We start from the raw sequence: 57,671 nt of genomic DNA, 5'->3' as shown, positions 1-57,671 counted from the left end.
ATCGCCTCAGGTGATGATTACACGGCGCAACCGGCGGGCTGCAGACCGCTACCGCGCCTCCGGTCGACATCCCTTGCTGGGCCGGAGAGTTGGTCCCACATCGCATCAGTTGCTCAAGGAGAGACAGCAAGATGGACATCCTCACCAACATCCTCGCCGGCGTCTTCCACTTCCTGGGTTGGCTCGTCTGACGGATTTCGCAGCACTTGGCGCCGCTCCTCCCTGTCCCTGGAGGAGCGGCGCCTTCCCGGTCTTGGGTCTCCGGTGGTAGCGGCCCGGCGGGTTACTTCTCCAGCTTCTGCCGGGAGGTCTCCGGAAGCGTCAGATAGACGACGAACGAGACGAGGCACAGCGCGGCCACGTACCAGGGGAAGAGGTCGGCATGGCCGGCCTCTTTGAACCAGGTGCCGACGTAGGGGGCGGTGCCGCCGAAGAGGGCGACGGTGAGGGAGTACGGGAAGCCGATGCCGGAGGCGCGGACCCGCGCGGGGAACACCTCGGCGTTCACGGCCGCGGCGATCGCGGTGTATCCGGTCAGCAGCACCATGCCCGCGCACTGCACCAGCAGCAGCGAGAAGAACGCATCGGTGACCAGGTGCAGCAGTGGCACCGCCAGGACGGCGAAGCCCAGCGAGAAGCCGAGCAGCAGCGGTTTGCGGCCGATGCGGTCCGAGAGCATTCCGCCGAGCGGCTGGAGCAGGGCGAAGAAGATGAGCGAGAGGGTGCCGACGGTCAGCGCTTCGCCCTTGTCGAAGCCCGCGTTGACCTGGGCGTAGGTGGGCAGGTAGGTCGTCCAGGTGTAGTACGCGATGGTGCCGCCCACGGTGATACCGCAGATCAGCAGGGACTGACGGGGGTGGCGGCGCAGCGCCTCGAAGAGACCGGGGCGCTCGGCCGCCCGCTGCTCGATGGGGGTCTCCCCTGCTCGAACGGGGTTGAGAGCTTGGGGAAGGGTCTCCTGTGCACCGCGCCGGATCCACAGTCCCAGCAGGCTCAGCAGGGCACCGATGAGGAACGCCACCCGCCAGCCCCACTGCCCCATCTGCCGCTCGGTGAGCAGCGTGGCGAGCAGCGCCGCGGTCCCGGATGCCAGCAGCTGGCCGATGCTCGTGGACACGTACTGGAAGCTGGAGAACAGTCCACGCCTGCCGGGTCCCGCCGATTCGACGAGGAAGGTCGTGGACGCGGCGAACTCGCCGCCCACCGACAGGCCCTGCACGAGGCGGGCGACGACCAGGACGACGGGGGCCAGTACTCCGGTGGTCGCGTAGGTGGGGGTGAGCGCGACCAGCAGACTGCCGCCGCCCATCAGCAAGATGGTGAGGGTCAGTGCGGTGCGCCGGCCGCGCCGGTCGGCGACCGCGCCCATCAGCAGTCCGCCGACCGGCCGCATGAAGAAGCCGACCGCGAAGACGGCGAAGGAGGAGAGCAACGGCACCAGGGAGTTGCCGGCGCTCTTGGGGAAGACCTGCTCGGCGAAGTAGACCGCGAGGAAGGAGTACGCGTACCAGTCGTACCACTCGACGGCGTTGCCGACGGAGGCGGCGGCCAGCTGCCGCAGCCGCGACGGCCGGACGGCGCCCCCGGGCGCCCGGTCCTCGACTATGCGTTCGGCACTCGACATGGTCCTCCGCTCCGGGTTCTTCTCCTGGGCCTGCTGCTGGGGCAGGATGAGCCGACAGGTGATCATGTACCGCTGAAGCGGGTGGCCGCTAGGGCCTGTCCGGCGGATCAGGGTCGGACAGGCCGCGGCGGCCGGTGCGGTGCATCGCAAGGCGCCGGAGCGCCCTCACAGCGGAGCTATGAGGGCGCTCCGGCAACGCGGCGAGGTGCCGTGCCAGGCGTCGCGGACCCGGCCATGATCCGCCGGACAGGCCCCAGAGGCCGTGGCGGCCGAAAGGAGATGGCAACGTGCGTGTAGCACTGTTCGTCACCTGCATCAACGACCTGCTCCATCCGCGGACGGGGCAGGCGGTGGTGGAGCTGCTGGAGCGGCTGGGGGTGGAGGTCGACTTCCCCGCCGAGCAGAGCTGCTGCGGTCAGCCGCAGTTCAACACCGGTTACCGGCATGCGACCGAGCCGCTGGTGCGCCGCTTCGACCGTGCCTTCCGCGATTACGAGTACGTGGTCACTCCGTCCGGTTCCTGCGCGGCGATGGTGCGCGACAACTACCCGCGGATCGGGGCGAAGGCGGCGGCCGAGGGGCGTGGCCGGGAGCTGACCGATGCCGCGGCGAGCGCCGTGCCCAAGACCTATGAACTCACCGAATTCCTGGTCGATGTGCTGAAGGTGACCGATGTGGGCGCCTATTACCCGCATACCGTCACCTATCACCCCACCTGTCATGGACTGCGGATGCTGGGGCTGGGCGACCGCCCGCGGCGGCTCCTCGCACACGTCAAGGGACTGGAGCTGCGGGAGCTGCCGGGCGCCGAGGAGTGCTGCGGTTTCGGCGGCACCTTCGCGGTGAAGAACCCGGCGGTCTCGGCCGCGATGGGCGCCGACAAGGTCCGCAATGTGCTCGGGACCGGGGCCGAGGCGGTCTGTACCGTCGACAACTCCTGTCTGCTGCACATCGGCGGCACCCTCACCCGGCAGGGCTCGACGGTCCGCCCGGTCCATATCGCCGAGATCCTGGCCAGTACGGAAGGGAGTGTGCGGTGAGCGGCACCTATCTGGGCATGCCCGCGTTCCCCCGCGCCGCGGCCGCCTCCACCCGCGACACACAGCTGCGCGCCAACCTCACCCACGCCACCCACACCATCCGCGACAAACGGGCCAAGGCCGTCGCCGAATTGGACGACTGGGCGCAACTGCGGGCCGCGGGCGCCGCGGTGAAGGACCGTACGCTGCGCCATCTCGACCACTATCTGGAGCAGTTGGAGGCGGCGGTCACCGCCGCGGGCGGACAGGTCCACTGGGCGGCGGACGCCGACGAGGCCAACCGGATCGTCACCCGGCTGGTGCGGGAGACCGGCGAGCGCGAGGTCGTCAAGGTCAAGTCGATGGCGACGCAGGAGATCGGGCTGAACGAGGCGCTGGCCGAGGCCGGTATCCGCGCGTACGAGACGGATCTGGCCGAGCTGATCGTGCAGCTCGGCGACGATCTGCCGTCGCACATCCTGGTGCCCGCGATCCACCGCAACCGCTCCGAGATCCGCGACATCTTCCGCCGTGAGATGGCCTCCTGGGGCCGTCCGGCGCCCGCAGGGCTCTCCGACTCCCCCGCCGAGCTGGCAGAGGCGGCGCGGCTGCATCTGCGGGAGAAGTTCCTGTCCGCGAAGGTCGGGATCTCCGGTGCCAACTTCATGGTGGCCGAGTCCGGCACGCTGGTCGTGGTCGAGTCCGAGGGCAACGGCCGGATGTGTCTGACCCTGCCCGAGACGCTGATCTCCGTTGTGGGCATCGAAAAGGTGGTGCCGACCTGGCAGGATCTGGAGATCTTCCTCCAGCTGCTGCCCCGTTCGTCGACGGCCGAGCGGATGAATCCGTACACCTCCACCTGGACGGGGACGACGGACGGCGACGGGCCGCAGACCTTCCATCTCGTGCTGCTCGACAACGGGCGGACCGACACCCTGGCCGACACCGTCGGGCGGCAGGCGCTGCGCTGTATCCGCTGCTCGGCATGTCTGAACGTCTGCCCGGTGTACGAGCGGGCCGGCGGGCATGCCTACGGCTCGCCCTACCCCGGGCCGATCGGCGCCATCCTCACTCCCCAACTTCGCGGTATGGCAGGACCGTTGGAGGCTTCCCTGCCGTACGCCTCATCACTGTGCGGAGCCTGCTACGAGGTGTGCCCGGTCGCCATCGACATCCCGGAGGTGCTGGTGCATCTGCGGGAGCGGGTGGTGGAGGGCGGGCCGGTCACCCGGGGCGGGGCGCGTACGGTCCTCAAACCGGCCAAGGGGCATGCCGCGGAGCGGGCGGCGATGCGCGCGGCGGCCTGGGCGTTCGACCACCCGGGGGCGCTGCGCGGCGGTATGCGGCTGGCGGCCCGCAGCCGCCGACTGCATCCCCGGCGCCTGCCCGGGCCGGGCCGCGCCTGGTCGCAGACCCGCGATCTGCCGGCGGTGCCGGCCGAGTCCTTCCGCGACTGGTGGCAGCGCACCCGCGGTACGTCGTCCGAGCAGCGAGGAGACGTCAAGTGAGCAGCCGGGACGTGGTGTTGGCGCGGGTGCGCCGGGCGCTTACGGATGTGCCGCGGGGTGAGGGGCCGAGCGATCCGCCGGTGCCGCGCGACTACCACCGGGTGCACGGATCCCGTACGACGGCGCAGAGCGTCGATCTGCTGGCGGAGAATCTCGCGGACTACCGGGCGATCGTGCATCGCAGTGACGCCGAGGGGCTGCCGGGGCTGATCCACCGGCTGCTGGTGGAGCGCGGCGCACGGACGGTGGTGGTGCCGCCGGGGCTGGATCCGGCGTGGCTGGATCCGGCGTGGCTGGATCCGGCGTGGCGGGACCCCTCGTCGGCGGCCGGCTCCGATGTCACCCTCGTCGAGGACCATGCGTCGAGTACGCCGTATGAACTCGACGCCGTGGACAGTGTGCTGACGGGCTGTGCGGTGGCCATCGCGGAGACCGGCACCCTTGTCCTGGACGCCGGCCCCGACCAGGGCAGACGCCGGATCACGTTGGTGCCCGACCACCACATCTGTGTCGTCCGCGTCCCGGACCAGGTCGTCGGCTCGGTGCCGGAGGCGCTGCCACGGCTGGCGCCGGAGCGGCCGCTGACCTGGATCTCCGGTCCGTCCGCGACCAGCGATATCGAACTCGACCGGGTGGAGGGGGTGCACGGTCCGCGGACGCTGGAGGTGATTCTGCTCGCGGGGTCGCGGGAGGCGGGCTGACCCCGGGGGGGGCGGCCGACCGGCGGGCTCGGCCGGGCGGCCGTGGCCGGGCGAGGGCTGCAACAGGTGTGCGACCCCGTTGTCAGTGGGGATTCCTACACTGATCGGGATGGTTCTCGCACACGCGGTGCGGGGGCGCGCGCCCGGGGGGAGGGAGCAGATGATGCTGCGGCAGGACTTACCCGCGCAGCGTTCCGGCCCGGCCGGCCGCTCGTCCGCGCCGGGTCCCGGTGCGCCGTCCTCCGCTTCTTCGGCCTCCGCGCCCTCCCGGCTGCTGACCTGGCTGGGGCGGCTGGGCGCACCGGCCGCCGCGTTCGCGGTGTTCCAAACGCTGCTGGGGATCCTGCCGCAGAATCTGGCGGGCGAGGCGGCGCGTTACTGCGTGGCGGCGACGGCCGGTGCCGGGGTCGGCGCCGTGGTGTGGCTGTCGGCGGCTCTGCTGCATGCCCGCGCGGCGGCCACGGCCACGGCGCGCGTGCCGTCGTCCGGCCCCGCACCGTCGCCCGCCGGGTCGCTGCCCGAGCTGGTGGACGGCACGTACGAGGCGCTGCGACGCGGCCTCTCGGTGATCGAGATCCCCGGGCGCGGGCCGCTCACCGGCTGGCCGCACTCCCTCGCGGAGAGCGATCCGCCGGTGCATCCGACCGCGTTCGGAACGGCGTACGGGCTGCATCTTCTGCTCGACATCGCGCCGTACGACGGTCGAATACGGGCCGGCGAGGTGGCCGAGACGCTGTGGCGGCTGCGGCTTCCCGGCGGCGGATGGGCCGCCCGCTCGCAGGGCAGCGGGGCGCGCCCCGAAGTGACCGCGATCGTGCTGGGTGCGCTGGCGCGGGCGGGCGCCGACCCCCGGCTGCTGGATGCCGAAATACGCTCGTGCGAGGCGCTGTTGGACCCGGACCATGACGCACCGGGGCTGGCGAACACGTATGTGGTGACGAATGTGCTGCGCGGGATGCTGCGGGCGGCGCCCGGCTCCACGGCGCTGGGCGGGCTGCGCGAGGTGCTGGTCAACGGCGCCACGGCCGACCCGGTGCGCGGCAATCACCGCTGCTGGGGCGCTGCGCTGGCCACCGGACGGGGCAATCCGGCGCCGTCCGCGGTGCACACCGCGCGGGCTGTGGTGGCGCTGGACCGGGCCGCACAGGTCCTGGGCGAGGACGAGCGGCAGCGCGCGGTGCGCGAGGAGGGGCTGCGCTGGCTGCTGGCAAGTGCCTCGCCGCTGTCGGGCCGCGCGTCCGATCTGGACAACTGCCAGGAGGAGGTACGGCGGCCGGGCCAGGAGGACCCACTGCATCAGGAGCTGCTGTCGGTACGGCATTTCACGGCCGCGTGGGTGGCCCGGGCGCTGATGACGGACGGGGCGCGGCAGGTCGCGGCGCAAGGGGTGGGGCTGCCGGCGTGGGAGGCACAGCTGACCGCTGCCGTGGCGCGGGTGCGCGGGATGCAGCAGGCCGGGGTGTGGCGGTGGGACGACGGGCCCATGGGCCACCCGGTGTGGATGGCGTATCAGGGTCTGTCGGTGCTGCGCCGGCATGCGCTGATGGTCTACCGGCCGTGAGGCCGGCCGGATTCGGACGGTCGTGGCCCGGTGGTGGTCGGGGGCGTCGGTGAAGGGGAGGCAGACATGCAGGTCGAGGAAGCCCGTCGGCTGCTGGCCGAGCGGCTGGGCGGCGGACCGCGGCCGCCGTCGCCCGAGTCGGCGCGTGCCGTGATCGCCCACCTGGCGCACCCCGGCACCCTCGGCCCGCTCGTGCGCCGATTATCCGCCGGCGACCTGGACCTCCTGGAGTGCACCCGGCTCTCGTACCGCCATGTGCTGGGCTTCGACAAGCTGTTGCTGCTGCCCGGCGCGCCCCGGTTCATGCTGCGGGTCCATTTCTGGCACGGCGGGACCGGCGCGGCCCCCGAGGACATCCACAATCACCGGTGCGTCATCGCCTCGGCCGTGGTCCGCGGCCGCGTCCGGATGGAGTGCTACGAACCGGCCGCGGACGGGGTGCCCGCGGTCGCCTACCGGGAGACGATCGACGGCCCCGGCGGGACCTGGCGGCTGCGGCGGGTCGGGGACGCGCGGCTGCGGCTGGTGCGTACGGAGCGGTACGGGGCCGGGCGGAGCTACGGCCTGGACGCCCGTGCGCTGCACCGCGTGGTGAGTGAGGAGCCGACGGTGACGCTGTTCCTGGAGACCGCCCCGCAGCGGTCGGTGACCGATGTCTATGTCAGAAGCGGCAGCCTTGTCAGGGACAGCGGCCGTGTCAGGGACAGCGCCCCTGTCGAGAACAGCGGTCCTGCCGGGGACAACGGATACGGCGGGGACAGCGGATACGGCGGCGGTGCGGGGGCCTTCAGGAGCGGTGGCGCCGAGCGTGCGGATCCACCGCCCAAGACTCCACTGTCGCCGGCCGTCTATCTTGCCGAACTCGACGGTCTGGCAGGCTCTTTGGGCTACTGAACGGAGCCGGCGCGAAGTGTCCGTAGCGGGCCGTCATGGCGCGCAGGCCGACCGCGTCCAGCCGCCCGCCGAGCGCCTGGCGGATCACCTCCAGGTTGTAGGCATCCACGCCGGCCTCGGCCAGTTCGGCCGGCCGTGCCCAGCGGTGCGCCTGGTCCGGGCTGGGCAGCACGACATCCAGCGTCAGCGGTCTGACGATGAAGTTCTCCTGGTGGTTGTGGACGCGTCGGCCCTGATAGTCGCTCAGGAATCCGGTCGATCCGGTGTGCGCGACGATGGTGCCGAGGAGACCGGTCTCCTCCTTCAGCTCCCGCAGGACGCCGCTCTCGGCGGACTCCCCACGGTCCAGCTTTCCGCACGGCACGCCCCACGCGCCGGGCAGAAAGCGCTCGCGGTAGCTACGGCGCACGATCAGCACGCGGCCGGCGTGCACCACCACCGCCGCGGCCAGATAGGTATGGGCTGCGGGCTGATTCATCGGACATCTCGCAATCCGAAGGGACGGGCGCCAGGCCCGTGGCGGACGTCCACCGTACCGGCGAAGACTCCGCGGCGGACCGGTTGCGGTGGTGCGCGATGGGGTGAAGTGGCGTGCGGCGGGCTTGTATTGGGCGCGTGCGGTGTTCGATCCTGCTGCTTCCTGTTGCCTTACGTTCGGAGCTGTCGACCGAACGCACGCCGTGTGAGCCGCCGGGCGTTCCTCGCCACCGGCACCGCGCTCGCGGGCCGGGCGGCAACGACTCGTGGGGCGCCCCGCCGCTGGAGAAGTGTCTGCTGCATGCGAACCGGACGTACCGCTACGGCCATCGGCTGTCGGCTGTCGGCTGTCGGCTGTCGCCCGCGTAGGGGTGGCGGGCGGCGAAGGTAACCCTGGCATGGGTAGGCATCCGATGCGTACGAAGCCCAGAGGTCTGGGTAGCCCTCGCGCCCGCAAGCAGACTCTCCGCCATCAGCACCGCGCGGATGCACCACCCCGCAAATGACCGAGAGGCAGCGCCATCATGAACAGCAACTCCCTCACCTGGAACGCCGGTTGGACTGCGTCCGTGCAGCGCCCCAGCGAGGGCTTCCACAAGAACTGGGCGCTGGAAGGCTTCGAGGACCAGACCGTGCGCCAGGTCGTCAGGGTCACCGGCTCCGGCACCTCGGCCCGGATCAAGCTCTCCAACCGGTACGGGACCGCCCCGTTGGAGGTGGCGGGCGCCACCCTCGCCCGTACGGACAAGAGCGCGGCCGTGCGGGGCGGCACGGTCCGCCCGCTCACCTTCGACGGTGCCACGTCCGTCCGGATCCCGGCGGGCGGCGAGATCCACAGCGACGCCACCGAGCTGAGCGTGGCACCGTTCGACTCCCTGACGGTCTCGCTGCACTTCGCACGGCCGACCGGCCCCGCGTCCTTCCACGCCCAGGCCTACGCCACCACCTACCGCGCCGCGGGTGATCAGCTCGCGCCAGCGGACCCCGCCGTGTTCGGCGAGACGACGGTGTCCTGGTACTACCTCGCCGCCGTCGAGCTGGCGGACGGCGGCCCGGCCCGGCACGACACCGTGCTGACCTTCGGCGACTCCCTCACCGACGGATTCGCCTCGACCATCGACGGCAACCAGCGCTATCCGGACGCACTGGCCGAGCGACTGGCCGCCGAGGGCACCCCGCGCCCCGTACTCAACCAGGGCATCGGCGGAAATCTGCTGCTCAGCGACTCGGCGTGGTTCGGCGACCGGGCCGTTGACCGCTTCCGGCGCGATGTGCTCGACCAGCCGGGCGCCCGCTCCGTGGTCGTCCTGGTGGGCCTCAACGACATCGGCTTCAGCGAGATCGACCTGCCGACGTACAAGCCGAACCCGGATCGCTCCGCCGGTGAACTCATCGCCGGATACCGGCAGTTGATCGGCATGGCGCACGACGCGGGGGTACGGATCACCGGTGCGACGATCATGCCGTTCAAGGGGTCGGAGTACCACACCCCGGCCGCCGAGGCGAAGCGCCAGGAGGTGAACGCCTGGATACGGACCTCGGGCGCATTCGACGCGGTCGCCGACTTCGCCGCGGCACTGGCCGACCCGTCCGACCCGGACGCGCTCCTGCCCGCCTACGACAGCGGCGACCACAAGCACCCCACCGACGAGGGCTATCGCGCGATGGCCGCCGCCATCGACCTCACCGCGCTCTGATCACCGCGGGCCCTGGGCCTGACGCGTGGCGGCCCCCTCCTGGGAATCCGGGAGGGGGCCTTTTGCGCTCCGACGCACGTGCTCAGACGGGGAATTCGCCTGCCTGTACACCGGTGACGAACGCCGACCACGCGGCCGGCTCGAACATCAGGGCCGGCCCTTCGGGGTCCTTGCTGTCCCGAACGGGAACGGCGCCGTGGGCGCATGCATGCGCCGGGGACCACTCCAGGCAGTCGCCACCGTCTTGGCTGCTGTAGCTGGACTTGACCCAGGGATGATTAAAGGGGGTCACGATGCCTCCAAGAGCTTTCGGATCATGTGGGCGGACGCGTCACGCGAGAGGGCTGAAGCAGTGAGTACATCGTAAGACCGTGCGAGGAGACGCACCGTGGAGGGATCTTCGATGATCGTCCCTGACCTGACGCCCTCCGTATAGATCACGGGCGGCTCGTCCGCGGTAGTCAGAATCGACATTGAGCCGTCCATGAGTCCGTGAGTCTCCGCAGACAACGGCATCACCTGTAGGACGGTGGTCCGTTGAGCGCCGTGGGTGAGCAACGCCGAGAGCTGTTCCCGCATCACGTCCGGGCCTCCGACGTTCCGGCGTAGCACTGACTCACAGATGACCACGGAGAAATCTGGCGGGGAAGTGCCCTTCAGCACTTCCTGTCTCGCCATTCGTGCCCGCACCAAAGTGGCCACTTCCTCATCGCTGGCCCGGGGGTCACCCTCACGGAGCAACGCGCGTGCGTACGACACCGTTTGAAGGAGACCCGGCACCACCGTGGGCGACCATGCCGAAATGCTGATGGCGCGCGGCTCCATCTCGATCCGTCGGCGGGAGTGCACCGGGAACGATTGGGCGGTGATCTCCTCGTACAGCCGCTTGAACAGGCCGTCCGTCGAAAAGACTTCGTCCAACAAGGGCGGAAGGTCCGCAGGGATCGGCCCCGCGCACGTCTCCACACGACTGATGGCGCTCTTTGACCTGCGGGTCATCTTCGCCAGTTGGGTCTGACTCAGGGGCCCTTGCGGGTGCAGCTCCCGGCCGCTCCGGCACTCTTCCGCGAACTGCTTGCGTGGGTCGTCTGCGCCCTGTGCGCCCCCTGTTGCGCCCCCGGTAAGGTCCATAACTCCCCCTGACCATTGACCTGGTCACGTGCGGTCGCGGCGTCGTTTACGCCGGTCAACGGCATGCGTATATGCCGGACTGACCAACGCCCAGGTTGGGCGTTGAATCTCTCCTCACAGTACCGAATCCTGCCCCATTCTTGTCACCAACTAGCCACGCACGGTGAGGGGTTCGGATGACTGAGCACCGTGCTCCGGCGTCCACCGGCGACGTGGTGGAGCTGGGAGTGAGCGCGGGCCATCCGCACGGAAGGGAGTTTCAGGCATGACCACGACGGAGACGCAACCCGCGTACTTCACCTCACCCAAAGAGATCACGCTGGGGACCGTCGTCTTTGACCGGGATGCCGACATGGTGGCCGTGGTGCGAGACGTGAAGGGCCTGATGGTGGACCTGGAGCGGCCCACGGGCCTTATCTGGGGCGTGGCGTATGGGCGCCTGAGGCCCGGCACGGCACGCGAGGGACGACAGCTTCAGGCCCTGGCGAAGCTTCAGCGGGCCCGTCTCAGGGGTATGGCGTGAGCTGCACGGCGTGCGCTGAGCTGGAACGTGATCTGGAGGCGGCCGAGAGGGCCGGCGACCTGACCAAAGCGGTTGACTGCCGGGTGTTGCTCCGGCGTCACCCGCAGCATGACGGGGAGCCCGTGGCAAAGGCAGACCTGTCGGAACGGATGCGGGAGCGCATCCGCGGCAAGCCGGCGACCGGCTAGCCCCTGGATTCCGCCCCCTTGCCGGATGTCCGTTCCGGCGTCCCCCGCGTGCCGAGTGATCCCGGCAGGGGGGCGGGTAGGACCCCGGCCGGCTGTCTCACGGACAGCGGCAGCCGGCCGGGTCAACCATCAGTGAGAGCACCTGGAGGAACAGTGATCACGGTCCTTTCGAACGACGGCGGCGACAAGCTCCCGGGGGAGCCGTACCCCGGCCCACATCAGCCTCCGTCCCCTGACGGTGGCCCGGGTCGGCCGAACCCGCCCAAGGCTGCCTGACCAGTGACCACCGACGCATACAAGGAGCGCCCCGGCCTTGACGGGCCGGGGCGTGCCCTCATGGCTTCCGGGGCCCTCTCCTCCGACTGGGTCCCCTCATACGCGGCTGTTCCTCGTTCCGCCGTCCTGCCGGACCTCATGTGGCCGTTCGATATGGCGGTCGGCCGGAGCGTGGCCGTTTCCAAAGCGGACGACCCCGCCAAGTGGCACGAGTACGCGGACTCCGACGTACCGATCGTGACGCAATGGGACGACGGGAAGCACTCCGGCACCGAACCGGGTCATGTGCCGACCAGCTCCGCGTCCATGCCCTCCGTGGTGTTCCGGATGCTCCAGGACCTGGACCTCCGGCCCGGCCACAAGGCGTTGGAGATCGGCACCGCCACAACCTGGAACGCGCTGCTCATGGCCCACCGTGCGGGGCCGGGGAGCGTGACCACGATGGAGGTGGACCGGGCGGTGGCCACGGCCGCCATGGCGACGGTGGAGCGGCTGGGAATCCCCCTTCACATCGTCCACGGCGACGGGTTCCAGGGCTACCCACAAGGGGCGCCGTACGACCGGGTCATCGCTACGTGCGGCCTCCGCTCCATTCCGTTCGCGTGGGTGGAGCAGTGCCGGCCCGGCGGGGTCATCGTGGCCCCGTGGGGGACGAACTACAGCCATGCCGACGCGGTGGCCCGCCTGGTGGTGGCGCCGGACGGTGAGAGCGCGTCCGGCAGGTTCACCGGCCCCGTGGAGTTCATGAAGCTCCGGTCCCAGCGGTTTGCCCCCCGGGCTCACTCCGCGTACGTCACGGGGAGCGTGGCCGACGGCGACGAGTCGTCCACGACGATCACCGAAGCGGAGTTCGTCGGGGAGCAATTCGGCCCGGAGCGGTTCGCCATGGGCGTCCGGGTCCCCCGGTGTTCGTACGTCGTGGCGGAGAAGAGCGACGGCGCGCGGCCGGTCTGGTTCTACAGCCTGAGTGACCACTCGTGGGCGTGTGTGATGTTCCGCGACGGGAAGACGGCCCGGGTGTGGCAGGGCGGCCCCCGCCGACTCTGGGACCACGTGGAAGCTGCCTTCCGCTGGTGGGTCCACCGCGGAAAGCCGGACCAGACCCGGTTCGGTCTGACCGTGACCGCCGAGGGCGAAAGGGTGTGGCTGGACGACCCGGCTCAATCCTGGGCGCTTTGAGACCGGCCCCGTTCGTGCGTTGCCCCCGTGGCGCACGGGCGGGGCCTTTGCCGGGCCACGGCGACCGGCGGAACCGCGGACGTGGCGGCCACCAGGAATCCGGAGCCGGCGCGGCACGCCGGGCGGCCGAGGAGTGGGTGCGGCGGCCGCCCCGACCAGTGAACTGGCCGCCGCACTCTCGACCTTACCCGTGGGTCACTTACCGGGTCATCACCTGATCGTCGGCCGGGGTGAGGTGTGCGTCACGCCGCACGAGCGCCGCATAGCGTCCGTCGGCGGCGAGCAGCTCGTCATGGGTGCCGCGCTCGGCGATCCGTCCGGCATCCAGGACCACGATCTGGTCGGCGTCGCGGACCGTGGAGAGGCGGTGCGCGATGGTGAGGGTGGTGCGGCCCTCGGACAGCGCGTCGATGGCCTGCTGTACGGCGTGTTCGGTGCGGGTGTCCAGGGCGCTGGTCGCCTCGTCGAGGACGAGGACGGGCGGGTCGCGCAGGATGGTGCGGGCGATGGCGAGGCGCTGTTTCTCGCCGCCGGAGAAGCGGTAGCCGCGCTCGCCGACGAGGGTGTCGTAGCCGTCGGGCAGGGCGGCGATGTGGTCGTGGATCTGGGCGGCCTTGGCGGCGCGTTCGATCTCGTCGTCGGTGGCGTCCGGCTTGGCGAAGCGGAGGTTGTCGGCGACCGAGGCATGGAAGAGGTAGGTCTCCTGGGAGACCACGCCGACCGAGCGCGCCAGGGTGTCGAAGTCGAGGTCGCGGACGTCCGTGCCGTCGAGGGTGACCCGGCCCTCGGTCACGTCGTAGAGCCGTGGGACGAGATAGCTCAGGGTGCTCTTGCCGCTGCCGGTCGGTCCGACGACGGCGAGGCTGCCGCCGGCCGGGACGGTCAGGTCGATGCCGTCGAGGGTGGGGCGGGCCTCGGGGTCGTAGCAGAACCGGACGTTCTCGAAGCGGATCTCGCCGCGGGGGTCGGTGAGCCGCACCGGTTCGGCGGGCTCGGTGATGGCGACCGGCAGATCGAGGTACTCGAAGATGCGCTGGAAGAGCGCGAGCGAGGTCTGCATCTGTACGCCGGTGGACAGCAGCGAGACGGTGGGCCGCAGCAGGCCCTGCTGGAGCGAGACGAAGGCGACGAGGGTGCCGATGGAGAAGACCGGGCCGCCCATCTGGAGGACCAGGCCGGCCGCCCAGTAGATCAGTGCGGGCATGGCGGCCATGACGATGCCGATGGTGGCCATCCGCCAGCGGCCGGCCATGTTGGCGCGGACCTCCAGGTCGACCAGGCGCTCGGACTCGTCGGCGAAGCTCTTGGTGAGGGAGTCGGCGCGGCCCATCGTGCGGCCGAGCAGAATGCCGCTGACCGAGAGCGACTCGGTGACCATCGTGGACATCGCGGCCATCTGCTTCTGCCGCTGGGTGGTGATCTTCTTGCGTTCGTTGCCGACCCGGCGGCTGATCCAGACGAACAGCGGGAGCAGCAGCAGCGAGACGACGGTCAGCCGCCAGTCGAGCGCGAGCATGGCGCAGACGGTGGCGATGACGGAGGTCAGGTTGGAGACCAGGGAGGTGGCGGTGGAGGTGACCGTCGCCTGCATGCCGCCGATGTCGTTGGCGATCCGGGACTGGACCTCGCCGGTGCGGGTGCGGGTGAAGAAGGCCAGCGGCATCCGCTGGAGCTTGGCGTAGACGGCGGTGCGCAGATCGTGCATGACGCGCTGGCCGACGGTGGTGGACAGCAGGGTCTGGAGCACGCCGAAGACGCTGGTGGTGACGGCGGTGGCGATCATGCCGAGGGCGAGCAGGGTCAGCAGTCCGGTGCGCCGGCCGGGGATGGCGACGTCCAGGATCTCGCGGAGGAGGAACGGTGAGGCCACCGAGACCAGCGAGGAGGCGCCGACGAGCAGACCGACAAGGGCCAGCCGGGCGCGGTAGGGGCGGAAGAGGGCGAGGATCCGCCGCAGTTGGACCGGCGCTTCCGGGTCCTTGGGCGGTGGGGTCCACTGGGGTTCGTCGCTGCGCATGGGCTCCTTCGAGGGTGTGCGGACATCAGGCATGGACAGGCGGGGGCAAGCATCGTGGAGCTTAGCTCATTGTTACCTAAGCTCACAATGAACCAGGTCCTGATATCCGCTATCCTCGCGGTATGCCCTCCCCCGAGCCGACGGTCAGCACCGCCAACGTCGCCGAGCAGCTGGTACGGCTGACCCGGCGGATGCACCGCGCCCAGAAGCACCACCTGGAGCACCTGGACATCGCCTTCACCCCGGCGCAGTCCCGGCTGCTGCGGATCGTCGACCACTGTCGCGACACCCCGCCGCGGATGGCCGACCTCGCCGAGCGGCTGGAGGTCGTACCGCGGGCGGTGACCACGCTGGTGGACGCGCTGGAGGCGCATGGCGCGGTGCGCCGGGTGCCCGATCCGGCCAACCGGCGGGTGGTACGGATCGAGCTGACCGACACCGGCCGTTCCACACTCCGCGCGTTGCGCAGCGCACGGCGGGCCGCGGCAGAGGAGATCCTGGCCCCACTCACGGCCGAACAACGTGAGGTGCTCGGCGGTCTGCTGTCCACCTTGGTCGACGGGCCGGGTAAGCATCACTGAACCGATCTGACGTGGAGTCAACCGGAGGAGTGCGCCATGCCCCTGCTGGAGCCGGATCCCCAGACCCTGCGGCGCACCGCCACCGGTAACCCCGCGCACGACCGGGTGGCCGACCGGCGGGCATCGGGCACCCCCGAGCCGCTGCGCGGCGACCTCATCGCGCTGCTCGGCCCGGACAAGGTGCTGCACAAGATCTCCGACCTGGTCCGCTACGCCTCCGACGCCAGCCCGTACCGCTTCGTGCCGCAGGTCGTGGTGGTGGCCGAGGACATCGACGACATCTCCGCGGTCTTCTCCTACGCCCATGGCAAGGGCCGCAAGGTCGTCTTCCGGGCCGCCGGGACCTCCCTCAACGGCCAGGCGCAGGGCGAGGACATCCTCGTCGACGTACGCCGGCACTGGGCCGGGATCGAGGTGCTGGGCGACGGCGCCCGCGCCCGGATCCGGCCGGGCACCACCGTACTCCGCGCCAACGCCACGCTGGCCCGCCACGGCCGGCTGCTCGGGCCCGATCCGGCCAGCGCGATCGCCTGCACGCTGGGCGGTGTGGTCGCCAACAACGCCTCCGGGATGACGGCCGGCACCACCCGTAACTCCTACCGGACGCTGGCCTCGCTCACCGTCGTCCTGCCGTCCGGCACCATCGTGGACACCGCGGAGCCGGACGCCGACGAGGAGCTGGCGCGCGCAGAACCGGCACTGTGCGCGGGACTGCTCGCGCTCAAGACGGAGATCGAGGCGGATCCGGAGCTGGTGGCCAGGATCCGCGCCAAGTACGAGATCAAGAACACCAACGGCTACCGCCTGGACGCCTTCCTCGACGGCGCGACACCGGTGCAGATCCTGCGCGGGCTGATGGTCGGCTCCGAGGGCACCCTCGGCTTCATCGCCGAAACCGTCTTCGACACCCTGCCGCTGGACCGGTACACCTCCAGCGCGCTGCTCTTCTTCCCGGCGCTGAGCGCCGCGGCCGCCGCCGTACCGCGGTTCAACGCGGCGGGCGCACGGGCCGTGGAGCTGATGGACGGCAATACGCTGCGCGCGTCGGTGAGCGTGGCCGGGGTGCCCGCCGACTGGGCGATGCTGCCCAAGGAGACCGCCGCACTGCTGGTGGAGTTCCGGGCGCCCGACGAGGCCGGCCGGCAGGCGTACGAACGGGCCGCCGCGCAGGTGCTGACGGAGCTGGATCTGGTCGCGCCGGTCGCGTCCGTCACCAATGTCTTCACCCGGGACGCGCAGGCCATCGGCGGCTACTGGAAGGCCCGCAAGGCGTTTGTGACGGCGGTCGGTGGCTCCCGCCCGTCCGGTACGACGCTGATCACCGAGGACTTCGCGGTGCCGCCGGACCGGCTCGCGGACGCCTGTACGGCCCTGCTGGAGCTGCAGTCCCGGCACGGCTTCGACGCGGCGGTCGCCGGGCACGCCGCGCACGGCAATCTGCACTTCCTGCTCGCCTTCGACGCGGCGAAGCCGGCCGATGTCGAGCGCTACGCCGCGTTCATGGCGGAGTTCTGCCGGCTGACCGTGCAGCGCTTCGACGGCTCGCTGAAGGCGGAGCACGCCACCGGGCGGAACATCGCGCCGTTCCTGGAGCTCGAATGGGGGCCACGGGCAACGGAGTTGATGTGGCGGATCAAGGAGACCGTCGATCCGCACGGCATCCTGGCCCCGCGGATCCTGCTCGACCGCGACCCGCAGGCGCATCTGCGCGGACTCAAGACCATCCCCGAGGTCGAGGCCCTCGCCGATCCGTGCATCGAATGCGGCTTCTGCGAACCGACCTGCCCCAGCGGGGACCTGACCACCACACCCCGCCAACGGATCGTGCTGCGCCGCGAAATGCTGCGCCAGCCGCCCGGCTCCCCCGTTACCACCGAGCTGCTGGACTCGTACGGCTATGACGCGGTGGACACCTGCGCCGGCGACTCGACCTGCAAACTGGCCTGCCCGGTGGGGATCGACACCGGCGCGCTGATGCGGGACTTCCGGCACCGGCGCCACTCACCGCGTGAGGAGTGGCTCGCCGAGCGGTCCGCCCGGCAGTTCAAGGTGGTCGAGAGGTCGGCACGGCTGGCGGTGGCCGCCGCTGACCGGATCGGCGACCGGCTGGCGGCGTCGCTGACCGGCGCCGCCCGCAGGGCCGTACGCCCTGATCTGGTGCCCGAGTGGCTGCCGCGGCTTCCCGGCGCGGCGGCCCGAACGCTGCCGGCGACCCGGAAGGTGGGCGCGGCCGCCGTGTACTACCCGGCGTGTGTGAACCGGATCTTCGGCGAGCCCGACGGGTATCGCGGACCTTCACTGCCCCAGGCGGTGGTGGCGGTCTCACGGCGGGCCGGCCGGCCGGTGTGGATCCCGTCGGACGTGGCCGGGACCTGCTGCGCCACGATCTGGCACTCCAAGGGCTATGAACGAGGCGCCGCGGTGATGGCCAACCGCATCGTCGAGGCGGCCTGGGGATGGACGGCCGGCGGACAGCTGCCGCTGGTGGTGGACGCCTCCTCCTGCACCCTGGGCCTCGCCCATCAGGTCGTGCCGTATCTGACGCCGGACAATCGCGCGCTGCACGGCGAGCTGACCGTCGTCGACTCCCTCGTCTGGGCCGCCGAGGAACTGCTGCCCCATCTGGAGATCCTGCGCACCCTCGGCTCCGCGGTGCTCCATCCCACCTGCTCCATGCAGCACTTGGGGGACGAGGCGCAGCTGCGCCGGGTGGCCGAGGCGTGTGCGCGGGAGGTGGTGGTGCCGGACGACGTGGGCTGCTGCGCCTTCGCCGGCGACCGCGGAATGCTGCACAGGGAGCTGACGGAGTCGGCCACCGCGAAGGAGGCGGCGGAGGTGACCGCGCGGCACTTCGACGCCCATCTGTCGGCGAACCGGATGTGCGAGGTCGGCATGGATCATGCGACGGAGGGCCGAGGCTATCGCTCGGCCCTCCTGGCGTTGGAGCGTGCTACCCGGCCCGCAAACCCAAGCCGCCCGTCCGGGGGCACCTCCCAGCGGTAGCTGGGGGAGTTCGAGGACAGGCGCGTGTCAGCGCGCGATATGCAACGCCACCGCGCTCTTGGCGGGCACGGTCAGCCGCACCTTGCCGTCATCTCCGACCGTGACCGTGTTGCCGCCGCAGTCGTCCGGAGCGGCCTTGACCACATTGCAGTACGTCCCGCCGGGCAGCGACGTCGCGAACGTCCGACTCAGCTCACCGTCACCATTGTTGAGGGCGACAAAGCCGGCCTTCCCCCGCCCGAAGGCAAGCGCGCTCCCCCCGTTGTCCCACCAGTCGGTCAGTTCGGCGGAGCCCACCGCATTACGGAAGCCGACCATCCCGGTGATCTCCCGCTTGGCGTGCTCATTCGTCCAGCCGCCACTGCCGCTGGGCGGACCCGCGTCCTTGTCGGACCACTCGTAGCCGGAGTACACGTTCGGTGAGCCGTAGGGCGAGGCGAGCATGAAGACATTGGCGAGGGTGTAGGCCGCGCCGTCCTTGTAGGTGAGCGTCGAGCCGTTGCGCTCGGTGTCCCAGTTGTCGACGAAGGTACGGGCCTTGTCGCTGCCGAGCTTGCCGTCCGCGACGGACTTGAGCTGGGCGATGTTGCCGCCCTGGAAGGCGCTCTTGAGGTGGCCGCCGTAGCGGAATTCATCGACATCGCCGATGCCGGTGTACTCGTCGGGCTGGACCGCCTCGCCGGAGCCGTGGATGACCTCCTGCACCCAGTAACCGGGGTCGCTCATCTTGCCCTTGATGGCGGAGATGTCGGTCGCGGAGATGTGCTTGGCGGCATCGATCCGGAAGCCGTCCACGCCCAACGACCGCAGATCGTCCAGGTACTTGGCGATGGTGGTGCGGACATAGTCGCTGCCGGTGTCGAGGTCGGCGAGCCCGACCAGTTCGCAGTTCTGGACGTCGTTGCGGTCGCCGTAGTTGGAGATGTTCTTGCGACAGCCGTGGAAGTCCTGGTCCTGGTAGAAGCCGGGGTAGTTGTACTTGGTGTACTGCGTGCCGCCGGTACCGGTCCCCGAGCCGGCCGCCATGTGGTTGATGACGGCGTCGGCGATGACCTTGACGCCGGCGCCGTGGCAGGCGCTGACCATCGAGGCGAACGCGGTCCGGTCGCCCAACCGTCCGGCGATCTTGTAGCTGACGGGCTGGTACGAGGTCCACCACTGGTCGCCCTGGATGTGCTCGGAGGCGGGCGAGACCTCGACAAAGCCGTAGCCGGCCGGGCCCAGCTGATCGGTGCAGGCCTTGGCGACATCCGCGTACTTCCACTCGAACAGCGTGGCCGTGACGGTCTTTTCGCCGGGTGGGGCGGCCTGCGAGGACCAGGGCGCGACGGTGGCGAGGCCGGCCGCGGCCAGCACTCCGGCCAGCGCCCCGCCCAGCACACGGGAACGTTGCTGCATCTTGCGGCTCCTTCGTCATCGGGCACGGCAAAGCACACCGCGCCCACGAGAGCAGCCACGCGCCAGGCCGCCATGGGGGGATTCCGATATCGGAGCCTGCCGTTTGTCTCGTGGACACGTCAAGGCCTTCTGCAAGGCTTTTCAGTGAGTTGCGAAAGATGCTGTCGGGGACTCGTCCGGTCTTGCAGCAAGCGGCCCGGTATTGCGGCGAAGAGTCCAAGCGTGTCGCCTCAAGAGTCCAATCGGCCCTCTTGTGCCTCCGGCCCCCGGCCGACAGGGTCCTGACCGAGGTTCACACCTGCCCCGGCGCACCACCGCTCCCATGGAGGATCGATGAACGAGGCACAACCGCAGAACCACGACCACAACGAGGCCGGCCCTAGCCGCCGTTCGGTCCTGTGGACCGCCGGTGCGGCGGGCGCCGGGCTGGGGCTCGGCGGGCTCACGGCCGGGCAGGCCGCGGCGGCCGCGCCCGAGGCGGCCGGTCCCGCGCCGGCCGCCGCCACGACGCCCGAGGCCAAGGGCAAGACCATGATCGGGGTGCCGTTCGAGCAGCGCAGCACCGTACGCGTGGGCATCATCGGCCTCGGCAACCGCGGCGGCAGCATGATCGACCTCTTTCTCGCGGTGCCGGGCGTACGCGTCGTCGCACTGTGCGACCCGGTGAAGGAGAAGACCGCCAAGGCTGCCAAGAAGGTCACCAACGCGGGGCAGCCCGCGCCCGCCGTCTACACCAACGGCGACCATGACTTCGAGAACCTCTGCAAGCGCGGCGACATCGACTTCGTCTACGCGGCCACGCCCTGGGACTGGCACTTCGAGATGGCCAGGACGGCGATGCTCAACGGCAAGCATGTGGGCGTCGAGTGCCCCCTCGCGCTCCGCCTGGACCAACTGTGGGAGCTGGTCGACCTCTCGGAGCGGACCCGCAGACACTGTATGCAGCTGGAGAACTGCTGTTACGGCAAGAACGAGATGCGGGTCCTGCGGATGGCGCATGCCGGCCTGTTCGGTGATCTGCTGCACGGCGCCGGTGCGTACATCCACGATCTGCGCGGCCTGATGTTCGACCCCAAGTACTACGAGGGCCCGTGGCGCCGCCTGTGGCACACCCGGCTGCGCGGCGATCTGTACCCCAACCACGGATTCGGCCCGGTCGCCAACTACATGGACATCAACCGCGGCGACCGCGCCGTACGCATCTCCAGTGTCGGCACCCCCGCGCTGGGCCTCGCCGCGTACCGCAAGGAGCACATGCCGGCGAACGACCCCAGCTGGAAGGAGTCGTACATCGAGAGCGACCGGACGATCAGCCTCGTCCAGACTGCCAAGGGGCGGGTGATCCGGCTGGAGCACGATGTCTCCACTCCGCACCCCTACAGCCGCATCAACAGCCTCGGCGGCACCAAGGGGCTCTTCGAGGACTACCCCGAGCGGATCTATCTGGAGCCGGACCAGAACAACGACGAGTGGGGCGACTTCAGCAAGTACGCGGAGTGGGACCACTGGCTCTGGAAGGAGCACGCCAATCCGCCCGGCGGGCACGGCGGCATGGACTACATGCTGGTCTTCCGGCTGATCCAGTGCATCCGGCTGGGCCTCGTACCGGACTTCGACGTCTATGACGCGGCGACCTGGACCGCGCCGGTGCCGCTGAGCGACCGCTCGATCAAGGCGAACGGCGCCCCGCAGGAGATTCCCGACTTCACCCGGGGGCTGTGGAAGAAGGCCCGCCCGGGGATGGATTCACCAAAGCCGCAGGAGTAGAGGGACCAGGGAACAGGAACGCTCCGGGGCCCGGCGGGCGGCCGCGCGCCGCCGGGCCCGGCACGTCATTTCTCGCCGCTCGTGGCGGGTACGGTGCCCGGCTCGGAGGCGGCCTCCAGCGGCTGCTCCGGGGCCGGTTCCGCCTCGTGGGCCGGGGTGGCCGGCCGCTCACCGTTCATGACCTTCTTCGCCGTCACCCGGTCCAGCGCACCCTCCCAGCGGGACACCGCGAAGACCGCGACACAGTTGCCGAGCAGATTGGTCGCCACCCGCATCGAGTCCATGATCCGGTCGACGCCGAGCAGCAGGGCGACCGCGGTGGCCGGGATGACGCCCAGCGCGGAGGCGGTCGCGGACAGCGCGAGGAACGCCGAACCCGGCACCCCCGCCATGCCCTTGCTGGTCAGCATCAGCACCAGCACGACGGTGATCTGCTGGCCGAGCGAGAGATCGACGCCGATGGCCTGGGCGATGAAGAGCGTGCCGATGGAGAGATAGATCGAGGCGCCGTCGAGATTGAAGGAGTAGCCGGTCGGCAGTACGAGGCCCACCGCGTCGTCCCGGCAGCCCGCGGCCCGCAGCTTCTGCATCATCCGCGGCATCACGGTCTCGCTGGAGCCCGTGCCGAGCGCCAGCAGCAGCTCCTCGCGGGTGTAGCGGACGAACTTCCACAGGCTCAGCCCGGTGACGACCTTGAGGGCGCATCCGAGCAGGACGAGGAAGACCAGCGCGACGCCGTAACAGACGGCGATCAGCTTGCCGTACGTCGACATCGCGCCCAGTCCGTACTCCCCCACGAGGTGGGCGGTGGCGCCGAAGACCGCGAGCGGGGCGAGCTTCATGATGTAGCCGACGATGGTGAACACGACGTCCTGGGCCTGCTCGATCAGCGGCAGCAGCTGTGGCACCTTCTGCTGCCCGAGGTGCAGCAGCGCCGCGCCCACCAGGCAGGCCAGCACCAGGACCTGGAGCAGCGAGTTCTCGGCGAACGCACCGACCGCGCTGTTCGGCAGCGACTCCAGGATGAACTGGGCGGTGGAGGGCAGCTGTCCGCCGCCCGTCTTGGCCTCCACCGCACCCTTGTCCAGGGACGCCGGGTCGACATGCATTCCGGCCCCGGGCGCGAAGACGTTGGCGGCCAGCAGGCCGATGACGAGCGCGAGGCTGGTGGCCACCTCGAACCAGATCAGGGCCTTGACCCCGATGCGGCCGAAGGCCTTGAGGTCGCCCGCCTTGGTGATGCCGGCGACGACGACACAGAAGACCAGCGGGGCGATCATCGCCTTGATCAGACGGACAAAGCCGTCACCGAGCGGCTGGAGCGACGATCCCGCCTGCGGCCACAGCCGTCCGACGAGGACACCGAGGGCCAGGGCGATGAGTACCTGTACGAACAGACTGGTGCGCAAAAGACGGCCTGCGCGGCGGGTGAGGGTTCCGGTGGCGTGCGGCACGGGCACTCCTACATGGACGGTTTCTGTAATGCGGAAATGGACTTCCGCGGTCCGTCACTATTGCCGCTTGTTGTTCACCACGAAAGAGCCCGATGTAACTTCCAGGGAAATCTTGGAGCTTGGTCCAAGACGGATCGCGCGACCCCTCCCCTTTCGGACCGGGATGACCGCGACAACCGCCTTCGCCCTGCCTTGTTCCACCTCGTGCGCTCAGGCCGCGAGATGCGCCTTGTCCCCCATGACCACCACGGGGTGCCGCGCCGGATCGAGGGCGCGCAGCAACGCCTGCATCCCGGCCTTCGAGACGCTGACACAGGCGGAGGTCCCACTGCCGTGGTCCATGTGCAGCCAGATCCCGCCACCCTTGGACTGCCCCTCCGGGCGGCTCGGATCCAGCGGCGAGGTCCCCTTGACGCGGTTGTAGTTGATCGCGACGACATAGTCGAAGTCATGGCGGGTGTTCTTGGACCAGTACGACGGCGGGGTGAACGCCGAGGAGTGCGTATAGGGCAGTTTGGCGCCGGGGTCGGCGAGCACACCGCCCGCGTCGGTCAGCGTGAACACACCGACGGGGCTGCGCTTGTCCCCCTCGCGGTGGTTCACCGTCCAGCCGCGCCGGCCGTTATGGGCAGCCCAACTCCCCTTGCGGTCCCAGCCCTTGGCGCCCTTTTCGTAGAGGACGACCGTGGCATCGGCGGAGTCCGCACCCCGCCCGTACACCGCCACGACCTGACGGGAATCGGCGGGGATCCGCGACCGCAGGGCGGTGCCGACCTCGGGGATGTTCTTGAGGTGGGTGGTGGCCGACGCCCCGCGGGCCGGGCCGCCGGGGCGCTCCCCCTTTCCCGCACCGTCGTCCTTACCGCCGCCGTCCCGGCCGCCCGCGCCGCCGCCACAGCCCGCCAGTAACACCAGCCCCGCCGCGGCCACCGCCGCCCTCCGCACCGCACTGCCCACTGTTCGCATGCCCCCATCGTCGCACCGCCGGCCTGACGGCCCTTCAGCACCCGCCCGGCGTCCGCGCCTCGCCACACGATTGTCCGAATGGCGTGGCCGCAACGGAAAAACCGTTTGAAATCAGACCACCTCGCGGGCCAATCTTCCAGGGCCTCCGTCGATGACGAGACGGGCGAGAGGGACATTTCACCTGCCGTGACGGCGCGCTGACCCTCCACCACGGCTCCACCACGACCTCGTCTGGGATCTCATGCACCTTCGCGACCTTCCGCATACCGACCCCGGCGTCCCGGACGTCCGTACAGGCGGCACCTTCCTCCGATGGCTGTGCAGACAGCAGCTCGGCGGCCAACTGAGGGCCCTCTGCTGGGGGCTGGTGAACCTCGGCGCCATCGCGTCCTTCCCGCTGCCGGTGGGGCTCGCCGTGCAGGCCGTGGTGGACCGCGACGGCGGCCGGCTCGGTGTGGCCGCCGGGCTGATCGTCGTGCTGGGCGCGCTGATCGCGCTCGGCAGCACCATGCTGCACCGTGCCTCCGTCACCAACTGGATCGGCACGGTCGCCCGGATGCAGCAGCTGCTCGCCCGCAAGACCACGGAACTGGGCTCGGGCATGACCCGACGGGTGGCGGCCGGCGAGATCGCCGCCGTCAGCACCGGCGATCTGGAGCGGATCGGCTGGTTCGTCGAGGCTCTCTCCCGTTTCGGTGCGTCGGTGGTGACCGTGGTCGGCGTCTCCGTCGCCCTGGTCTTCTACCAGCCGCAGCTCGGTGTCCTGGTGGTCCTCGGCGTGCCCGTCCTGGCGCTGGCCGTGCTGCCGCTGCTGCCGCCCGCCACCCGGCGCGCCGACGTACAGCGCGACAAGGCCGGCCGGGCCACCGAGCTGGCCTCCGACACCGTCGCCGGGCTGCGCGTACTGCGCGGCATCGGCGGTGAGGAACTCTTCCTCCGCCGCTACCGCAGCGCCTCCCAAGAGGTCCGTGAGGCCGCCGTCCGCAGCGCCCGGATGTGGTCGCTGATCTCGGCCGTCCAGGTGGCGCTGCCGGGCCTGCTGCTCGTCGCGGTGGTCTGGTACGGCACCCGGCTCGCCCTCGACGGATCGGTTACCGTGGGCCAACTGGTCGCCGTCTACAGCGCGGTGGCCTTTCTGCTCTTCCCCCTACAGAACTTCGAAGAGTTCGCCCAGGCCTCTTCCTTCGCCAGGCCGTCGGCGAAACGTACGGCCCGGGTACTGGCGCAGAGCCGGCCGGCCGGCGGGCGGACCACCGGCCACGAGGCACCGCCCACCGGCGATCTGCACGACCCGGTCAGCGGCCTGACCGCCCCGGCCGGCCGGCTGACCGCCGTGGTCTGCGGCGACCCCGATGCCGCGGGCCGGCTCGCCGAACGCCTCGGCGGCCACCCGGCGCAGCACGACGAGGACGGCGCCGACGCGGACAGCCCGCTGTCCGTCGTCCTCGGCGGCACACCTCTGGACGACCTGCCGCGCGACGCCGCCCGCGGCGCCGTACTCGTCCAGGACAAGGACCCGATGCTGCTCTCCGGCACCCTCGGCGAGCTGCTCGACGTACCGGCCTCCGGGCATGTGGACGCGACGAAGGCGCTGGCGGCGGCCCAGTGCGACGACGTACTGGCCGCGCTGGCGCAGGCGTCCGTCGACGACTCCGGCGACCCGATGCGCACCCACATCACCGAGCGCGGCCGCTCTCTGTCCGGCGGCCAGCGCCAGCGGCTGGCGCTGGCCAGGTCGTTGGTCGCCGACCCGGAGGTGCTGGTGCTCGACGAGCCGACCAGCGCCGTCGACGCGCACACCGAGGCCCGGATCGCCGACGGACTACGGGAGATCAGGACGGGCCGCACGACGGTCGTGCTCACCTCCAGCCCGCTCCTTCTGGACCGGGCCGAACAGGTGGTGTTCCTCCACGAGGGCAAGGTCGTCGCCGAGGCCACCCATCGCGAACTGCTGCACAGCCACCCCACCTACCGCGCCGTCGTCACCCGCGAGACGGACAGCGAGCCGGCGATGTCGACCGGCACGACCGAGGAGACCGCATGATCGGCCTGGCGCCGCCGGAGCACGATCCGGACGCACCGCAGATCCTCACCACACTGCCCGTCGGCTCACCGGCGACGGTACGTGGCTATACCCGCGGCCTGATCCGCCGCCACCGCCGGGCGTTCACCGTGCTGGTCACCGTGAACGCGGCCGCGGTGATCGCCTCCATGGCCGGTCCTTATCTGCTCGGCGGGGTCGTCGAGAAGCTGTCCGCGGGCGCCCGGGACGTCCAACTGGGGCACACCGTCGCACTGTTCGTCCTCGCACTGGTCGCCCAGACGGTGTTCGTCCGCATGGTCCGGCTGCGCGGGGCGATGCTCGGTGAGCTGATGCTCGCGGATCTGCGCGAGGACTTCCTCGTACGGTCCGTGGCACTGCCGCCGGGCGTCCTGGAGCGGGCCGGCACCGGCGATCTGCTGTCGCGGATCACCACGGACATCGACCGGCTGTCCAGCGCGATGCGCGAGGCCGTACCGCAGCTGTCCATCGGTGTGGTGTGGGTGGCACTGCTGCTCGGCGGGCTCACCGTCACCGCGCCGCCGCTCGCGCTGTCCGTGGTGATCGCGCTGCCGCTGCTGATCGTCGGCTGCCGCTGGTACTTCAAGCGGGCGCCCGGCGCCTACCGTTCGGAGGCCGCCGGCTATGCCGCGGTGTCCGCCGTGCTCACCGAGTCCGTGGACGCGGGACGCACCATCGAGGCCCATCGGCTGGGCTCACGCCGTATCGCCCTGTCCGAGGACCGCATCCGCACATGGACACAGTGGGAGCGCTACACGCTCTTCCTGCGCTCGGTCCTCTTCCCCGTCATCGATCTGACGTATGTGCTGCTCCTGGGCTCGGTGCTGCTGCTCGGCGGGGCATTCGTCATCCAGGGCTGGATGACCCCGGGGCAGCTGACGACCGGCGCTCTGCTGGGGCAGATGTTGATCGAGCCGGTCGGCATGGTCCTGCGCTGGTACGACGAGCTGCAGGTGGCCCAGGTGTCCATCGCGCGGCTCGTCGGCGTCCGGGAGATCGAACCGGAGGCCGGTGGCACGGAACGGCTCCCCGACGGCCGGGACGTCCACGCCGACAAGGTCAGCTTCGGCTACCGCGCGGGCGTCGATGTGCTGCGCGAGGTCTCGTTGCGGGTCCGGCCGGGCACCCGGCTGGCGCTGGTGGGTCCGTCCGGCGCCGGCAAGTCGACGCTCGGCCGGCTGCTGGCGGGCATCTACGGTCCCCGCGCCGGCACGGTCACCATGGGCGGCGCCGAGCTCTCCGACCTGCCGGCCGAGCGCATCCGCGAACTGGTGGCACTGGTCAACCAGGAGCACCACATCTTCGTGGGCCCGCTCCGCGACAATCTCCTGCTGGCACGCACGGCGGCGACGGATGCCGAACTATGGGCCGCTCTCGGCGCGGTGGACGCCGCCGACTGGGCACGGGCCCTGGACCAGGGCCTGGACACCGAGGTCGGCTCGGGCGGCCATACGCTGACACCGGCCCAGGCCCAGCAGATCGCGCTGGCCCGCCTGGTACTCGCCGATCCGCACACGCTCGTACTGGACGAGGCGACCTCCCTGCTCGACCCACGGGCGGCCCGCCACCTGGAACGCTCACTGGGCAAGGTGCTGGACGGCCGCACGGTGGTGGCCATCGCCCACCGGCTGCACACCGCGCACGACGCCGATGTGATCGCGGTCGTCGAACAAGGCCGCATCAGCGAACTGGGCAGCCACGACGAACTGGTCGCCGCCGAGGGCGCGTACGCGGCGCTGTGGCGGTCGTGGCATGGGTGACCTCATGTGGCTCGGCGCCGGTGCAGGTCCGCGTTTCGATGCGCAGTGTCGGCAGCTGTGGCCGTATCCCGCTCAGTTCACGGTCGTTCCCGTCTGCCGGCCGGCCAGGCGTCCGAGCAGCGAAGTGCGGTGTGATGCGTCGGTGGCGAGCGCGAGCGCGGTCCAGGCCATGGCGAGGCCGCCGTCCAGCACCGCTCGGTCCGCGCCGTCACCGGTGCCGTAGCGGGTGAACTCGGGATGGTGTGCGGTCGCGTTGTTGGTGTTGTAGCCGATGAAGGGGTGAATGGACGGCACCAAGTGGGAGACGTTGCCCATATCGGTGGATGCGCCGCGCATGCCCTGCTCGGAGGGGATGACGGTACGGCCCGGACGGGACGCGGCATCGGCGTACAGGGACGCCATCAGGGTGTCCTGGTGCAGGTCGACGTAGTCATTGCCGACACTGCGAATCTCCAGGTCAGCTCCGGTGGCCAGCGCGCCTGCCGCGAAACAGGCGCGGATCGCGCACTGGAGCTCGCGCAGGTCTTCGAGGGTCTCGGCCCTGCAGTCGTAAGAGGCGTCGGCCCGGGCCGGGATGACGTTGGGGGCCTCGCCGGCGGAGGCGACGAAGCCGTGGACGATGCCACCGGGATCATCTGCTGGCGTTGCAGGCCGATGGCGACCTGGGCGAGGGTCATCGCGTCGGCAGCGTTGACGCCGCGGTGTGGCATGACGGCGGCATGGGCGGGCGTACCGGTGTAGGAGACCTGCCAGCTGCTGATGGCCAGGGTGCGTGCACCGGCGCAGTCCTCCGGGCCGGCGTGGACCATCATCGCAGCCGCCACGTCGTCGAAGGCACCCCCATGGATCATGTCGACCTTCCCGCCGCCGTATTCCTCTGCCGGGGTGCCCAGCAGCTTGACGGTGACCCCGATCTCGTCGGCGATCTCCGCCAGTGACAGGGCTGCGGCCACAGCGGCCGCTCCGTTCACGTTGTGCCCGCAGGCGTGCCCGATACCCGGCAGTGCGTCGAACTCGGCGCAGATGCCGATCACGAGATCGCCGCTGCCGGCCGTGGCGGTGAAGGCGGTCGGCAGGTCGCACACTCCGCGCGCCACCGCGAAGCCACTGCCCTCCATCAGGTCGGCGATCTCGGCTGCGGATCGGGTTTCCTCGTAGGCGAGTTCGAGCTCGGCGTGGAGGCTGTGACTGAGCGCGATCATGTCGTCCTGGCGTGCCGTCAGCCGCGCTCGGGAGCGCTCACGCAGGGCGTCGGCGAAAGCGGTGGAATGGTTCACAGGATCCTCTCCTGGAGGCGTGCCACCCGCCCGTGCCTGAGGAGGACGGCGGGGCACGAGGCCCGGCGACAACGCACGGGCCCGGTGGAGTGGTGGAATCAGGAAGCCAATGTGGATCACAGGCGTCAGCTACGACAATGGGTGGCCCTAATGTCGGATGAAGGCGTCAGGACAAGCTGCTGCAGCGGCGAATCCCGACACATCCATCCGCCTGGGCAACGCGCTCGGACAACCCTGCACAACCCGAGCAGCACCACCGGATACTCAGCGGCACACCGCAACGAAGACCACCGTGACCAGCAAGGACGACGACCCGACACCCATCGCCCTCGACGCCCTTGACCAAGTCGTCCTGCGGACCCTGCGCAGAGAGCCCCGGGCGAGCTACGCGGAGGTCGCCGCCGCCACCGGCGCTCATGAACGGACGGTCGCCCGCAGGGTGGAACGCATGCTTGGCACCGGACGCATCCGCTTCACCGCGAGCCTGCTCCACGAATACATCGGCACAGGAGTGGCCGCCCAGCTCGCGTCCGGTGCGCCCCCGGTCACCTCCACGACACCGCCCGCGCCCTCGCCCGTCGTCCCGATACCTACTCGGTCGAGGTCGCAACCGGCCCGGCCGCGGTCTTCGTCGAGCTGACCGTTCCCGACCACCGCGAGCTGCTCTCCGTCGTGGACGGCCCGATCGCCGGAATGACCGGTGTCGTCGGCATCGAGACACAGCTGCTGCTCACCTTGCTGCTCACCTTGCTACTCACGGCCAACGACTGGGCACCGTATGACGACGAGCCGACTGCGGTTCGACGCGCCGTGAGCCAGGGAACACCGCTGCCGACGCCCCTGCCGACCGATGAACTGGACGAGCAACTGGTCGCACTCCTGAAGAAGGACGCCCGGATGTCCACCACCCGCCTGGCCCGGGAACTGCGGGTCGGCGAAACCACCGCCCGCCGCCGGCTCTCCCGGCTCATGGGCTCCCACGTCCTGCACCTGCGGCTCCACGCGGAGCCCGAGGTCCTCGGCTTTCCCATCGAGGCACGCTTCCACCTCGCCGTCCCGCAACGCGGTCTGGACGCCACCCTGCGAGCGCTCGGCCGTGAACCTGAGGTGCGCTCACTGGCGCTCACCTCCGGCCGGTACAACGTCCTCGGCTACTCCAGCCACCGCTCCATGGAAGACCTGCACGACTTCAGCAGCCGCGCTTTCGGCGCCGCCGACGGCATAGCGACCGAAACCGCCCTGCTGATCCGCAGCTACAAGCGCGCCGGCGTCACAACCCTCTGAGCCCGACCGACGCCGCACCGCCACGATCCGAACCAGGGCCATGCCATTCGGCTGGTCGAGCTCCTGCGTCTGCGGGCCGGCCGCGCTCCACCCGACTTCCGCGTTCAGTGACGAAGTGGCCCGCGGTGACGTCCGCGTTCGTGCCGGAGGAAGCCGCGCCTCTGGCTGGCCGGTGAACCCCGGTCGGCCCGACCGGCGTTCACCGAGACCACCCTCTTTCTGCTGGTCACCGGGCGTGAGGTGCCCTCTCAGGCGACCCAGTGCGGTCGTCGGGTGGTGGACGAGAGCGTGAGGCCGTCGGCGAGGGTGGCGGCCATGCGGTGTACGGCCTCGCGCAGGGCCTCTGAAGGTGTGGTGTAGGGGATGCGGAGCCGTTGTTCGAAGATGCCCGGGTCGGTGGCGAAGTAGGCACCGCTCTCGATCCGCACCCCGTGGTCCAATGCCCGCTCGGCCAGCGCCGAGGCGACGGGCGCGCCCAGATCGACCCACAGCGACAGACCGCCGGGCGGCAGTTGCCAGGTCCACTGCGGGATGTGCTCGGCCAAGGCCTCGGCCAGAGCAGCGCGCTGCCGGCGCATCTGTTCCAGGCGGGACGGCAAGAGCTCCCCGGCCCGTGCCAGCAGGGCGAGGGCCAGGAGTTGGTCCACGACTGAGCCGCCCATGTCGGTGGCGACTCGCTGGCCGGCGAGTTCGGTGACGAGCCGGGCGGGGGCGCGCAGCCAGCCGATGCGCAGGCCGCCCCAGTGGGTCTTGCTCATCGAGCCGATGGTGATGACCTGGCCGGTTCCACCGGGCGTGGCGTGGGAGGCGAAGGGCGGCGGGGCGGGGACGTCGAGGGCGAGGTCGGCCAGGGTCTCGTCGATGACCAGCCAGGTGCCGGAGCGCCCCGCGGTGCGCAGGATGCGGACGCGCTCGTCCTCGGGCATGAGGCAGCCGGTCGGATTGTGGAAGTCGGGTATCAGATAGGCCAGTTGGGGCACCACCTGACGCAAGGCCGATTCGACGATCTCGATGTCCCAGCCGGTATCGGTCACGGGGACCGACACGGTGCGCAGCCGGGCGCGGCGCATGGCCTCCAGAGCGTTCGGGTAGGACGGATTCTCGACCATGACCCGGTCGCCGGGGCGGCAGAGCAGCCCCAGGACGAGCGTGAGTGCGTGCTGGGCGCCGGAGGTCACCAGGATCTGTTCGGGCACGGTGGCCAGGCCCCGCCGGGTGAAACGCTCGGCGATGGCGGCGCGCAGTTCCGGCAGGCCGTAGGGGTGGTAGCCGGGGGTGTGCGCGTGCTCGGCCAGCTGCGGGGCGATCTGGACGAGGGCATCGGTGAGCGTCTGCTCCGGCAGTCCGGGTGCGGCTCTGGCCAGGTCGATCGCGGTGTCCTGGGGGCCGAGGAGGCGCCTGATACCGCTGGGAGTACGGCCATCGGGCAGGGTCGTCCAGGTGCCGGAGCCCTGGCGGCTGTGCGCGTAGCCGCTCTCGCGCAGCAGGTCGTACACGGCGGTGATGGTGGTCCTGCTGGTGGTGAGGGCGGTGGCCAGTTCCCGTTCGGCGGGGAGTTTGACGTGCAGGGCGATACGGCCGTCCAGGATCAGCGCGCTGATCGCCTGAGCCAGGTGGCGGTAGGCGGGCCTCGTTCCGGCCGGGTCCGGCAGCATCGCGGCGAGCTGTCGGCTCCCTATGGTCCGGTCCGTGCGGCCCACCCTGTCCGCGCGCGGGAACGAGTTCGTGTCAACCACACCATTCTCCCAGGATTGGCCATGTCATCCAGGCCAATCACTCTACAGAGTTGCCTCATTGGCCTTGAAGGCGCACGAGCACACCATGGAGGCACCCCGGTATGCAGCAGGACGTCACGGACCGCTCCGAGCGCGAACTCCGACCCGGGCACCAGGAACGCACCACAACGCCCCTCAGGTCCCGCAAGCGTCCCTCTCCCCCACTCACCTACGTCTCCCTCGGAGAGCGGCCGACCAGACGTCTGCCCCAACTGTTCATCGGCCTCGCCCTGTACGGATTCAGCATCGCGGTCCTCGTGCGGGCGTCGCTGGGCCTCAGCCCCTGGAGCGTCCTCAACGAGGGTCTGGCGAAGCACACCTTTCTGAGCTTCGGCACGCTCACCGCCGTCGTGGGTGTCGTCGTCCTGCTGCTGTGGGTCCCCCTCGGACAGCGGCCGACGTTCGGCACCGGCGCCAACATCATCGTCCTGGCGTGCTCAGCCGACCTCGGTCTCCGGCTCATCCCCCAGCACCTCGGACTTCTTGACCGGATAGGCCTGCTCGCCGGCGGCATCCTCCTCAATGGGCTGTCCGTCGCCGTCTACGTCGGCGCGCGCTTCGGGCCCGGGCCCCGGGACGGGCTGATGACCGGCGCGTCCGCCGCAACCGGGCGTTCCCTCCGGCTGGTCCGCACCCTGATCGAGATCACCGTGCTCGCCGTGGGCCGGCTGCTCGGCGGGAGCGTGGGTGTCGGCACCGTGCTGTACGCACTCGCGGTCGGCCCGACCGCCCAGTTCTTCATGCCCTGGTTCGCCTACAGGAGCACTGCCGAACGCATGGGTGACCCAGCACTCTCCGATGAGGCGCGAGCCGCCTGAAACGATCAAGGTCCGAGAGGGCGCTCGTACTGCCCCGAGCATGCCGAACGGCTCGACCGGCGCGGCAAGTCAGAAGGGTCCACCCCGGTGCGTGCCAGCGCCCAAGGAACCCAGATGTTCAAACCCATCAGCGCCGACGAACGCCACTCGGCCCCGCGGTCTTCCAGAAAGGTGGCTGGTTCGACGTTGCACTGTTCACGGCGAGTGATCTTCCGCTGGAGTTCGTCGATGGCGGCGGGGCGCCCGGGCCGGCCTCCCGCCCCCCGCTCGCCCAGCAGGTCGGACAGCCGCTGCCCCGACTGCTGAAGGCGGGTGACCAAGCGGGTGTTGCGAGACTGCGCAAGGGCGAGGTCGGCTTGCCGTGCGATGCCGGGCACACTGATCGGCGAGCCGTTCCGGGCTGCGGTCTTCAGGGCTTTGACCACCCGCTGCCACCGCCGGAGAACAATGGCCTCGCCGTTGGGGCGCGCCTCATGGTGGGTACGCCGCGCCGTGCCGGTCGACCGCCGACCGCCGACCGCCGACCGCCGACCGCCGACCGCCGACCGCCGACTACCGACTACCGACTACCGGCTACCGGCCGCCGGCTACCGGCTACCGGCTACCGACCGCCGACTACCGGCTACCGGCTACCGGCTACCGGCTACCGGCTACCGGCTACCGGCTACCGACGAGTCGGCCAGTTATGGCCGGGGCCGGCAGCGCGGCAGCCGCATCGGTCAACTACCGCAGCCGCGCCCGCCGGACGCCGCGCCCGCGTCGGCCAACCGCGCCCCATCCGCCCAACGCAGCGCCCCTGCCCGTCAGATGTATCCGAGGGCGCCCAGGCCGCCGATGCCGCCCAGCACCATGAAGACCGGCATCAGTACCTTCAGTTCCACCCAGCTGCCGGCCTTGAAGCGCATGGCCTTGGGCGGCCCGACCGGGTACCAGCGCTTACGGCCTATCGGGATGGGCCACAGTACGGGGCAGCCCGACACGGTCAGTGCGTCGCCGATGTCGTGGACCAGTGCGCCGAGCACGATCGGCAGGCCCAGCCAGAGGTACTGCTGCCCCGGTTCGGTGAACAGCCAGCTCGCGCCGTTGCCCGGCTGGTCGAGAATGCCGGCCAGGATCCAGGCCGAGGCCGCGCCCAGCAGCCACACCAGCACATCGCTGGAGACCCGGGCCGCCCGCCACAGCAGCCCCTCGATGGCGAGCACCATGTGCACGAAGAGGATGCCGAGGACCGCCCAGCGGCCACCCTGCATCGCCAGCAGCGACATCCCGCCGCCGACCAGCACGGCCCACACCCAGGTGTGGGTGAGCGTGCGGTGACCTCCGGAACGGTTCGAGTCGCCGCGCATCTTGGTCGCCTTGTAGACAGCATGCGAGATCGAGTCGACCACTTCGCACAACGTCCGCGAGAGCGGCCCGAAAGCCCGCGAGATGGTCGCGGACTTGTGGTCAAGGTCCGGTGCGAGCGCCGCGCCCGCACAGATCAGAGCCCCGCAGACGAGCACCGGCCAGGGCATGGGATGTCCGGCGGCAGCGGCCGCCGCGCCCACCCCCAGCCAGGCCGCGGCCCCGGACAGCGAGTGCGCCGGTCCCATCATGGTTGTTCCCACCCCTTGTTCTCTTGCGCGTACGTCGGTGCCTCGCACGCTTCCGAGTCGCGCCTCTGACGCCCGATCGGCGACTCAGCGTAGCGTCAGATGATCTCCGTACGGGTAGGGGGTGAGCGGCCGACGGACACCAACGGACACCGACGGGCGAACCGCTCATCGCGTACGCCGGGTGATCTCCGCCACGCTCCGGCGACGGCGCGGTACGGAGGACACCCACCGACGACAACAGCGTGTCCGCGAACGTGTACGGAATGTAAAGACATTGCGCCGAAGCCTCCGCGGACGTCACGGATGCGGTGGGCCTCCGTTGACTGCCGGCGGCCGATGTCCACGTTCCGCGCCGGGTCACCCAGCTCGCTGACGCGCCAGCCGGGCCGAGAGCTGGAGGGCCACGTTTCCGCAGGTCAGGGCCGTGAATGGGGGAACTCGGGCGGATATCGCGGTCGGCTCGGCGGAGCCCGCAGGTCCGCGGAGCGGTGAACTCGGCCCACCGCCGGCCGTCGGTTGATCTCCCTCTGGATCGCCGGTTCCCTGATCGGGGCCGAAGCCAGGCAGTATGGGGGGCGTGACCCTCATCGATCATCTCCCGAACAACGCCGACCCCGATGCCCTCTACGAAGCCTTTTCGGGCTGGGCCGAGCAGCAGGGCATCTCGCTCTACCCTGCCCAGGAGGAGGCGCTGATCGAGGTGGTCTCGGGGGCGAACGTCATCCTGTCCACCCCCACCGGCTCCGGCAAGAGCCTGGTGGCGGCCGGCGCGCACTTCACCGCCCTCGCCAATGACCAGGTCACCTTCTACACCGCACCGATCAAGGCGCTGGTGTCGGAGAAGTTCTTCGATCTGTGCAAGCTGTTCGGTACCGAGAACGTCGGCATGCTCACCGGCGACGCGTCGGTCAACGCCGATGCGCCGGTCATCTGCTGCACCGCCGAGGTCCTCGCCTCGATAGCGCTGCGGGACGGCAAGGACGCCGATATCGGCCAGGTCGTGATGGACGAGTTCCATTTCTATGCCGAGCCGGACCGTGGCTGGGCCTGGCAGATTCCGCTGCTCGAACTGCCGCAGGCGCAGTTCATCCTGATGTCGGCGACGCTCGGCGACATGTCGCGCTTCGAGGAGGACCTGACCCGGCGTACGGGGAAGCCGACCTCGATGGTGCGCTCGGCGACGCGGCCGGTGCCGCTGTCGTACGAGTACCGCACGACGCCACTGACGGAGACGCTCACCGAGCTGCTGGAGACCCGCCAGTCCCCGGTGTACATCGTGCACTTCACCCAGGCCGCCGCCGTGGAGCGGGCGCAGGCCCTGATGAGCATCAATATGTGTACGCGCGCCGAGAAGGACGAGATCGCCCAGCTCATCGGGAACTTCCGGTTCACCACCAAGTTCGGCCGCAACCTGTCGCGTTATGTCCGCCATGGCATCGGCGTGCACCACGCCGGCATGCTGCCCAAGTACCGCAGGCTCGTCGAAAAGCTGGCGCAGGCCGGACTGTTGAAGGTCATCTGCGGCACGGACACCCTTGGCGTGGGCGTCAACGTCCCGATCCGTACGGTGTTGTTCACCGCGCTGACCAAGTACGACGGGTCGCGGGTGCGGACGCTGCGGGCGCGGGAGTTCCATCAGATCGCGGGCCGGGCCGGCCGGGCCGGCTTCGACACCGCGGGCTTTGTGGTCGCGCAGGCTCCCGAGCATGTCGTGGAGAACGAGAAGGCGCTGGCCAAGGCGGGCGACGATCCCAAGAAGCGTCGGAAGGTGGTCCGCAAGAAGGCGCCTGAGGGCTTTATCAACTGGGGTGAGAACACCTTCGAGAAGCTGATCGCTTCCGATCCGGAGCCGCTGACCTCCCGTTTCCGGGTGACGCACGCGATGCTGCTGTCGGTGATCGCCCGGCCGGGCAACGCCTTCGAGGCGATGCGCAAGCTCCTCGAGGACAATCACGAGCCACGCAGGAATCAGCTGCGGCACATTCGCCGTGCCATCGCGATCTACCGGTCGCTGCTGGACGGCGGGATCGTGGAGCGGCTGGCGGAGCCGGACGCGGACGGGCGGATCGTCCGGCTGACCGTCGACCTTCAGCAGGACTTCGCGCTCAACCAGCCGCTGTCGACGTTCGCGCTGGCCGCCTTCGACCTGCTCGACCCCGAGTCGCCGTCCTACGCGCTGGACATGGTCTCGGTCGTGGAGTCCACGCTGGACGATCCGCGGCAGATCCTGGCCGCTCAGCAGAACAAGGCCCGCGGCGAGGCGGTGGCCCAGATGAAGGCCGACGGCGTCGAGTACGAAGAGCGCATGGAACGGCTCATGGACGTCGAGTACCCCAAGCCGCTCGATGAGCTGCTCTTCCACGCCTACGGGCTGTACCGCAAGAGCCACCCGTGGGTCGGCGACCATCCGCTGTCGCCGAAGTCGGTCATCCGCGATATGTACGAACGCGCGATGACATTCACGGAGTTCACGTCCTTCTACGAGCTGGCGCGCACCGAGGGGATCGTGCTGCGCTACCTGGCGAGTGCGTTCAAGACGCTGGACCACACCGTGCCGGACGATCTGAAGTCCGAGGACTTCCAGGACATCATCGCCTGGCTGGGCGAGATGGTGCGGCAGGTCGACTCCAGTCTGCTGGACGAGTGGGAGCAGCTCGCCAACCCCGAGGAGGAGACGGCGGACCAGGCCGCGGAGCGGGCCGATCAGGTCCGGCCGGTCACGGCCAACGCGCGGGCGTTCCGGGTGCTGGTGCGCAATGCGATGTTCCGGCGGGTGGAGCTGGCGGCGCTGGACAAGGTCGAGGAGCTCGGCGAGATGGACGCCGACTCCGGCTGGGACGCGGATGCCTGGGGCGACGCGATGGACGCCTACTGGGACGAATACGACGAGCTGGGCACCGGTCCGGACGCGCGCGGCCCGAAGCTGCTGCACATTGAGGAGGATGCCGAGCACGGACTCTGGAAGGTGCGGCAGACTTTCGCCGACCCGAACGGTGATCACGACTGGGGCATCTCCGCGGAGGTGGATCTGGCCGCCTCCGACGAGGAGGGGCGCGCGGTGGTACGGGTCACGGATGTGGGTCAGTTGTAAGGCGACGGCTTCGCCCGAGGCCGCCGAGGGACCTGACGGAGGGCCACCGGTCATGACCAATCCTGCCGAGAGGCTGGTCGATCTGCTGGATCTCGAGCAGATCGAGGTGAACATCTTCCGGGGCCGCAGTCCCCAGGAATCGCTCCAGCGGGTCTTCGGCGGGCAGGTCGCGGGCCAGGCGCTGGTGGCTGCCGGGCGGACCACGGAAGGTGACCGCCCGGTCCACTCGCTCCATGCGTACTTCCTGCGCCCGGGCCGGCCCGGGGTGCCGATCGTGTACCAGGTCGAGCGGGTCCGCGACGGGCGGTCCTTCACCACCCGCCGGGTCGTCGCCGTCCAGCAGGGACGCACGATCTTCAATCTGACCGCCTCCTTTCACAAGCCGGAGCCCGGCTTCGAGCACCAGTTGCCGGTGCGCCGGGCGGTGCCCGACCCTGAGGATCTGCCGACGGTCGCGGACGAGGTCCGCGAGCACCTGCGCGATCTGCCCGAGGCGCTCGAGCGGATGGCGCGCAGAATGCCGTTCGAAATCCGGTATGCCGACCGGCTGCGGTGGACACCCGACGAAATCGCGGGCGCCGAGCCGCGCAGCGCGGTGTGGATGCGCGCGGTCGGCCCGCTGGGTGACGATCCGCTCGTGCACACCTGCGCGTTGACCTACGCGAGCGATATGACGCTGCTGGACGCGGTCCGCATCCCGGTCGAACCGCTCTGGGGGCCGCGCGGCTTCGACATGGCCTCGCTCGACCATGCGATGTGGTTCCACCGCCCGTTCCGCGCGGACGAGTGGTTCCTCTACGACCAGGAGTCGCCGATCGCCACCGGCGGCCGGGGACTGGCCCGCGGGCGGATCTACGACCGGGAGGGCAGGCTGCTGGTCTCGGTCGTCCAGGAGGGACTCTTTCGTCCTCTGTAGGGACGTGGACGTGCAAGACCATCCCAGAAGGATTCTTCAGGGCACCGTGGGAAGTGTCCGACCACCCCAGGAGGGGCTGTTCAGGAAGCTCGGCGGCTGACCCGGACGGGCTGCGGATGCCGCGGTGGATGGAGTGCGCAGCCGCCCGGGATCGTCCCTGCGGGCCCTTTCGAGGGCTCGGGAGAGGTTGACGCGGTACCACAGCACCTCGTCGAACTCATCCGCCGTCAGCACCCGCTCGAAGGACTCCCGGGCGGCCGGGGTCACTGTGATCACGGATGCGAGCGTGGGCCGCAGCCGGCGCAGCAGGCACCGCTCCAGTGGGTCCTCGGCCACCGAGGCCAGCTCCTCCGGAGGCAGCACGGCGGCGATCGCCGCGGCCGACTCCCAGGGGTCGTCGGTCTGTCCCATGAGCTGGGCGACCCGTCGGCTGCGCCACTGGCGCGCCCGCCAGTCCTGTCCGCCGTCGAGCATCACCCGCATCGCGGCGGGGGTGTTGCCCCGCAGCAGTTCGGGCTCCCGGTCGGCGAATTCGGTGACCTCGGACGCGAGATAGAGCCAGACCACCGCGCCGTAACGGTTCACGTAGAACCGGACTGGGCTGAAGCAGCCGGCTCGGGTCAGGCGCAGGACCCGGCCGGGGCCGATGCCCATCAGTTGGGCAGCCTCGGTTGTGCTGACCGTGCGGATGCGTTCGCGGAGCGCGTCCGGGAAACCCGGCTCGGCCTGAAGCCGGGCGATCTCCTCGGCCGGGACCCGGCGCCCGCCGGACGCTCCGGCACCTCCCGGCCGGTCGTCGGCCCCGGCCGGGATCGTTCGTACCTCTCCGAGCTGGGTGGCGAGCTCGAACTCGCCGGTCCTCAGCTCCAGTTCACGGGCTGCTCGGCCCATCGCGAGCGTCTGCCGCCCATCGCACATCACTGTCATGTCGGTTCCCCCGGCAACTCGGTCGATCACTGACAGTGACGACTGTAGCCGCAGGCGATGACAGTGCGTCAACCCTCGCCTCAGACCTGTGGATAACTTTCCGGCTGGCGTACCGCGACGCCCAGATGCTCCCCGACGCGATTGACCAACAACGTCATCTCGTAGGCGATCTGGCCCAGATCGGCGTCGGCGCCGGCCAGCACGCACAGACAGCTGCCGTCGCCGGCCGCCGTCACGAACAACACCCCGTCGTCGAACTCGACCATGGTCTGGCGCACCCGCCCGACTCCGAAGTGAAGTGCCGATCCTTTCGCGAGGCTGTGCAGTCCCGAGGCGACCGCCGCGAGATGCTCGGCGTCCTCCCGCGCCAGTCCCTCGCTCGCGCCCGTCACCAGCCCGTCGTTGGAGAGCACCAACGCGTGCCGTACCTTCTCCACCCGCTTGGTCAGGTCGTCCAGCAGCCAGTCGAGTCCGCTGCTCAATGCCATTGCCGCTTCCTCCCCGTATCCCCGTCCGCATTCTTGGCCGGACGGCAGCCCGTGGTCCGTTCGCAGACTGCCGTGCCAGCCTGTCCCACCTCCGCCGTCTCGGCAAGCGGCCCTGCGGCCCGGCGTGCCACGCGGCGCTTGCTCGCACCGCACGGAGAGGATGTCGGCATGGCACACAAGATGACGAAGGACGAGTGGCAGAGGTTCCTTTCCGAGGGCACCCGTACCGGCAAACTGGCGACGGTACGGGCGGACGGCAGCCCGCACATCGCCCCGGTGTGGTTCCTCATGGACGGCGACGAGCTGGTGTTCAACACCGGTGAGGGCACGGTCAAGGGCCGTAATCTCGCCCGCGACGGCAGGATGGCACTGTGCATCGACGACGAACGGCCGCCGTTCGCCTTCGTCGTCGTCCAGGGGACGGCGGAGATCAGCGACGATCTGGCGGATGTGCGCCACTGGGCGACCCGGATCGCGGCCCGCTACATGGGCGAGGACCGTGCGGAGGAGTACGGCGCCCGCAACGGCGTTCCGGGTGAGCTGGTGGTACGGGTCAAGATCGACAAGGTCGTGGCCCTCGCGGACGTCGCGAGCTGAGGGCGTGCGTGGCGCGGGCCGTCCGGCATCCGCGCCACGTCCGGCGCCGGTCACCCCACCGAATCCAGCACCCGGGCGGAGTGCCGCCGCCCGGCGTGCTCCACGAGCCGGACCAGCACTTCCTTGCCCGAGTCACGATCCCGCGCGTCACAGAGCACGACCGGGGTGCCGCGGTCCAGGTCCAGGGCGCGGGCGACCTCGTCGGCGCCGTAGGACCGTGACTCCGCGAAGCAGTTGACGGCGACCAGGAACGGGATCGCGCGGCGCTCGAAGTAGTCGACCGCCGGAAAGCAGTCCTGCAGCCGCCGGGTGTCGGCCAGCACCACGGCGCCCAGCGCGCCCTCCGAGAGGTCGTCCCACAGGAACCAGAAGCGGTCCTGTCCCGGGGTACCGAAGAGGTAGAGGGAAAGCCCGTCCCTGATGGTGATGCGACCGAAGTCCATCGCCACCGTGGTGGTGGCCTTGTTGTCCACTCCCCCGGTGTCGTCCACCCTCTCGCCCGCCTCGCTGAGGCCTTCCTCGGTACGCAGCGGGCGGATCTCACTGACCGAGCCCACCAGGGTTGTCTTGCCCACCCCGAAGCCGCCCGCGACTAAGATTTTCAGGGCCAACTCGGGGTCGGGGTCCGGGGCTGCGCCCTCCGGGGCCCCTTGTGCGGCGTTCATCAGCCGTCTCCTTCAGGATGCGGGTCCTGCGCGTTACGGGGTATGCGGATCCATGGCTCGACGAGGGGAGCCTTCGGCGGCAGAGCGCCGTCCGAAATCCATGGCGAGGACCGTACCCTCCACTGATCGGGATTTCCTCGGAATTGCCAAAGCCGCTATGTGTTTTGATCAAGAAACCCAGCAACATTGACAATTGTGGTAGCCGGTCCGGCACAAGGCGCCGCCGCAGGACCTCAGCCGGTCGGTCACTTCGCGCGGAAGGCAGCAGAAGGCAGGTGCCCGGCCGCTCGGCGGGCCCTTGCGGGATCATGAGGTCATGACGCAGCAGCAGTCACACGAGCGGCACGGACCACCCGCCGCGGCGAACGCCCCGATGGGCACCGTGGAACGCAACGGCATCGATCCGGTGCCGGAGTCCGAGCGGCACGGTACCCCCAGGTCCCTGTTCTGGCCATGGGCCGCGTCCGGGCTGTCCCTGCTGTGCGTCGCCTACGGGATCTACCTCATGGGCCTCGGGCTCAACGCCTGGCAGGCCATCGTCACCGGCGCCATCGGCTATGTGCTGTCGTTCCTCCTGGTCGGCCTGATATCGATCGCCGGCGCCCGTACGGGTGCGCCCACCATGGCCATCGGCCGGGCGTCCTTCGGGCTGCACGGCAACAAGCTGCCCACCTTGTTCAGTTATGTCTCCAATGTTGGCTGGGAGACCGTGCTGGTCGCGCTCTCCTCCTTGGGCGGATCAGCGATCCTGGCGCGTGTGGCGCCCGGCACCTTCGCCCAGGCCGATGGGCGGACGCCGACCACGGCCGCGCAGGCGCTGTGCTTCGTGGTGACCGCCGTCTCGGTCGTGGTCGTCGGGATCTTCGGGCACGCGCTGATCATGAAGGTGCAGAAGTATCTGACCGCGGCGATCACCGTACTGACCGCGGTGTACATGGTGCTGATGGCCGACCGCATCGACCCGTCCGCCCTCGGGGACGGCCCGTCCGGCGGCCTCGGCACGTTCGTCGGCGGCATCGTGTTCGCGATGACGCTCCTGGGGCTGGGCTGGGTGAACTGCGGTGCCGACTACAGCCGTTATCTGCCCCGTACGAGCAGCGGCCGGGCGATCACCGGATGGACCACGCTGGGCGGGGTGCTGCCCCCGTTGGTGCTACTGGTCTTCGGGGTGCTGCTGAACGCCGGCGATCCCAAGCTCGCCGCGGCCGCGGCCGCCGACCCGGTGGGCGCCCTCGCCGCCGAGCTGCCGACCTGGTTCCTGGTGCCGTATCTGCTCACCGCCATCGGGGGCTTCACCTCCGGCGCGATCATGGACATCTACAGCTCGGGCATGTCGATGCTGGCTCTGGGCATCCCCATCCGCCGGCATCTCGCCGTCCTGGTGGACGGTGCGCTGATGGCCGTCGGTGGCTGGTACGTGCTGTTCGTCTCTCCCAGTTTCTTCGCCACGTTCCAGGCGTTCCTCTCCATCATCGGGGTGGCGATGGCCGCCTGGACGGCGGTCTTCCTGGTGGAGCAGTGGCGCCGCCGCCGCACCGGCTTCGATCTGGCGACCGTGCGCACCCTGGGCTGGCCGGCCGTGCTCTCGCTCGCCGTCGCCACCGTCGTCGGACTGGGCCTGATCACCTCCGCCGACCCCCATATCGCCAAGGCCGTGGGCTTTTTGCTCACCGACAGCGCCGCGCGGGGCACGCTGGGCGCCATGAACCTCGGCGTCGTGGTGGCCCTGGCCGTCGCGGGCGCCCTGTACGCCTGCACCGCCGCCCTCGCCGACCGGCCCACCATCGAAGGAGCCCGATGACCGACCACCACGCCGACCGGCCGCACGAGGTGCGGGCATTCTTCGCGCAGCGCGCCGCCGACTGGGACACGAAGTTCCCCGACGACGGCCCCGCCTACGCCGCGGGCGTCGCCGAACTCGGCCTCCAGGTAGGCGACCGGGTCCTGGACGCCGGCTGCGGCACGGGGCGCGCGCTGCCCCCGCTGCGGGACGCCGTGGGACCGCGCGGGACGGTGCTGGGCGCGGATCTCACACCCGAGATGCTGCACGCCGCCGTGCACGCCGGACGCGGCCGGCACGCGGCGCTGCTGCTCGCGGACGTGACCCGGCTGCCGCTGCCCGGCGCCGCGTTGGATGCCGTCTTCGCCGCCGGGCTCATCTCGCACCTGCCGGACTCGGCGGGCGGCCTCACCGAACTGGCCAGGGTCGTACGCCCCGGTGGCCGGCTGGCCCTCTTCCACCCCATCGGGCGGGCGGCCCTCGCCGCGCGCAAGGGCCGCCCGATCACCCCTGACGACCTCCGCGCGGAGCCGAATCTGCGGCCACTGCTGGCCGACTGCGGCTGGGAGCTGATGCGGTACGAGGACAAGGACTCGCGCTATCTGGCGCTGGCGGTCCGCCGGCGGTAAGGGCCGGATGCCGGCGCCCGTATCTCAGGACGCCGCCGGGCCCTCGGAGTGCGGTACCGGGCAGCTGCCCGTGCGGCGGGGAGTGGGGAAGGTGCCGAGCTCGGCCACCCGGAAGCCGTTCGGGTAGCCCTTGATCTCGGGGTTCTGGCGGGCGTAGTGCGGGTTACGGCGCGGTGGCAGCAGCCGTACCGCCTTGGCGCGCAGCTTCAGGGCACCGCGTACGACTTTCCGGACCGCGGGTTTGGGCCGCTCGTAACGGAAGGCGTCCAGCAGCGTGTCGTCCAGGAGGGCCATGCTCGCACCGCGCACCACCGGAGCGAGCGGGCCGTACCAGCCCGCCATCAGGTCCAAGGTGGCGTCCGACACCCGTCGGGCGCCCTCGTCCCAGCCGAAGTGCGCCTCCTCGTAGGCGTCGAGGCACTGCTCGAACTCCTCGTAGGTCTGCGGGAGTTCGGTGATGCCCATATGGCGCCCGAGGGTGCGGTAGTACGTGGCGACGGCTCGCTGTTCGTGTGCGGTCAGCCGCCGCCAGCCGTACTCGTCGAGCCAGCGCTTGGGCACCACCACGAAGGTGCACAGGACATAGCGCATGTCCTCGTTGCTGATGTCGTAGCTGCGGTGCATCTGATTGATGCGGCGGATCGCCGTCCGGCCGTCCTCGCCGTCGAAACCGTGCTCGACGACGGCGTCCAGGAGGAGAGCCGTATCGTCATAGCGCTTTTGCGTACGGTCCGTCAGCTCGGCCGTCTCGGCGAGCAGGCGGCCGATGCTCGGCACGGCATAGGTGCGGTAGAGCGCCAGCTCCAGGGCTCTGGTGATGTCCCAGGGGAATTCATGGGTCGCGATGATGCGGTAGATCCGCAGGAAATCCCGCTCCGGGTCGAGCCGTCGGATCTCCTTCAACCAGTCATAGCGCCGCACCTGACATCCGTCCCTTCGTTTGCCGAAAGGCCAATTTTAGGCGCTGGGGACGTACTTGAAGGATGGCGACGGACGCCAGATCCGGCGGTGCGGTGGCCGGAATCAGTCGGCTCGGGCGGTCGCCGGTGAGGGGTTCGGCCCGCCGTTCGCGCGCTGCGCCGGTGCCCTACGGGCGCCTCGCCCCGGGGTGCGCGCGTCGGCTCCGAACCGGTCCGTGATCCGCGAGGGATCCACCACGGCCAGCGCCTTCTTGACGGGCATACCGGTGCGTTCGGCGAGCACCAGCCGCTCCTGGACGTCGCGGGGAGTGCGCGGGCGGTAGCCGGGGCCCGTACCGCAGCAGCCGCCGTGGAAGGTCAGCCCCGCGCGCAGCACGGCCCCGAGGGCGCGCCAGCCCGCGTCATCCCGCCGCTTGGGGACCGCCAGATCGGCGCCCGCGTTGATCAGCTCACCGCGGCACTGCGGGCAGTGGCCGGGGCCCTGCCCGGTCGGTGTCTTCTTCCACGCGGCCCGGCAGTCGAGGCACACGAAGTGCATCCGCCGACTGTAGAAACACATCAGCCCAGCGTACGGCTGGTGACAAGCCCCTACCAAGCCAATTAGGGTGCGCCGACGTACTCCGGAATGGATGGATGGGGAGGCTCGCGTGCCCACGACCGAGAGCGCCGACAACGACCAGTTGTTCGTGCTGACGGCGGTGCTGCTGACGCCCGCGCAGTTCCCGAGCGTGCTGGGAGACGACTACCCCGAGGTGTGCGCGGGCCTCGGCCTCGAACCGTACGCGGAGGGCTACGGGCTGGTCCTCGGACAGGACGGTGACGGCGCGCGTTGGACGGTGGCGACGGACGATGTGTCGCTGGTGGCCTGTGCGATCGCTGCCTGGGACTGCGGCATGGAGTACGACCTCTCGCCCGCGGAGAGCAGCATCGTGGCGGCGCTCCCCGGCTGGCCGCTCGCGCTCGCCGTATCGGCGCCGGGGGTGCCGCAGCCGCACGATCCGGAGCCGCAGGACGGCGATCCGGCGCCGCTCGCACCGCCGGATGCCGGGGAGTGGGGGCCGGCCCAACGGAGGCTCGGCGCGGACGAGATCGCCATGCAGTGGGCGGCGTGGCGCGAGCAGGTGGACGGGGACGTCTCCTTTGCGGAGCCGGGCGGCGAGGCACATGAGGGGGTGCGGCGGGTGCTTGAGGAGGCGCGTGGCTATGTGGCCGAGCCGCCGCCGCCCGGGCGGGTGCGGTCGTCGTTCGCGGCCGGTGAGGCGCGGACGCTGCGGGTGGACGGGCCGGGGTGGAGCATGGTCGCTCGCACCGATGACATCGCGTTCGTGCTGCTGGACGAGGAGCCGGGCGAGGTCCATCCGGTGGGCCGGGGGCCCGAATTGCCCGGGCTGCTGTCGTCGCTTGACGAGTTGGCGGTGCGGCCGGTCTGAGGGGCCGGGGCTTGCGGGTGGTTTGTGTGCCGCTGGGCTTGTTGGGGGCCGGCGCTTCGCGGGTTGCGTGTGTGCCGCGGGGGCCGGAGGGGCCGCACCGGAACCCTCCCCCAGCCTTCGGCCGGGAGGGTTACCGGGTGTCCCCTCCGGCCCACCACCCACCGAGCGGCAGCGCAACCGGCCCCAGCCACGAACAGCCCGCCGATCAGCGACCGATCTGCTTGCGGCTGGCGCGGCGCAGGCGGCGGCGCTGGGAGGGGTCGAGCGTCAGATACGCGACGGCCGGGATTCCGACCATGACCAGTACGGCCGCCCAGAAGGGCAGCAGCCACAGCAGGATCACTCCCACCGCGACGCCGCCGATCGCGACCTTCGCCTGTGTGGACATCCTTCACTCCCCTTCCGCGGCTCATGCCGCGCTCTGTGTACTCCATTGAACGCCGTTTTCCCGCCGCAGGTTCCATCCCAGGGTCTGCCGTCCTGTACCCTCGGGCGCTCCAGGCGCCAGTAGTCAAACTTGAGGAGTTCTGGACCCAGTGACATCCCTGCCCTCGGTCACACCCGCTCAGCTCTCCGAGCTCTCCCGCTGCGCGGCGGTCTTTCTGCCGTCGGATCCGCCACGAGCCGGCCGGGTCGCCTTCTGGCGTCCTGACGGCGAGCCCATGGAGGACGTGAGCGGGGGCGCGTCGGCTGCTGAGCAGTTGAGCGTGGCCTTGCCGGACGAGGACGGTGGGATCTCGGTGTGCGAGGTCCCGGCTCTGGTGGTGCCTGTTGCCGACGCCGTGCCCGTGCTCACGCGTGCGCGAGCCGCTCGGGGCGCCCATCCGGCGGCCGCCTTCTGGGGAGCCACGGCCGTACTGGCGCTGCAGCTCGCCGCGCGCGGCCGGCTACTGCCCGGCGTGAGCCCCGCCGGGTATGACGCCTGGCGGCTGGGTCCGCTCGACCCCGCGGACATCGAGCGGTTGCGTGATCTGGCCGCCGCGATGCCGCCGTACGCGCACGCCACCCCGCTTCCGGACACCGACCCGGTGGAGCTGCCGGACCCCGAGCGGCAGGTGCGGGCCTTCCTCGACGCGGTGGCGGACGGGCTGCCGCGCTCCCCCGCCGCGGCGTTGGCCACCGGTGCGCCGGCCTTCGCGGTGTCCGCCCCGCAGCACATCCCCGAGCAGCGCGCCTGGGCCGCGGACGTCGCCGCGGGGCATGACGCGGGGGTGCGGATCTCGCTGCGGGTGGAGGTTCGCGGAGCGGAGGGGCTGGGTGGGGCGGATGGGCCGCAGAGCCTCGGCCTGCACGACGAGGTCGGTACCGCCGGCGTGGCCGACCGTATCGCCGATGAGGCCCGTACCACCGACGACGCCCATGCGGTCGGCGCGGGTCGTACCGCCGACTCCACTGGTACCGCCGACTACGCCCGTACCGTCGACGTGACCCCCGCCGGCTCATCCCTCACCTTCGTCACCGTCCTCCAGTTGCACAGCCTCACCGATCCGACGCTGGTCGCGGATGCCGCCGACGTGTGGGCGGGGGCCTCGGCGGCGGGGCGGGCGTTCGGGCCGCGGGCTCGGATGGACACGCTGCTCACGTTGCGGCGTGCGGCCGACGCGTGGGCGCCGCTCACTCCGTTGTTGTCGGCGGCCGTGCCGGGTGCGCTGGAGCTCGCCGACGAGGAGGTTGCCGAGCTGCTCGGGCCGGCGTCGCGTGCGCTGGCCGCCGCGGGGGTGCAGGTCCACTGGCCGAAGGAGCTGGCGCGGACGCTGACCAGCCGGGCCGTGGTGGGGCCGGCCGATGCGGTGGACGGCGACGGGGCGGGCGGGATGTCGGGGAGGGGGTCCGGGGCGCCTTCGCTGTTGTCCGCGGATGCGTTGCTTTCGTTCAGTTGGCGATTCGCGGTGGGCGGTCAGGACGTCGGCAAGGCGGAGCTGGACCGGCTTGCCGAGGCCGGGCGGCCGCTGGTGCGGCTGCACGACCAGTGGGTACTGATCGATCCGGAGGCGGTACGGGCCGCCCGGGACCGCCGGGACCGTAAGGTCACGCCGCTCGACGCGCTGGGCGCCGCGCTCACCGGGACCGCCGAGGACGAGGACGGCGGCCGGGTGGAGGTGCAGGCCTCCGGCTGGCTGGCCGGGCTGCGTGACCGACTCGCCGATCCGGAGGGCGCCGACGCCGTATCCGTCGGGCAGCCGACGGCGCTCACCGCGACACTGCGGGACTACCAGTTGCGCGGGCTGGGGTGGCTGCACCGGATGACGTCGCTGGGGCTGGGTGCCTGTCTCGCCGACGATATGGGGCTGGGGAAGACGATCACGCTGATTTCGCTGCATCTGCATCGGCAGGGTGATCGCGAGTCCGCCGGTCCCACGCTTGTCGTGTGCCCCACCTCTCTCATGGGCAACTGGCAGCGGGAGATCGAGAAGTTCGCGCCGGGCACGCCGGTGCGCCGCTTTCATGCCGGGCGGCGCAGTCTGGCGGATCTGACGGACGGCGAGTTCGTCCTCACCACGTACGGAACGATGCGGCTCGATGCCCAGAAGCTGGCGGAGGCGGGCTGGGGGCTGGTCGTCGCGGACGAGGCGCAGCACATCAAGAATCCTTTCTCCGCGACCGCCAAGGCGCTGCGGTCCATCCCGGCCAAGGCCCGGGTGGCGCTGACCGGTACCCCGGTGGAGAACAATCTGTCGGAGCTGTGGGCGATCCTGGACTGGACGACGCCCGGACTGCTGGGGCCGCTGGGCCGGTTCCGTACGCGCTATGCGCAGGCCATCGAGGGTGGTGTGGCGGCGTCCCCCGAGGCGGGCGCGGTGGCCGAGCGGCTGGCCCGGCTGGTGCGGCCGTTCCTGCTGCGCCGCCGTAAGTCCGATCCGGGGATCGCGCCGGAGCTGCCGCCCAAGACGGAGACCGACCGTGCGGTGGCGCTGACGAAGGAACAGGCCGGGCTGTACGAGGCCGTGGTGCGCGAGGGGCTCGACGAGATCGCCGGGACGGACGGGTTCGCCCGCCGCGGGCTGGTGGTCAAACTGCTCACCTCGCTCAAGCAGATCTGTAACCACCCGGCGCAGTATCTGAGGGAGCAGGTGGCGGAGGGCGGGCCGACGGCGGGAGCGGCGCGGTTCTCCGGGCGTTCGGGGAAGGTCGAGCTGCTGGACGAGCTGCTGGACACCATCCTCGCCGAAGGCGCGAGCGTGCTGGTGTTCACGCAGTATGTGCAGATGGCGCGGCTGTTGGAGGCCCATCTGGCGGCGCGCGGGGTGCCCACGCAGTTCCTGCACGGCGGGACGCCGGTGGCCCGCCGGGAGGAGATGGTGCAGCGGTTCCAGGACGGTGCGGCGCCCGTGTTCCTGCTGTCACTGAAGGCGGCGGGTACGGGGCTGAACCTCACTCGGGCGGCACATGTCGTGCACTTCGACCGCTGGTGGAATCCGGCGGTCGAAGCACAGGCCACGGACCGTGCGTACCGCATCGGCCAGACCCAGCCGGTGCAGGTCCACCGCATCATCACGGAGGGCACGATCGAGGACCGGATCGCCGAAATGCTCTCCCGTAAGCAGCAGTTGGCCGATGCGGTACTGGGTTCCGCAGAGGGCGAGGCCGCGCTGACCGAACTCACCGACGCCGAGCTGACAGACCTGGTCGCACTGCGAGGGAGCGAGCGATGAACACACCCGAGGAAGCGGAATCCATGGATCAGGGCGCGACCGGCCCCGAGCGGACGTTCGCCGCGCTGCCGGGGGCGCGCGGCCGTGCCTTTGCGCGGAGTTGGTGGGGGCAGGCCTGGCTCAAGGCGCTGGAGGACACCGTGCTGGACGGCGAGCAGGTGAAACTGGGCCGGCGGCATGCGCGGGCCGGTGCGGTCGGCGCGGTGTCGGTGCGCCCCGGCCGGATCACCGCGGTCGTCCAGGATCGCGACCATACGCGGCACCGTTCCGATGTGCTGTTGCAGCAGTTGGGCGAGGCGGACTGGGACCGTTTGCTGGACCTGATCGCGGATCGGGCCGGGCATATCGCGGCGCTGCTGGACCGTGACATGCCGCCGGTGCTCGTCGAGGACGCGGCCGCGGCGGGGATCGAACTGCTGCCGGGCATCGGCGACTTGGAGTCGGAGTGCAGCTGCGGGGCGTGGGATCACTGCGCGCACTCGACCGCACTGTGCTACCAGGTGGCGCGCTTGCTGGACCAGGATCCGTTCGTACTGCTGCTGTTGCGTGGCCGGGGTGAGCAGGAGCTGCTGGACGAGTTGCAGGCGCGCAGCGCGGCGCGGGCGGAGCTGCCGGCGGACGGGGACGCGGGGGCGGAGCGGCCCGGGGCGGGCGTACCGGCCGCCGAGGCGTACGCGGCGCGCGACATCCTGCCGCCGCTGCCCGCGCCACCGCCGCCGGTCGCCACACCGGGCGCCGCCCCGGTGCTCGGTGGCGGCACCCCGCCCGCGCCCGGAGTGGAGGTGGCCGCGCTGGAGTTTCTGATCGGTGATGCGGCGGCGCGCGCCCAGCGGCTGCTGGCGAACGCGCTCTCCACCTGGCATCCGGACAATCCGCCGCCGCCGGCGCTGACGCCCGCGCAGGATGCGGTACGGCTGGCGGCGGCCGGCCCCGGGGCGGAGATATCGGCGCGGCTGGCGGCCGGTTCGGGGCGCGAGGCGCGGGGCCTTGCGCAGGCCGTACGAGCCTGGGAGCTGGGCGGGACGGCCGGGCTCGCGGTTCTGGAGGAGGAGTGGACACCGGAGCCGGAGGCGCTGGCGCGGGCGAACGACCGGCTCGCGGCGGCCTGGGAGGACGGCGAGACCCGGCCGCGGCTGCGCGCCACCCGCAACCGCTGGACGGTGGTCGGCGGCGATGCCCAGGTGCGCTACGGGCGGGACGGGCGCTGGTGGCCGTATCGCAAGGAAGGCGGACAGTGGGTGCCGGCGGGCCCGGCCACGGATGATCCGGCGGGCGCGCTCGCGGGGTTGTCGGCGGAGGGGTGAGCGGCTAGGGGCGAGGAGGTGAGGGCGGTGGGGGCGGGTCAGGCGCCGGTCGCTCCCGCCGTCCGGTGTGCGGCCGCTCGCCGTACGAGGACCTCGCACCGGGTGGCCACGCAGGAGTTCGGTGGTGTGGAAGTCCGGCGGCAGACTCTCGCCGCGGCGGTGCCGGATCCGGTGCCGCCGGGAGGCGTCGCGGGACCCGCCCGGCTCAATCCTCCCCATCCGGCTGCGCCGCGCCGCCGCTCATGATTCGCTGAACCGATCCCCCACCGCCAGGCAAGTCGCCCGCAGCAGGAGGACCAGTGACCGGTACTTCGCAGCACGCGCCGCACCACACGTCGTACGCACGGCCGCCGCGGACCGCCGACGAGACGGACAGCGCCTCGCGCCACCCGGGCGACCCGGGCCACCAGGACCGTCAGGACCGGATTCCCCCGTATTACGAAGACCGCTCGCCGGGCAGCGGGGCACTGCCGCCCCGCGCCTGGTACGCGCGATCGGATGCCGACCGGCTCTCGTTGCACGGCACCTGGCGGTTCCGGCTCTCCGCGAGCGCCACCGCCGAGGACGACGCCTTCGCCCGGCCGGACTTCGACGATGCGCAGTGGCAGGATCTGCGGGTACCCGGCCACTGGGCGCTCAAGGGACGCTTTGATTCCGAAGGCTCGTACGAGGGCGAAGGCGGCGCGCGGCGGAGCGGGGCGCCCGCGTACACCAACACCGCCTACCCCTTTCCGGTCGATCCGCCGCGGGTGCCGGACGAGAATCCGACCGGCGACCACCGGCATGTCTTCGATCTGCCCGAGGGGTGGGGGGAGGGGCCGGCGGTGCTGCACTTCGGCGGGGTGGAGTCGTGCGCCCGGGTCTGGCTCAACGGGCAGGAACTGGGGCACTTCAAGGGCAGCCGGCTGCCGCACGAGTTCGAGGTCGGGCATCTGCTGCGGCCGCACCGCAATGTGCTGGCGGTGCGGGTCCATCAGTGGTCGTCGGGCAGCTATCTGGAGGACCAGGACCAGTGGTGGCTGCCCGGCGTCTTCCGGGACGTCTCGGTCCATCGGCGTCCCGAGGGCTCGGTCGTCGACCACTTCGTCCACGCGGGGTTCGATCACGTCACGGGGCAGGGCACACTGCGCGTGGAGTGCGAGCCGGGCGGGCGGGTGACCGTACCGGCGCTCGGCCTCGATCTGGCGACCGGTGAGAGCGCGACGGTGCCGGTGCACCCCTGGACGGCGGAGCGGCCGCACCTCTACGACGGGGAACTGGCCACCGCCGGCGAGCGGATCCCGCTGCGGATCGGATTCCGTACGGTCCGCGTCGAGGACGGACTGCTGAAGGTCAACGGCCGCCGGATCCTGCTGCGCGGCGTCAACCGCCATGAGTTCCACCCGCGCTACGGGCGCACCATCGGCCCCGAGACGATGCGCCGCGATCTGCTGCTGATGAAGCGGCACAACATCAACGCGGTGCGCACCAGCCACTATCCGCCGCACCCCGCCTTCCTCGATCTGTGTGACGAGCTGGGCCTGTGGGTCATCGACGAATGCGATCTGGAGACGCACGGGTTCGCCCAGCAGGGCTGGCGGGACAATCCGGTCGACGACGAGCGCTGGGAGCCGGCGCTGCTCGACCGGGCCCGCCGGATGGTCGAGCGGGACAAGAACCACCCCGCCATCGTGCTGTGGTCGCTGGGCAATGAGTGCGGCACGGGCCGCGGGCTGTCCGCGATGGCCGCCTGGATGCGCGAGCGCGACCCGTCCCGCCCGCTGCACTACGAGGGCGACCGCAGCTGCGCCGACACCGACGTCTACTCCCGGATGTATGCCGATCACGCGGAGGTGGAGCGCATCGGGCAGCGCGCCGAGGAGCCACTGTCCGATCCGGTGCTGGACGCCCGGCGGCGTGAACTTCCGTTCATTCTCTGTGAGTACGCACATGCGATGGGCAACGGGCCGGGCGGGCTGAGCGAGTACCAGCGGCTGTTCGAGTCGTATGAGCGCTGCCAGGGCGGTTTCGTGTGGGAGTGGATCGATCACGGGCTGCGGCAGCTGACGCCCGACGGTGAGGTGTTCCATGCGTACGGCGGGGACTTCGGCGAGGAGCTGCACGACGGGAACTTCGTCTGCGACGGGCTGGTCTTTCCCGACCGGGTGCCCTCCCCGGGCCTGCTGGAGTTCAAGAAGGTCATCGAGCCGGTGCGGATCGAGGCCGAGACCGACGACGACGGCGCTGCGAGCGCGGTCCGGATCACGAATCTGTACGACTTCGCCGACCTCGGGCATCTCGGCTTCCACTGGAGGTACGAGGTGGCGGGTGAGGGGCGGGGGCACGGATGGCTGGAGGTGCCGGCGCTGGCGCCCGGTGAGTCGGCCGTGCTGAAACTGCCGACGGTGTCGCCCGGGGAGGGCGACGACGGGGAGGCGATCTGGACGGTCCGGGCCGTATTGGGCGAGGACACCGCATGGGCGCCGGCCGGGCACGAGGTCGCCTGGGGCCAGCTGCCGGCCGCGCCGCGCCCCGCCGTCTCTCCCCCGGCGGCCACCGCGGCACCGCGTCGCGGTGAGGGCAATGTGATCGTTCTCGGCCCGGGGACCTTCGACGCGAGCACGGGGGCGCTCGGCTATCTGGACGGCGTACAGATCGGCGGCCCCCGTCTGGACGTCTGGCGGGCGCCGACCGACAACGACGAGGCCGCGCCCTGGCAGCCGGAACCGCGGCCGGCCACCGAATGGCGGCGGCTCGGGCTCCATCGGATGCGGCACCGCGTCGACGCCGTCGAGACCGGACCGGACGCCCTGGTGGTACGGACCCGGGTCGCGCCGGCCGGCTCACCGCTGGCGCTGCACACGGTCTACCGCTGGACAGCCCAACGGGACGTACTGCGGCTGGAGCTGACCGTCGCCCCGGAGGGCGACTGGCCGGGGCCGCTGCCACGGCTCGGGGTGCGGATGTCGGTGTGCGGCAGTCTGGGGTGTGTGGAGTGGTTCGGCGGCGGCCCCGGCGAGGGCTATCCGGACACCCGGGCCGCGGCGCGCGTCGGCCGCTGGTCGATGCCGGTGGACGCGCTGCAGACGCCGTATGTCCGGCCGCAGGAGAACGGCGCGCGGCCCGGCGTGCGCTGGGCGCAGCTGACCCGTGCGGACGGCTCGGGTATGCGGATCGAGGGCGATCCGGACTTCTTCCTCACCGCCCGCCGGTGGTCGGCCGAGGAGCTGACCGCGGCCCGGCACACCACGGATCTGCGGCCCGGCGAGGACCTGTGGCTGCATCTCGACCATGCGCAGCACGGCATCGGCAGCCAGTCGTGCGGGCCGGGAGTGCTGCCGCAGCACCGGTTGGAGGTGGCGCCGGCGCGGTTCTCGTTCGTGTTCTCGTCGCTGCGCTGAACGTCTCTGGACGGCGGCGTGCCGAGCGCCGTGCCGGGCGGGCCCGCGGGGTGCCGACCAGGGGCGTTGTCACTGGCCGGGGCTACGATCCGAGGTGAGGAAAGGCGCGAGGAATCGCGAGGAACACCCCCTGGACGGCAACGCGTCCGGCAGCGCACCGAAAGGCTTTGCACCATGGTCAGCACGTCCCCGCCGCTCGCCGAGGCCCTCGCCACGGGGCCGGTCGTCCTCGACGGCGGGCTGTCCAATCAGCTGGAGGCCGCCGGGCACGACCTGAGCGATGCGCTGTGGTCGGCCCGGCTGCTGGCCGAGGAGCCGGAGGCCGTGGTGCGGGCGCATCTGGCGTACTACGAGGCCGGGGCGCAGGTGGCGATCACCTCCAGCTACCAGGCGACGTTCGAGGGGTTCGCGCGCCGCGGCATCGGCGCCGAGCAGGCCGCGACGCTGCTCGCCCGGAGTGTGGAGCTGGCCCGCGAGGCGGCCGGGCGGGCGGCGGCGGGCGGGGTCGCAGGGCCGTTGTACGTCGCCGCGTCGGCGGGCCCGTACGGGGCGATGCTGGCGGACGGTTCCGAATACCGCGGCCGCTACGGCCTGTCGGTGGCGGAGCTGGAGCGGTTCCACCGGCCGCGGCTGGAGGTGCTGACCGCGGCGCGGCCCGATGTGCTGGCGCTGGAGACCGTGCCGGACACCGATGAGGCGCGGGCGCTGCTGCGGGCGGTGCGGGGGCTCGGTGTGCCGGCCTATCTGTCGTACAGCATCGCGGGGGAGCGCACCCGTGCCGGGCAGCCGCTGGAGGAGGCGTTCGCCCTGGCGGCGGACGTGGACGAGGTGATCGCGGTCGGGGTGAACTGCTGTGCGCCGGACGATGCGGACCGGGCGGTGCGGCTCGCGGCCCGGGTCACCGGCAAGCCGGTGGTGGTCTACCCCAACAGCGGGGAGAGCTGGGACGCCGAGGCCCGGGCCTGGTGCGGCAGCCCGGCGTTCGGCACGGACCGGGTCGCCGGATGGGCGGCCGACGGCGCCCGGCTCATCGGCGGCTGCTGCCGGGTGGGCCCGGACGTGATCGCCGAGCTGGCGGCCGGCCTGGGCGGCTGAAGCGGCGCCCCGGGCCTGGACGCGGGCCGAAGGCGTTACACAGACGCAACCCACGCGGCGGCGACAGAACCCCTGGTCGATGGCAGTATCAGGCCAACTCGCAGCACGCCAGGATTGGTCGATCTTCACCCCGCTCTGGAGGGCCCGTGTCCGCTCGCTCCGCGTTGCCTGTCATAGCCGTTGCCGCGGCCGTCGCCGTGCTGGCGGGGTGTACCAGCACCAAATCCGACGGGAAGAAGGGCTCCGGCGGTGAGGAGCTGATCTCCTCCGGCACGCTCAAGACCTGCACCCACCTTCCGTACGCGCCGTTCCAGGTGAAGAAGGACGGCAAGATCGTCGGATTCGATGTGGATCTGGTGGACCTGGTCGCCAAGGATCTGGGCGTCAAGCAGGAGATCGTCAATACCCCCTTCGAAGGCATCGAGACGGGTCAGGACTTCAATATCCGCAAATGTGACCTGGCCGCCGCCGGCATGACGATCACGCCCGCGCGGGACAAGGTGATGGACTTCTCCGACCCCTATTTCAATGCCACCCAGGCACTGTTGACGAAGCAGGGCAAGCCCTTCAAGAAGGTCGAGGACCTCAAGGGCAAGAAGCTGGGCTATCAGAAGGCCACCACCGGCGGGATCTACGCCAAGGAGCACGGCAAGGGCGTCGAGCTGGTGGAGTTCGAGGATCTGGGGCTGCTGCTGACCGCCGTGAAGTCCGGCCAGGTCGACGCCGGCATCAATGACAACGGTGTGCTCTTCGACTATGTGAAGCAGAACCCGGACACCAAGGTGACCGCGGAATTCAATACCGGTGAGCACTACGGCATCGGCGTACGCACCGGCAATGACGCACTGCGCAAGAAGATCAACGCGGTCATCAAGAAGGCCAAATCCGACGGAAGTTACGACCGGATCTACAAGAAGTGGTTCGGCACCACTCCGCAGAGCTGAGGCCGGTCCTGATGCCGCTTTCCAAAAGACGGCGCGCGCGGCTGGTCCGCGGCGTGCAGTACGGCGTCCTGGTTGCCGCCGTGGTGGTGTTCGCGCTGGTCGCCGACTGGCACCAGCTGCGGATGGCGTTCTTCGACATCGAGGTCGCCAAGGCGCTGTTCCCCGACATCATCACCACGGCGCTGGTCAATACCGTCCTCTACACCCTGCTCGGATTCGGGTTCGGTCTCGCCCTCGGGCTGGTGCTGGCGCTGATGCGGCTGTCATCGGTGCCGCCGTACCGCTGGATCGCCGTCACCTATATCGAGTTCTTCCGCGGGATCCCGGCGCTGCTGGTGTTCATCGCGCTCGGCTTCGGTGTGCCGCTGGCCTTCGAGGTGGCGCTCGATATGAACGTCACGGTGATGCTGTCGCTCGGTCTGGTGGGCGCGGCGTACATGGCCGAGACCATTCGGGCCGGTATTCAGGCCGTGCCCAAGGGGCAGACGGAGGCGGCGCGTTCGCTGGGTATGTCGCACGGGCGGGCGATGGTCTCGATCGTCATCCCGCAGGCGTTCCGTATCGTGCTGCCGCCGCTCACCAATGAATTGATCCTGCTGACCAAGGATTCCTCGCTGGTGTATCTGCTGGGTCTCTCGCTCACCCAGTTCGAGCTGGCCAACTTCGGTCGGGACGCGCTCAATGAACACAAGAGTCTGACCCCGATCCTGATCGCCGGACTGCTCTATCTCGTGATCACCCTCCCGCTCGGCCAGCTGGTCCGGCGGCTGGAAGCGCGTACGGCGAAGGCCAGGTGACCCGCATGACAACGGACCGGACCGCAGCGGCCTCCGACGACACCAAGGCCATCGATGTGCAGGGGCTGCGCAAGTCGTTCGGCGAGCTGGAGGTGTTGCGCGGCATCGACTTCTCGGTGGCGCGCGGTGAGGTGGTGTGTGTCATCGGGCCCTCGGGGTCCGGGAAGTCGACGCTGCTGCGCTGTGTGAATCTGCTGGAGGAGCCGAGCGCGGGCCGGGTCACGGTGGCCGGCACCGAGGTCACCGACCCGGACGTGGACATCGATCTGGTCCGCCGCCGGATCGGCATGGTCTTCCAGTCCTTCAACCTCTTTCCGCATCTGACCGCGCTGGAGAATCTGACGATCGCTCAGCGACGGGTGCTGCACCGCGATCGCTCCGAGGCGGAGCGGATCGCCCGCGCCAACCTTGAACGGGTCGGGCTGAGCGACAAGGCGTCCGCCTACCCGGCGCAGTTGTCGGGCGGACAGCAGCAGCGGGTGGCCATCGCCCGCGCGCTGTCCATGGACCCCGAGCTGAT

At 70.6% G+C, this 57,671-nt stretch carries 46 protein-coding genes and 3 pseudogenes (1 of these 49 running past the window's edge); 30 read left to right on the top strand and 19 right to left on the bottom strand.

Features of this window, described 5'->3' with window-relative positions; all coding sequences use genetic code 11:
* Window positions 1–283: 283 nt before the first annotated feature.
* Entirely contained in the window at window positions 284–1,624 is a 1,341-nt protein-coding gene (locus KI385_RS37770; RefSeq protein ID WP_238578017.1) for an MFS transporter, read from the bottom strand.
* A 287-nt stretch (window positions 1,625–1,911) separates the two neighbouring features.
* Between KI385_RS37770 and KI385_RS37765 the strand changes: the two genes are divergently transcribed.
* From KI385_RS37765 to KI385_RS37745, 5 genes are all read left to right on the top strand, one after another.
* On the top strand, window positions 1,912–2,664 hold the full coding sequence (locus KI385_RS37765; protein WP_128510553.1) for a (Fe-S)-binding protein: 753 nt from the start codon (window positions 1,912–1,914) through the stop codon (window positions 2,662–2,664).
* Entirely contained in the window at window positions 2,661–4,151 is a 1,491-nt protein-coding gene (locus KI385_RS37760) for a lactate utilization protein B (RefSeq protein ID WP_238576528.1), read from the top strand. The genes KI385_RS37765 and KI385_RS37760 overlap by 4 nt, the downstream gene beginning before the upstream one ends.
* Window positions 4,148–4,852: a LutC/YkgG family protein gene (locus KI385_RS37755; protein WP_238576527.1), complete on the top strand. Its 705-nt coding sequence runs from the start codon at window positions 4,148–4,150 to the stop codon at window positions 4,850–4,852. Before KI385_RS37760 ends, KI385_RS37755 begins: the two co-directional genes overlap by 4 nt.
* A 109-nt stretch (window positions 4,853–4,961) precedes the next feature.
* Complete coding sequence (locus KI385_RS37750) at window positions 4,962–6,413, top strand: hypothetical protein (RefSeq protein WP_238576526.1); 1,452 nt, start codon at window positions 4,962–4,964, stop codon at window positions 6,411–6,413.
* Between the two features lie 66 nt (window positions 6,414–6,479).
* Window positions 6,480–7,307 carry a hypothetical protein gene (locus KI385_RS37745; protein ID WP_238576525.1) on the top strand — a complete coding sequence of 276 codons (828 nt, stop codon included), beginning with the start codon at window positions 6,480–6,482 and terminating at the stop codon, window positions 7,305–7,307.
* Here KI385_RS37745 and KI385_RS37740 read toward each other — a convergent pair.
* Window positions 7,201–7,785, bottom strand: a complete 585-nt coding sequence (locus KI385_RS37740; protein ID WP_342593495.1) for an NUDIX domain-containing protein — start codon at window positions 7,783–7,785, stop codon at window positions 7,201–7,203. The genes KI385_RS37745 and KI385_RS37740 overlap by 107 nt on opposite strands.
* Before the next feature lie 523 nt (window positions 7,786–8,308).
* On the opposite strand from KI385_RS37740, the gene KI385_RS37735 reads away from it, so the two are divergent.
* Complete coding sequence (locus KI385_RS37735; RefSeq protein WP_238576524.1) at window positions 8,309–9,481, top strand: SGNH/GDSL hydrolase family protein; 1,173 nt, start codon at window positions 8,309–8,311, stop codon at window positions 9,479–9,481.
* A gap of 82 nt (window positions 9,482–9,563) precedes the next feature.
* On the opposite strand, the gene KI385_RS37730 is transcribed toward KI385_RS37735, so the two are convergent.
* Both KI385_RS37730 and KI385_RS37725 read right to left on the bottom strand, forming a co-directional pair.
* On the bottom strand, window positions 9,564–9,773 hold the full coding sequence (locus tag KI385_RS37730; protein WP_238576523.1) for a DUF397 domain-containing protein: 210 nt from the start codon (window positions 9,771–9,773) through the stop codon (window positions 9,564–9,566).
* Window positions 9,770–10,405 (bottom strand): DUF5753 domain-containing protein, encoded by a 636-nt coding sequence (locus KI385_RS37725; RefSeq protein WP_238576522.1) that lies wholly within the window; start codon window positions 10,403–10,405, stop codon window positions 9,770–9,772. The genes KI385_RS37730 and KI385_RS37725 overlap by 4 nt, the downstream gene beginning before the upstream one ends.
* Window positions 10,406–10,877: 472 nt before the next feature.
* Between KI385_RS37725 and KI385_RS37720 the strand changes: the two genes are divergently transcribed.
* Window positions 10,878–11,135, top strand: a complete 258-nt coding sequence (locus KI385_RS37720) for a hypothetical protein (RefSeq protein ID WP_238576521.1) — start codon at window positions 10,878–10,880, stop codon at window positions 11,133–11,135.
* A gap of 467 nt (window positions 11,136–11,602) precedes the next feature.
* Window positions 11,603–12,778 (top strand): methyltransferase domain-containing protein, encoded by a 1,176-nt coding sequence (locus tag KI385_RS37715; protein WP_238576520.1) that lies wholly within the window; start codon window positions 11,603–11,605, stop codon window positions 12,776–12,778.
* A 199-nt stretch (window positions 12,779–12,977) separates the two neighbouring features.
* Here the strand turns inward: KI385_RS37715 and KI385_RS37710 are convergent, their stop codons facing one another.
* Window positions 12,978–14,795 (bottom strand): ABC transporter ATP-binding protein, encoded by a 1,818-nt coding sequence (locus KI385_RS37710; RefSeq protein WP_238576519.1) that lies wholly within the window; start codon window positions 14,793–14,795, stop codon window positions 12,978–12,980.
* Between the two features lie 122 nt (window positions 14,796–14,917).
* On the opposite strand from KI385_RS37710, the gene KI385_RS37705 reads away from it, so the two are divergent.
* Both KI385_RS37705 and KI385_RS37700 read left to right on the top strand, forming a co-directional pair.
* Window positions 14,918–15,376, top strand: coding sequence for a MarR family winged helix-turn-helix transcriptional regulator (locus KI385_RS37705; RefSeq protein ID WP_128510566.1), 459 nt, complete (start codon window positions 14,918–14,920; stop codon window positions 15,374–15,376).
* A 36-nt stretch (window positions 15,377–15,412) separates the two neighbouring features.
* On the top strand, window positions 15,413–18,379 hold the full coding sequence (locus KI385_RS37700; RefSeq protein ID WP_238576518.1) for an FAD-binding and (Fe-S)-binding domain-containing protein: 2,967 nt from the start codon (window positions 15,413–15,415) through the stop codon (window positions 18,377–18,379).
* A 27-nt stretch (window positions 18,380–18,406) separates the two neighbouring features.
* Here the strand turns inward: KI385_RS37700 and KI385_RS37695 are convergent, their stop codons facing one another.
* Complete coding sequence (locus tag KI385_RS37695) at window positions 18,407–19,777, bottom strand: alpha-amylase (protein WP_238576517.1); 1,371 nt, start codon at window positions 19,775–19,777, stop codon at window positions 18,407–18,409.
* Window positions 19,778–20,110: 333 nt separating this feature from the next.
* Here KI385_RS37695 and KI385_RS37690 point away from each other — a divergent pair, with 333 nt between their 5' ends.
* The gene (locus KI385_RS37690; protein WP_238576516.1) at window positions 20,111–21,544 is read left to right on the top strand and encodes a Gfo/Idh/MocA family protein; all 1,434 of its coding nucleotides are present in this window, start codon (window positions 20,111–20,113) and stop codon (window positions 21,542–21,544) included.
* A gap of 65 nt (window positions 21,545–21,609) precedes the next feature.
* On the opposite strand, the gene KI385_RS37685 is transcribed toward KI385_RS37690, so the two are convergent.
* Together KI385_RS37685 and KI385_RS37680 are read right to left on the bottom strand one after the other, a co-directional pair.
* Window positions 21,610–22,998: a cation:dicarboxylate symporter family transporter gene (locus KI385_RS37685; RefSeq protein WP_238576515.1), complete on the bottom strand. Its 1,389-nt coding sequence runs from the start codon at window positions 22,996–22,998 to the stop codon at window positions 21,610–21,612.
* 210 nt (window positions 22,999–23,208) lie between these two features.
* On the bottom strand, window positions 23,209–23,964 hold the full coding sequence (locus KI385_RS37680) for a L,D-transpeptidase family protein (protein WP_238576514.1): 756 nt from the start codon (window positions 23,962–23,964) through the stop codon (window positions 23,209–23,211).
* A gap of 241 nt (window positions 23,965–24,205) precedes the next feature.
* Here KI385_RS37680 and KI385_RS37675 point away from each other — a divergent pair, with 241 nt between their 5' ends.
* Window positions 24,206–26,008 (top strand): ABC transporter transmembrane domain-containing protein, encoded by a 1,803-nt coding sequence (locus KI385_RS37675; protein WP_238576513.1) that lies wholly within the window; start codon window positions 24,206–24,208, stop codon window positions 26,006–26,008.
* Window positions 26,005–27,786: an ABC transporter ATP-binding protein gene (locus tag KI385_RS37670; RefSeq protein ID WP_238576512.1), complete on the top strand. Its 1,782-nt coding sequence runs from the start codon at window positions 26,005–26,007 to the stop codon at window positions 27,784–27,786. The genes KI385_RS37675 and KI385_RS37670 overlap by 4 nt, the downstream gene beginning before the upstream one ends.
* Before the next feature lie 72 nt (window positions 27,787–27,858).
* On the opposite strand, the gene KI385_RS37665 is transcribed toward KI385_RS37670, so the two are convergent.
* Window positions 27,859–28,188: a zinc-binding metallopeptidase family protein gene (locus KI385_RS37665; protein ID WP_238578110.1), complete on the bottom strand. Its 330-nt coding sequence runs from the start codon at window positions 28,186–28,188 to the stop codon at window positions 27,859–27,861.
* A 302-nt stretch (window positions 28,189–28,490) separates the two neighbouring features.
* A pseudogene (locus KI385_RS37655) lies at window positions 28,491–28,904 on the bottom strand (M20/M25/M40 family metallo-hydrolase); the annotation flags it as partial.
* A gap of 316 nt (window positions 28,905–29,220) precedes the next feature.
* On the opposite strand from KI385_RS37655, the pseudogene KI385_RS44300 reads away from it, so the two are divergent.
* The 3 genes and pseudogenes from KI385_RS44300 to KI385_RS37645 form a co-directional block, all read left to right on the top strand.
* Window positions 29,221–29,472 (top strand): annotated as a pseudogene (locus KI385_RS44300) (hypothetical protein); the annotation flags it as partial.
* 86 nt (window positions 29,473–29,558) lie between these two features.
* Window positions 29,559–29,735: pseudogene (locus tag KI385_RS44295) on the top strand (hypothetical protein); the annotation flags it as partial.
* The gene (locus tag KI385_RS37645) at window positions 29,736–30,347 is read left to right on the top strand and encodes an Lrp/AsnC family transcriptional regulator (protein ID WP_238576510.1); all 612 of its coding nucleotides are present in this window, start codon (window positions 29,736–29,738) and stop codon (window positions 30,345–30,347) included.
* A gap of 248 nt (window positions 30,348–30,595) precedes the next feature.
* Here KI385_RS37645 and yczR read toward each other — a convergent pair whose 3' ends face one another.
* Window positions 30,596–32,083, bottom strand: a complete 1,488-nt coding sequence (gene yczR, locus KI385_RS37640) for a MocR-like transcription factor YczR (protein ID WP_483439809.1) — start codon at window positions 32,081–32,083, stop codon at window positions 30,596–30,598.
* Window positions 32,084–32,184: 101 nt separating this feature from the next.
* Here yczR and yczE point away from each other — a divergent pair, with 101 nt between their 5' ends.
* Window positions 32,185–32,940 carry a membrane protein YczE gene (gene yczE, locus KI385_RS37635; RefSeq protein ID WP_238576509.1) on the top strand — a complete coding sequence of 252 codons (756 nt, stop codon included), beginning with the start codon at window positions 32,185–32,187 and terminating at the stop codon, window positions 32,938–32,940.
* Window positions 32,941–32,945: 5 nt separating this feature from the next.
* On the opposite strand, the gene KI385_RS37630 is transcribed toward yczE, so the two are convergent.
* Both KI385_RS37630 and KI385_RS37625 read right to left on the bottom strand, forming a co-directional pair.
* Window positions 32,946–33,365: a hypothetical protein gene (locus tag KI385_RS37630; protein ID WP_238576508.1), complete on the bottom strand. Its 420-nt coding sequence runs from the start codon at window positions 33,363–33,365 to the stop codon at window positions 32,946–32,948.
* Between the two features lie 378 nt (window positions 33,366–33,743).
* The gene (locus tag KI385_RS37625) at window positions 33,744–34,535 is read right to left on the bottom strand and encodes a metal-dependent hydrolase (RefSeq protein ID WP_238576507.1); all 792 of its coding nucleotides are present in this window, start codon (window positions 34,533–34,535) and stop codon (window positions 33,744–33,746) included.
* 577 nt (window positions 34,536–35,112) lie between these two features.
* Here KI385_RS37625 and KI385_RS37620 point away from each other — a divergent pair.
* Both KI385_RS37620 and KI385_RS37615 read left to right on the top strand, forming a co-directional pair.
* Window positions 35,113–37,626, top strand: a complete 2,514-nt coding sequence (locus tag KI385_RS37620; protein WP_238576506.1) for a DEAD/DEAH box helicase — start codon at window positions 35,113–35,115, stop codon at window positions 37,624–37,626.
* A gap of 52 nt (window positions 37,627–37,678) precedes the next feature.
* Window positions 37,679–38,542 (top strand): acyl-CoA thioesterase, encoded by an 864-nt coding sequence (locus KI385_RS37615; protein ID WP_238576505.1) that lies wholly within the window; start codon window positions 37,679–37,681, stop codon window positions 38,540–38,542.
* A 36-nt stretch (window positions 38,543–38,578) separates the two neighbouring features.
* Here KI385_RS37615 and KI385_RS37610 read toward each other — a convergent pair whose 3' ends face one another.
* Together KI385_RS37610 and KI385_RS37605 are read right to left on the bottom strand one after the other, a co-directional pair.
* The gene (locus KI385_RS37610) at window positions 38,579–39,469 is read right to left on the bottom strand and encodes a DUF6397 family protein (protein WP_238576504.1); all 891 of its coding nucleotides are present in this window, start codon (window positions 39,467–39,469) and stop codon (window positions 38,579–38,581) included.
* A gap of 80 nt (window positions 39,470–39,549) precedes the next feature.
* Window positions 39,550–39,957 (bottom strand): roadblock/LC7 domain-containing protein, encoded by a 408-nt coding sequence (locus tag KI385_RS37605; protein ID WP_238576503.1) that lies wholly within the window; start codon window positions 39,955–39,957, stop codon window positions 39,550–39,552.
* A 168-nt stretch (window positions 39,958–40,125) separates the two neighbouring features.
* Between KI385_RS37605 and KI385_RS37600 the strand changes: the two genes are divergently transcribed.
* Window positions 40,126–40,554, top strand: coding sequence for a PPOX class F420-dependent oxidoreductase (locus KI385_RS37600; RefSeq protein ID WP_238576502.1), 429 nt, complete (start codon window positions 40,126–40,128; stop codon window positions 40,552–40,554).
* Between the two features lie 50 nt (window positions 40,555–40,604).
* Here KI385_RS37600 and KI385_RS37595 read toward each other — a convergent pair whose 3' ends face one another.
* Complete coding sequence (locus KI385_RS37595; protein ID WP_128509276.1) at window positions 40,605–41,219, bottom strand: GTP-binding protein; 615 nt, start codon at window positions 41,217–41,219, stop codon at window positions 40,605–40,607.
* A 316-nt stretch (window positions 41,220–41,535) separates the two neighbouring features.
* On the opposite strand from KI385_RS37595, the gene KI385_RS37590 reads away from it, so the two are divergent.
* Entirely contained in the window at window positions 41,536–43,020 is a 1,485-nt protein-coding gene (locus tag KI385_RS37590; RefSeq protein ID WP_238576501.1) for a purine-cytosine permease family protein, read from the top strand.
* On the top strand, window positions 43,017–43,628 hold the full coding sequence (locus tag KI385_RS37585) for a class I SAM-dependent methyltransferase (RefSeq protein ID WP_238576500.1): 612 nt from the start codon (window positions 43,017–43,019) through the stop codon (window positions 43,626–43,628). The genes KI385_RS37590 and KI385_RS37585 overlap by 4 nt, the downstream gene beginning before the upstream one ends.
* A 24-nt stretch (window positions 43,629–43,652) precedes the next feature.
* Here the strand turns inward: KI385_RS37585 and KI385_RS37580 are convergent, their stop codons facing one another.
* Together KI385_RS37580 and KI385_RS37575 are read right to left on the bottom strand one after the other, a co-directional pair.
* The gene (locus KI385_RS37580; protein ID WP_238576499.1) at window positions 43,653–44,549 is read right to left on the bottom strand and encodes an oxygenase MpaB family protein; all 897 of its coding nucleotides are present in this window, start codon (window positions 44,547–44,549) and stop codon (window positions 43,653–43,655) included.
* Window positions 44,550–44,651: 102 nt separating this feature from the next.
* On the bottom strand, window positions 44,652–45,086 hold the full coding sequence (locus KI385_RS37575; RefSeq protein ID WP_238576498.1) for a hypothetical protein: 435 nt from the start codon (window positions 45,084–45,086) through the stop codon (window positions 44,652–44,654).
* A gap of 109 nt (window positions 45,087–45,195) precedes the next feature.
* On the opposite strand from KI385_RS37575, the gene KI385_RS37570 reads away from it, so the two are divergent.
* Entirely contained in the window at window positions 45,196–45,978 is a 783-nt protein-coding gene (locus KI385_RS37570) for a hypothetical protein (RefSeq protein ID WP_238576497.1), read from the top strand.
* A gap of 205 nt (window positions 45,979–46,183) precedes the next feature.
* Here the strand turns inward: KI385_RS37570 and KI385_RS37565 are convergent, their stop codons facing one another.
* Window positions 46,184–46,366 (bottom strand): hypothetical protein, encoded by a 183-nt coding sequence (locus KI385_RS37565; RefSeq protein ID WP_128509271.1) that lies wholly within the window; start codon window positions 46,364–46,366, stop codon window positions 46,184–46,186.
* 148 nt (window positions 46,367–46,514) lie between these two features.
* On the opposite strand from KI385_RS37565, the gene KI385_RS37560 reads away from it, so the two are divergent.
* The 7 genes from KI385_RS37560 to KI385_RS37530 form a co-directional block, all read left to right on the top strand.
* Window positions 46,515–49,631 (top strand): DEAD/DEAH box helicase, encoded by a 3,117-nt coding sequence (locus KI385_RS37560; RefSeq protein WP_238576496.1) that lies wholly within the window; start codon window positions 46,515–46,517, stop codon window positions 49,629–49,631.
* Window positions 49,628–50,935 (top strand): SWIM zinc finger family protein, encoded by a 1,308-nt coding sequence (locus KI385_RS37555; protein WP_238576495.1) that lies wholly within the window; start codon window positions 49,628–49,630, stop codon window positions 50,933–50,935. Before KI385_RS37560 ends, KI385_RS37555 begins: the two co-directional genes overlap by 4 nt.
* Before the next feature lie 299 nt (window positions 50,936–51,234).
* Window positions 51,235–54,315 (top strand): glycoside hydrolase family 2 TIM barrel-domain containing protein, encoded by a 3,081-nt coding sequence (locus KI385_RS37550; RefSeq protein ID WP_238576494.1) that lies wholly within the window; start codon window positions 51,235–51,237, stop codon window positions 54,313–54,315.
* A 174-nt stretch (window positions 54,316–54,489) separates the two neighbouring features.
* Entirely contained in the window at window positions 54,490–55,410 is a 921-nt protein-coding gene (gene mmuM, locus KI385_RS37545) for a homocysteine S-methyltransferase (protein ID WP_238576493.1), read from the top strand.
* A gap of 146 nt (window positions 55,411–55,556) precedes the next feature.
* Window positions 55,557–56,354, top strand: a complete 798-nt coding sequence (locus KI385_RS37540; protein ID WP_238576492.1) for an ABC transporter substrate-binding protein — start codon at window positions 55,557–55,559, stop codon at window positions 56,352–56,354.
* A gap of 11 nt (window positions 56,355–56,365) precedes the next feature.
* On the top strand, window positions 56,366–57,151 hold the full coding sequence (locus KI385_RS37535; RefSeq protein WP_238576491.1) for an amino acid ABC transporter permease: 786 nt from the start codon (window positions 56,366–56,368) through the stop codon (window positions 57,149–57,151).
* A gap of 5 nt (window positions 57,152–57,156) precedes the next feature.
* Window positions 57,157–57,671, top strand: partial view of an amino acid ABC transporter ATP-binding protein gene (locus tag KI385_RS37530; protein ID WP_238576490.1) — the 5' portion only. 301 nt of this gene lie beyond the right edge of the window; 515 of the gene's 816 nt are visible here — the first part of the coding sequence; it begins with the start codon at window positions 57,157–57,159; its stop codon lies beyond the right edge, outside the window.

Origin of the sequence: Streptomyces inhibens (genome assembly GCF_022221585.1) — a bacterium.
Classification (GTDB): domain Bacteria; phylum Actinomycetota; class Actinomycetes; order Streptomycetales; family Streptomycetaceae; genus Streptomyces; species Streptomyces inhibens.
This window is presented reverse-complemented; position numbering and strand designations above follow the sequence as displayed.

Excerpts from the sequence above, each read along its gene's own strand:
- KI385_RS37770 (WP_238578017.1), bottom strand. The coding sequence starts at position 1,624 with ATGTCGAGTGCCGAACGCATAGTCGAGGACCGGGCGCCCGGGGGCGCC.
- KI385_RS37750 (WP_238576526.1), top strand. The coding sequence starts at position 4,962 with ATGGTTCTCGCACACGCGGTGCGGGGGCGCGCGCCCGGGGGGAGGGAG.
- KI385_RS37745 (WP_238576525.1), top strand. The coding sequence starts at position 6,480 with ATGCAGGTCGAGGAAGCCCGTCGGCTGCTGGCCGAGCGGCTGGGCGGC.
- KI385_RS37740 (WP_342593495.1), bottom strand. The coding sequence starts at position 7,785 with ATGAATCAGCCCGCAGCCCATACCTATCTGGCCGCGGCGGTGGTGGTG.
- KI385_RS37735 (WP_238576524.1), top strand. The coding sequence starts at position 8,309 with ATGAACAGCAACTCCCTCACCTGGAACGCCGGTTGGACTGCGTCCGTG.
- KI385_RS37720 (WP_238576521.1), top strand. The coding sequence starts at position 10,878 with ATGACCACGACGGAGACGCAACCCGCGTACTTCACCTCACCCAAAGAG.
- KI385_RS37710 (WP_238576519.1), bottom strand. The coding sequence starts at position 14,795 with ATGCGCAGCGACGAACCCCAGTGGACCCCACCGCCCAAGGACCCGGAA.
- KI385_RS37705 (WP_128510566.1), top strand. The coding sequence starts at position 14,918 with ATGCCCTCCCCCGAGCCGACGGTCAGCACCGCCAACGTCGCCGAGCAG.
- KI385_RS37700 (WP_238576518.1), top strand. The coding sequence starts at position 15,413 with ATGCCCCTGCTGGAGCCGGATCCCCAGACCCTGCGGCGCACCGCCACC.
- KI385_RS37695 (WP_238576517.1), bottom strand. The coding sequence starts at position 19,777 with ATGCAGCAACGTTCCCGTGTGCTGGGCGGGGCGCTGGCCGGAGTGCTG.
- KI385_RS37690 (WP_238576516.1), top strand. The coding sequence starts at position 20,111 with ATGAACGAGGCACAACCGCAGAACCACGACCACAACGAGGCCGGCCCT.
- KI385_RS37680 (WP_238576514.1), bottom strand. The coding sequence starts at position 23,964 with ATGCGAACAGTGGGCAGTGCGGTGCGGAGGGCGGCGGTGGCCGCGGCG.
- KI385_RS37675 (WP_238576513.1), top strand. The coding sequence starts at position 24,206 with ATGCACCTTCGCGACCTTCCGCATACCGACCCCGGCGTCCCGGACGTC.
- KI385_RS37670 (WP_238576512.1), top strand. The coding sequence starts at position 26,005 with ATGATCGGCCTGGCGCCGCCGGAGCACGATCCGGACGCACCGCAGATC.
- KI385_RS37665 (WP_238578110.1), bottom strand. The coding sequence starts at position 28,188 with ATGGCGTCCCTGTACGCCGATGCCGCGTCCCGTCCGGGCCGTACCGTC.
- yczE (WP_238576509.1), top strand. The coding sequence starts at position 32,185 with ATGCAGCAGGACGTCACGGACCGCTCCGAGCGCGAACTCCGACCCGGG.
- KI385_RS37625 (WP_238576507.1), bottom strand. The coding sequence starts at position 34,535 with ATGATGGGACCGGCGCACTCGCTGTCCGGGGCCGCGGCCTGGCTGGGG.
- KI385_RS37615 (WP_238576505.1), top strand. The coding sequence starts at position 37,679 with ATGACCAATCCTGCCGAGAGGCTGGTCGATCTGCTGGATCTCGAGCAG.
- KI385_RS37610 (WP_238576504.1), bottom strand. The coding sequence starts at position 39,469 with ATGACAGTGATGTGCGATGGGCGGCAGACGCTCGCGATGGGCCGAGCA.
- KI385_RS37605 (WP_238576503.1), bottom strand. The coding sequence starts at position 39,957 with ATGGCATTGAGCAGCGGACTCGACTGGCTGCTGGACGACCTGACCAAG.
- KI385_RS37600 (WP_238576502.1), top strand. The coding sequence starts at position 40,126 with ATGGCACACAAGATGACGAAGGACGAGTGGCAGAGGTTCCTTTCCGAG.
- KI385_RS37595 (WP_128509276.1), bottom strand. The coding sequence starts at position 41,219 with ATGAACGCCGCACAAGGGGCCCCGGAGGGCGCAGCCCCGGACCCCGAC.
- KI385_RS37590 (WP_238576501.1), top strand. The coding sequence starts at position 41,536 with ATGACGCAGCAGCAGTCACACGAGCGGCACGGACCACCCGCCGCGGCG.
- KI385_RS37585 (WP_238576500.1), top strand. The coding sequence starts at position 43,017 with ATGACCGACCACCACGCCGACCGGCCGCACGAGGTGCGGGCATTCTTC.
- KI385_RS37575 (WP_238576498.1), bottom strand. The coding sequence starts at position 45,086 with ATGCACTTCGTGTGCCTCGACTGCCGGGCCGCGTGGAAGAAGACACCG.
- KI385_RS37565 (WP_128509271.1), bottom strand. The coding sequence starts at position 46,366 with ATGTCCACACAGGCGAAGGTCGCGATCGGCGGCGTCGCGGTGGGAGTG.
- KI385_RS37555 (WP_238576495.1), top strand. The coding sequence starts at position 49,628 with ATGAACACACCCGAGGAAGCGGAATCCATGGATCAGGGCGCGACCGGC.
- mmuM (WP_238576493.1), top strand. The coding sequence starts at position 54,490 with ATGGTCAGCACGTCCCCGCCGCTCGCCGAGGCCCTCGCCACGGGGCCG.
- KI385_RS37535 (WP_238576491.1), top strand. The coding sequence starts at position 56,366 with ATGCCGCTTTCCAAAAGACGGCGCGCGCGGCTGGTCCGCGGCGTGCAG.